Annotated in this window: 55 protein-coding genes, 1 tRNA gene and 2 pseudogenes (2 of these 58 cut by a window edge); 33 read left to right on the top strand and 25 right to left on the bottom strand. The window is 63.4% G+C overall.

Annotation, left to right across the window (positions count from 1 at the left end; translation table 11 throughout):
- Together hutH and hutU are read left to right on the top strand one after the other, a co-directional pair.
- A protein-coding gene (gene hutH / locus SO140_RS10265; protein WP_449378048.1) for a histidine ammonia-lyase crosses the window boundary here: on the top strand, window positions 1-988 show its 3' portion. 587 nt of this gene lie to the left of the window's left edge; only the last 988 of its 1,575 coding nucleotides appear in the window; its start codon lies off the left edge, out of view; it ends in the stop codon at window positions 986-988.
- Window positions 985-2,676 (top strand): urocanate hydratase, encoded by a 1,692-nt coding sequence (gene hutU, locus SO140_RS10260; RefSeq protein WP_449378049.1) that lies wholly within the window; start codon window positions 985-987, stop codon window positions 2,674-2,676. Before hutH ends, hutU begins: the two co-directional genes overlap by 4 nt.
- A 158-nt stretch (window positions 2,677-2,834) precedes the next feature.
- On the opposite strand, the gene SO140_RS10255 is transcribed toward hutU, so the two are convergent.
- Window positions 2,835-3,008, bottom strand: coding sequence for a hypothetical protein (locus SO140_RS10255; protein ID WP_449378050.1), 174 nt, complete (start codon window positions 3,006-3,008; stop codon window positions 2,835-2,837).
- A 116-nt stretch (window positions 3,009-3,124) separates the two neighbouring features.
- A complete protein-coding gene (locus tag SO140_RS10250; RefSeq protein ID WP_449378051.1) occupies window positions 3,125-3,385 on the bottom strand; it encodes a hypothetical protein in 261 nt (86 codons plus the stop codon).
- A gap of 243 nt (window positions 3,386-3,628) precedes the next feature.
- On the opposite strand from SO140_RS10250, the gene SO140_RS10245 reads away from it, so the two are divergent.
- Window positions 3,629-4,039, top strand: coding sequence for a DUF3775 domain-containing protein (locus tag SO140_RS10245; protein ID WP_449378052.1), 411 nt, complete (start codon window positions 3,629-3,631; stop codon window positions 4,037-4,039).
- A 29-nt stretch (window positions 4,040-4,068) separates the two neighbouring features.
- Window positions 4,069-4,179: pseudogene (locus SO140_RS10240) on the top strand (host attachment protein); the annotation flags it as partial.
- A 49-nt stretch (window positions 4,180-4,228) separates the two neighbouring features.
- Here SO140_RS10240 and SO140_RS10235 read toward each other — a convergent pair.
- Complete coding sequence (locus SO140_RS10235) at window positions 4,229-4,489, bottom strand: hypothetical protein (RefSeq protein ID WP_449378053.1); 261 nt, start codon at window positions 4,487-4,489, stop codon at window positions 4,229-4,231.
- Window positions 4,490-4,777: 288 nt separating this feature from the next.
- Here SO140_RS10235 and SO140_RS10230 point away from each other — a divergent pair, with 288 nt between their 5' ends.
- A complete protein-coding gene (locus SO140_RS10230; RefSeq protein ID WP_449378054.1) occupies window positions 4,778-5,224 on the top strand; it encodes a hypothetical protein in 447 nt (148 codons plus the stop codon).
- A 119-nt stretch (window positions 5,225-5,343) separates the two neighbouring features.
- A complete protein-coding gene (locus SO140_RS10225; protein WP_449378055.1) occupies window positions 5,344-6,216 on the top strand; it encodes a DMT family transporter in 873 nt (290 codons plus the stop codon).
- A 90-nt stretch (window positions 6,217-6,306) separates the two neighbouring features.
- Here SO140_RS10225 and SO140_RS10220 read toward each other — a convergent pair whose 3' ends face one another.
- Window positions 6,307-6,552 (bottom strand): hypothetical protein, encoded by a 246-nt coding sequence (locus SO140_RS10220; protein ID WP_449378056.1) that lies wholly within the window; start codon window positions 6,550-6,552, stop codon window positions 6,307-6,309.
- Window positions 6,553-6,618: 66 nt separating this feature from the next.
- Complete coding sequence (locus SO140_RS10215) at window positions 6,619-8,058, bottom strand: cryptochrome/photolyase family protein (RefSeq protein WP_449378057.1); 1,440 nt, start codon at window positions 8,056-8,058, stop codon at window positions 6,619-6,621.
- 120 nt (window positions 8,059-8,178) lie between these two features.
- On the opposite strand from SO140_RS10215, the gene SO140_RS10210 reads away from it, so the two are divergent.
- The gene (locus tag SO140_RS10210) at window positions 8,179-9,915 is read left to right on the top strand and encodes a methyl-accepting chemotaxis protein (protein ID WP_498542600.1); all 1,737 of its coding nucleotides are present in this window, start codon (window positions 8,179-8,181) and stop codon (window positions 9,913-9,915) included.
- A 194-nt stretch (window positions 9,916-10,109) separates the two neighbouring features.
- Here the strand turns inward: SO140_RS10210 and SO140_RS10205 are convergent, their stop codons facing one another.
- Window positions 10,110-10,769: a peroxiredoxin gene (locus SO140_RS10205; protein ID WP_449378059.1), complete on the bottom strand. Its 660-nt coding sequence runs from the start codon at window positions 10,767-10,769 to the stop codon at window positions 10,110-10,112.
- 382 nt (window positions 10,770-11,151) lie between these two features.
- Between SO140_RS10205 and SO140_RS10200 the strand changes: the two genes are divergently transcribed.
- On the top strand, window positions 11,152-11,766 hold the full coding sequence (locus SO140_RS10200) for a hypothetical protein (RefSeq protein ID WP_449378060.1): 615 nt from the start codon (window positions 11,152-11,154) through the stop codon (window positions 11,764-11,766).
- Window positions 11,767-11,814: 48 nt separating this feature from the next.
- Here SO140_RS10200 and SO140_RS10195 read toward each other — a convergent pair whose 3' ends face one another.
- Complete coding sequence (locus SO140_RS10195; protein ID WP_449378061.1) at window positions 11,815-13,668, bottom strand: alkaline phosphatase family protein; 1,854 nt, start codon at window positions 13,666-13,668, stop codon at window positions 11,815-11,817.
- Between the two features lie 820 nt (window positions 13,669-14,488).
- On the opposite strand from SO140_RS10195, the gene SO140_RS10190 reads away from it, so the two are divergent.
- From SO140_RS10190 to SO140_RS10180, 3 genes are all read left to right on the top strand, one after another.
- Window positions 14,489-14,965, top strand: a complete 477-nt coding sequence (locus SO140_RS10190; protein WP_449378062.1) for a phasin family protein — start codon at window positions 14,489-14,491, stop codon at window positions 14,963-14,965.
- A gap of 202 nt (window positions 14,966-15,167) precedes the next feature.
- Entirely contained in the window at window positions 15,168-15,374 is a 207-nt protein-coding gene (locus SO140_RS10185; RefSeq protein WP_449378063.1) for a hypothetical protein, read from the top strand.
- 47 nt (window positions 15,375-15,421) lie between these two features.
- Window positions 15,422-15,613, top strand: coding sequence for a hypothetical protein (locus tag SO140_RS10180; protein ID WP_449378064.1), 192 nt, complete (start codon window positions 15,422-15,424; stop codon window positions 15,611-15,613).
- Window positions 15,614-15,664: 51 nt separating this feature from the next.
- On the opposite strand, the gene SO140_RS10175 is transcribed toward SO140_RS10180, so the two are convergent.
- Window positions 15,665-16,435 carry a Crp/Fnr family transcriptional regulator gene (locus SO140_RS10175; protein WP_449378065.1) on the bottom strand — a complete coding sequence of 257 codons (771 nt, stop codon included), beginning with the start codon at window positions 16,433-16,435 and terminating at the stop codon, window positions 15,665-15,667.
- Window positions 16,436-17,087: 652 nt separating this feature from the next.
- Here SO140_RS10175 and SO140_RS10170 point away from each other — a divergent pair.
- Window positions 17,088-17,519 carry a hypothetical protein gene (locus SO140_RS10170; RefSeq protein ID WP_449378066.1) on the top strand — a complete coding sequence of 144 codons (432 nt, stop codon included), beginning with the start codon at window positions 17,088-17,090 and terminating at the stop codon, window positions 17,517-17,519.
- A 40-nt stretch (window positions 17,520-17,559) separates the two neighbouring features.
- Here SO140_RS10170 and SO140_RS10165 read toward each other — a convergent pair whose 3' ends face one another.
- Complete coding sequence (locus SO140_RS10165; protein WP_449378067.1) at window positions 17,560-18,399, bottom strand: GNAT family N-acetyltransferase; 840 nt, start codon at window positions 18,397-18,399, stop codon at window positions 17,560-17,562.
- 97 nt (window positions 18,400-18,496) lie between these two features.
- Here SO140_RS10165 and SO140_RS10160 point away from each other — a divergent pair, with 97 nt between their 5' ends.
- Together SO140_RS10160 and SO140_RS10155 are read left to right on the top strand one after the other, a co-directional pair.
- The gene (locus SO140_RS10160) at window positions 18,497-19,201 is read left to right on the top strand and encodes an SDR family oxidoreductase (protein WP_449378068.1); all 705 of its coding nucleotides are present in this window, start codon (window positions 18,497-18,499) and stop codon (window positions 19,199-19,201) included.
- Between the two features lie 269 nt (window positions 19,202-19,470).
- The gene (locus tag SO140_RS10155; protein ID WP_449378069.1) at window positions 19,471-20,313 is read left to right on the top strand and encodes an outer membrane protein; all 843 of its coding nucleotides are present in this window, start codon (window positions 19,471-19,473) and stop codon (window positions 20,311-20,313) included.
- A 69-nt stretch (window positions 20,314-20,382) separates the two neighbouring features.
- On the opposite strand, the gene SO140_RS10150 is transcribed toward SO140_RS10155, so the two are convergent.
- On the bottom strand, window positions 20,383-21,438 hold the full coding sequence (locus SO140_RS10150) for a serine hydrolase (protein ID WP_449378070.1): 1,056 nt from the start codon (window positions 21,436-21,438) through the stop codon (window positions 20,383-20,385).
- 281 nt (window positions 21,439-21,719) lie between these two features.
- Between SO140_RS10150 and SO140_RS10145 the strand changes: the two genes are divergently transcribed.
- The 3 genes from SO140_RS10145 to SO140_RS10135 all read left to right on the top strand — a co-directional run bounded on the left by SO140_RS10145 (window position 21,720) and on the right by SO140_RS10135 (window position 23,624).
- Window positions 21,720-22,115 (top strand): ArsR/SmtB family transcription factor, encoded by a 396-nt coding sequence (locus SO140_RS10145; protein WP_449378071.1) that lies wholly within the window; start codon window positions 21,720-21,722, stop codon window positions 22,113-22,115.
- On the top strand, window positions 22,108-22,596 hold the full coding sequence (locus SO140_RS10140) for an SRPBCC family protein (RefSeq protein WP_449378072.1): 489 nt from the start codon (window positions 22,108-22,110) through the stop codon (window positions 22,594-22,596). Before SO140_RS10145 ends, SO140_RS10140 begins: the two co-directional genes overlap by 8 nt.
- Window positions 22,597-22,781: 185 nt before the next feature.
- The gene (locus SO140_RS10135) at window positions 22,782-23,624 is read left to right on the top strand and encodes a hypothetical protein (RefSeq protein WP_449378073.1); all 843 of its coding nucleotides are present in this window, start codon (window positions 22,782-22,784) and stop codon (window positions 23,622-23,624) included.
- An 11-nt stretch (window positions 23,625-23,635) separates the two neighbouring features.
- Here SO140_RS10135 and SO140_RS10130 read toward each other — a convergent pair whose 3' ends face one another.
- A complete protein-coding gene (locus SO140_RS10130) occupies window positions 23,636-24,298 on the bottom strand; it encodes a response regulator (RefSeq protein WP_449378074.1) in 663 nt (220 codons plus the stop codon).
- Window positions 24,295-25,686 carry a sensor histidine kinase gene (locus SO140_RS10125; RefSeq protein ID WP_449378075.1) on the bottom strand — a complete coding sequence of 464 codons (1,392 nt, stop codon included), beginning with the start codon at window positions 25,684-25,686 and terminating at the stop codon, window positions 24,295-24,297. Before SO140_RS10125 ends, SO140_RS10130 begins: the two co-directional genes overlap by 4 nt.
- 193 nt (window positions 25,687-25,879) lie before the next feature.
- Between SO140_RS10125 and SO140_RS10120 the strand changes: the two genes are divergently transcribed.
- On the top strand, window positions 25,880-26,770 hold the full coding sequence (locus SO140_RS10120; protein WP_449378076.1) for a DUF3280 domain-containing protein: 891 nt from the start codon (window positions 25,880-25,882) through the stop codon (window positions 26,768-26,770).
- Between the two features lie 12 nt (window positions 26,771-26,782).
- On the opposite strand, the gene SO140_RS10115 is transcribed toward SO140_RS10120, so the two are convergent.
- From SO140_RS10115 to SO140_RS10105, 3 genes are read right to left on the bottom strand one after another with little or no spacing between them, the layout of a single operon-like run.
- Window positions 26,783-27,814: an L-idonate 5-dehydrogenase gene (locus SO140_RS10115; protein WP_449378077.1), complete on the bottom strand. Its 1,032-nt coding sequence runs from the start codon at window positions 27,812-27,814 to the stop codon at window positions 26,783-26,785.
- Window positions 27,815-27,850: 36 nt separating this feature from the next.
- Window positions 27,851-28,618: an SDR family oxidoreductase gene (locus SO140_RS10110; protein WP_449378078.1), complete on the bottom strand. Its 768-nt coding sequence runs from the start codon at window positions 28,616-28,618 to the stop codon at window positions 27,851-27,853.
- 10 nt (window positions 28,619-28,628) lie between these two features.
- Window positions 28,629-29,828, bottom strand: coding sequence for a mandelate racemase/muconate lactonizing enzyme family protein (locus tag SO140_RS10105; protein ID WP_449378079.1), 1,200 nt, complete (start codon window positions 29,826-29,828; stop codon window positions 28,629-28,631).
- Window positions 29,829-30,017: 189 nt separating this feature from the next.
- Between SO140_RS10105 and SO140_RS10100 the strand changes: the two genes are divergently transcribed.
- Together SO140_RS10100 and SO140_RS10095 are read left to right on the top strand one after the other, a co-directional pair.
- A complete protein-coding gene (locus SO140_RS10100) occupies window positions 30,018-30,779 on the top strand; it encodes a GntR family transcriptional regulator (protein WP_449378080.1) in 762 nt (253 codons plus the stop codon).
- Between the two features lie 225 nt (window positions 30,780-31,004).
- A complete protein-coding gene (locus tag SO140_RS10095) occupies window positions 31,005-32,369 on the top strand; it encodes an MFS transporter (RefSeq protein ID WP_449378081.1) in 1,365 nt (454 codons plus the stop codon).
- A 247-nt stretch (window positions 32,370-32,616) separates the two neighbouring features.
- Here SO140_RS10095 and SO140_RS10090 read toward each other — a convergent pair whose 3' ends face one another.
- The 4 genes from SO140_RS10090 to SO140_RS10075 form a co-directional block, all read right to left on the bottom strand.
- A complete protein-coding gene (locus tag SO140_RS10090) occupies window positions 32,617-33,870 on the bottom strand; it encodes an arsenic transporter (RefSeq protein ID WP_449378131.1) in 1,254 nt (417 codons plus the stop codon).
- A 25-nt stretch (window positions 33,871-33,895) separates the two neighbouring features.
- Window positions 33,896-35,170 carry an MFS transporter gene (locus SO140_RS10085; RefSeq protein ID WP_449378082.1) on the bottom strand — a complete coding sequence of 425 codons (1,275 nt, stop codon included), beginning with the start codon at window positions 35,168-35,170 and terminating at the stop codon, window positions 33,896-33,898.
- Window positions 35,171-35,258: 88 nt separating this feature from the next.
- The gene (locus SO140_RS10080; protein ID WP_449378083.1) at window positions 35,259-35,699 is read right to left on the bottom strand and encodes an EamA family transporter; all 441 of its coding nucleotides are present in this window, start codon (window positions 35,697-35,699) and stop codon (window positions 35,259-35,261) included.
- A 223-nt stretch (window positions 35,700-35,922) separates the two neighbouring features.
- Window positions 35,923-38,388, bottom strand: a complete 2,466-nt coding sequence (locus SO140_RS10075; protein ID WP_449378132.1) for a PAS domain S-box protein — start codon at window positions 38,386-38,388, stop codon at window positions 35,923-35,925.
- 229 nt (window positions 38,389-38,617) lie between these two features.
- On the opposite strand from SO140_RS10075, the gene SO140_RS10070 reads away from it, so the two are divergent.
- The 4 genes from SO140_RS10070 (at window position 38,618) to SO140_RS10055 (ending at window position 43,202) form a co-directional block, all read left to right on the top strand.
- Entirely contained in the window at window positions 38,618-39,688 is a 1,071-nt protein-coding gene (locus tag SO140_RS10070; protein WP_449378084.1) for a zinc-binding metallopeptidase family protein, read from the top strand.
- Between the two features lie 190 nt (window positions 39,689-39,878).
- Complete coding sequence (locus SO140_RS10065) at window positions 39,879-41,894, top strand: acetyl-CoA carboxylase biotin carboxylase subunit (protein WP_449378085.1); 2,016 nt, start codon at window positions 39,879-39,881, stop codon at window positions 41,892-41,894.
- A gap of 145 nt (window positions 41,895-42,039) precedes the next feature.
- Entirely contained in the window at window positions 42,040-42,906 is an 867-nt protein-coding gene (locus SO140_RS10060; RefSeq protein WP_449378086.1) for an isocitrate lyase/PEP mutase family protein, read from the top strand.
- Window positions 42,903-43,202 (top strand): acylphosphatase, encoded by a 300-nt coding sequence (locus SO140_RS10055; RefSeq protein WP_449378087.1) that lies wholly within the window; start codon window positions 42,903-42,905, stop codon window positions 43,200-43,202. Before SO140_RS10060 ends, SO140_RS10055 begins: the two co-directional genes overlap by 4 nt.
- Before the next feature lie 2 nt (window positions 43,203-43,204).
- On the opposite strand, the gene SO140_RS10050 is transcribed toward SO140_RS10055, so the two are convergent.
- On the bottom strand, window positions 43,205-44,722 hold the full coding sequence (locus tag SO140_RS10050) for a PAS domain-containing hybrid sensor histidine kinase/response regulator family protein (RefSeq protein WP_449378088.1): 1,518 nt from the start codon (window positions 44,720-44,722) through the stop codon (window positions 43,205-43,207).
- A 151-nt stretch (window positions 44,723-44,873) separates the two neighbouring features.
- On the opposite strand from SO140_RS10050, the gene SO140_RS10045 reads away from it, so the two are divergent.
- Window positions 44,874-45,431, top strand: a complete 558-nt coding sequence (locus SO140_RS10045; RefSeq protein ID WP_449378089.1) for a GbsR/MarR family transcriptional regulator — start codon at window positions 44,874-44,876, stop codon at window positions 45,429-45,431.
- Window position 45,432: 1 nt separating this feature from the next.
- A pseudogene (locus SO140_RS10040) lies at window positions 45,433-45,654 on the top strand (DUF1731 domain-containing protein); the annotation flags it as partial.
- Between the two features lie 3 nt (window positions 45,655-45,657).
- On the opposite strand, the gene SO140_RS10035 reads toward SO140_RS10040, so the two are convergent.
- Window positions 45,658-46,509 (bottom strand): LysR family transcriptional regulator, encoded by an 852-nt coding sequence (locus tag SO140_RS10035; protein WP_449378090.1) that lies wholly within the window; start codon window positions 46,507-46,509, stop codon window positions 45,658-45,660.
- 113 nt (window positions 46,510-46,622) lie between these two features.
- Here SO140_RS10035 and SO140_RS10030 point away from each other — a divergent pair, with 113 nt between their 5' ends.
- Window positions 46,623-47,051, top strand: a complete 429-nt coding sequence (locus tag SO140_RS10030; protein ID WP_449378091.1) for a tautomerase family protein — start codon at window positions 46,623-46,625, stop codon at window positions 47,049-47,051.
- Here SO140_RS10030 and lipB read toward each other — a convergent pair.
- The gene (gene lipB / locus SO140_RS10025; RefSeq protein WP_449378092.1) at window positions 47,048-47,785 is read right to left on the bottom strand and encodes a lipoyl(octanoyl) transferase LipB; all 738 of its coding nucleotides are present in this window, start codon (window positions 47,783-47,785) and stop codon (window positions 47,048-47,050) included. The genes SO140_RS10030 and lipB overlap by 4 nt on opposite strands.
- A gap of 67 nt (window positions 47,786-47,852) precedes the next feature.
- Between lipB and SO140_RS10020 the strand changes: the two genes are divergently transcribed.
- Window positions 47,853-48,095, top strand: coding sequence for a FliM/FliN family flagellar motor switch protein (locus SO140_RS10020; protein ID WP_018647371.1), 243 nt, complete (start codon window positions 47,853-47,855; stop codon window positions 48,093-48,095).
- 135 nt (window positions 48,096-48,230) lie between these two features.
- Window positions 48,231-48,315 (top strand) — tRNA-Leu (locus tag SO140_RS10015).
- Between the two features lie 26 nt (window positions 48,316-48,341).
- Here SO140_RS10015 and SO140_RS10010 read toward each other — a convergent pair.
- The 3 genes from SO140_RS10010 to SO140_RS10000 form a co-directional block, all read right to left on the bottom strand.
- Complete coding sequence (locus tag SO140_RS10010) at window positions 48,342-49,805, bottom strand: tyrosine-type recombinase/integrase (RefSeq protein WP_498542599.1); 1,464 nt, start codon at window positions 49,803-49,805, stop codon at window positions 48,342-48,344.
- 120 nt (window positions 49,806-49,925) lie between these two features.
- Complete coding sequence (locus tag SO140_RS10005) at window positions 49,926-50,219, bottom strand: hypothetical protein (RefSeq protein WP_498542598.1); 294 nt, start codon at window positions 50,217-50,219, stop codon at window positions 49,926-49,928.
- Window positions 50,220-50,309: 90 nt separating this feature from the next.
- A complete protein-coding gene (locus SO140_RS10000) occupies window positions 50,310-51,047 on the bottom strand; it encodes a hypothetical protein (RefSeq protein WP_498542597.1) in 738 nt (245 codons plus the stop codon).
- Between the two features lie 456 nt (window positions 51,048-51,503).
- On the opposite strand from SO140_RS10000, the gene SO140_RS09995 reads away from it, so the two are divergent.
- From SO140_RS09995 to SO140_RS09980, 4 genes are all read left to right on the top strand, one after another.
- Window positions 51,504-52,265 (top strand): hypothetical protein, encoded by a 762-nt coding sequence (locus tag SO140_RS09995; protein ID WP_498542596.1) that lies wholly within the window; start codon window positions 51,504-51,506, stop codon window positions 52,263-52,265.
- 129 nt (window positions 52,266-52,394) lie between these two features.
- A complete protein-coding gene (locus SO140_RS09990) occupies window positions 52,395-53,195 on the top strand; it encodes a hypothetical protein (RefSeq protein ID WP_498542595.1) in 801 nt (266 codons plus the stop codon).
- Window positions 53,196-53,486: 291 nt separating this feature from the next.
- Complete coding sequence (locus SO140_RS09985; RefSeq protein WP_498542594.1) at window positions 53,487-54,359, top strand: hypothetical protein; 873 nt, start codon at window positions 53,487-53,489, stop codon at window positions 54,357-54,359.
- 228 nt (window positions 54,360-54,587) lie between these two features.
- On the top strand, window positions 54,588-55,345 hold the 5' end (the start) of the coding sequence (locus SO140_RS09980; protein WP_498542593.1) for an ATP-dependent helicase. 1,198 nt of this gene lie beyond the right edge of the window; 758 of the gene's 1,956 nt are visible here — the first part of the coding sequence; it begins with the start codon at window positions 54,588-54,590; its stop codon lies off the right edge, out of view.

Below are 55,345 nucleotides of genomic sequence, written 5' to 3'. Positions count from 1 at the left end.
ACTCATCAACGGCACGCAGTTCTCCACGGCCTATGCGATCTCCGGCCTGTTGCGGGCGCACGGGCTGGCCTGCGCGTCGCTGGTGACGGGAGCTTTGTCGGTCGATGCGGCGATGGCCTCGACGGTGCCGTTTCGCTCCGAGATCCACGCGCTGCGCGGCCATGCCGGACAGATCGCCGCCGGCGCGACGCTAATGGCCTTGCTCGACGGCAGCGATATCCGTCAGTCGCACCTGGAAGGCGACGAGCGAGTGCAGGATCCCTATTGCCTGCGCTGTCAACCGCAAGTCGCCGGTGCCGCACTCGATGTGCTGGCGCAGGCGGCGCGCACCTTGATGATCGAAGCCAATTCCGTCACGGACAATCCGCTGGTGCTGGTCGAGACCGGCGAGATCGTGTCGGGCGGCAATTTCCACGCCGAGCCGGTCGCCTTTGCCGCCGACGGAATCGCACTCGCGCTGTCGGAGGTCGGCGCCATCAGCGAGCGGCGCATCGCAACGCTGGTCGATCCCGCCCTGAATTTCGGCCTGCCGCCGTTTCTCACACCCGATCCCGGCCTCAACTCCGGCTTCATGATCGCCGAGGTCACGGCGGCCGCGCTCTATGCCGAGAACAAGCAGCGCGCCGCGCCGTGCTCCATTGACTCGACGCCCACCAGCGCCAACCAGGAAGATCACGTCTCGATGGCCGCGCATGCCGCGCGGCGGCTCTCCGACATGGCGGACAATCTCGCCTCCATCCTCGGCATCGAGCTTCTGGTCGCGGCGCAAGGCATCACGCTGCGCCTGCCGCATTTGACCAGCCCCGCGCTCGCGGCCGTCATCGCTACCTTGCGCGAGGAGGTGCCGGCGCTTGGGCCCGACCGCTACATGGCGGACGACCTCGCCAGGGCCAAGGCGTTGGTCGAGGCCGGCGCGCTGCCGCGCATTGCGAGCGCGGCGCTCGCGAGAGATCCGTTTCCACTGCTTGCCTCAGAGGTCGCCTCATGAACCGCCGACTGGACAATGAACGCACGATCCGCGCCCCTCGCGGCTCCGATATCAGCGCCAAGAGCTGGCTGACGGAAGCACCGCTCCGCATGCTCATGAACAATCTCGATCCCGATGTGGCCGAACGGCCCGGCGAGCTCGTGGTCTATGGCGGGATCGGTCGCGCGGCGCGCGACTGGGAGAGTTTTGACCGGATCGTCACCTCGCTGCGCAAGCTCGAGGGCGACCAGACGCTGCTCGTTCAGTCGGGCAAGCCGGTCGGAATCTTCCGCACCCATGCCGATGCACCGCGGGTCCTGATCGCGAACTCCAATCTCGTGCCGCACTGGGCCACGCTCGATCACTTCAACGCGCTCGACAAGGCCGGGCTGATGATGTTCGGCCAGATGACGGCCGGCTCCTGGATCTATATCGGCAGCCAGGGCATCGTTCAGGGGACCTACGAGACCTTCGTCGAGGTCGGGCGGCGCCACTATGGCGGCAGCCTCGCAGGCAAATGGATCCTGACCGCCGGTCTCGGCGGCATGGGCGGCGCGCAGCCGCTGGCGGCGACCATGGCAGGTGCCTCGCTGCTCGCAATCGAGTGCCAGCCGAGCCGCATCGAGATGCGCCTGCGCACCGGCTACCTCGATCGTCAGGCGAGCACGCTCGATGAAGCGCTCGCGATCATGTCCGAGGCAGCGCAAAGCAAGAAGGCGGTCTCGGTCGGCCTGCTCGGCAACGCCGCCGACCTCTTCCCCGAGCTCGTGCGCCGCGGCGTCAGGCCCGACATCGTGACCGACCAGACCAGCGCCCACGATCCGATCAACGGATATCTGCCGAAGGGCTGGACGCTTGCGGAGTGGGAGGCCAAGCGCAAGGACGATCCCAAGGTGGTGGAGCTCGCGGCAAAGTCCTCCATGGTCGACCACGTCAAGGCGATGCTGGATTTTCACGCGCAGGGCATTCCGACGCTCGACTACGGCAATAACATCCGCCAGATGGCGAAGGACATGGGATTGAACAACGCGTTCGATTTCCCCGGCTTCGTGCCAGCCTATATTCGGCCGCTGTTCTGCCGCGGCGTTGGGCCGTTCCGCTGGGCGGCGTTGTCCGGCGATCCCGAGGATATCTTCAAGACCGACGCGCGCGTGAAGGAGCTGATGCCGCACGACACGCACCTGCACAACTGGCTCGACATGGCAAAGGCGCGCATCAAGTTTCAGGGGCTGCCAGCGCGGATCTGCTGGGTCGGTCTCGGTGACCGGCATCGGCTCGGGCTCGCCTTCAACGAGATGGTGGCGCGCGGTGAAGTGAAGGCGCCGATCGTGATCGGCCGCGACCATCTCGACAGCGGCTCGGTGGCAAGCCCGAACCGCGAGACCGAGGCGATGCGCGACGGATCGGACGCGGTGTCGGACTGGCCGCTGCTCAACGCGCTGCTCAATTGCGCCAGCGGAGCCACTTGGGTGTCACTGCATCACGGCGGCGGCGTCGGCATCGGCTATTCGCAGCATGCCGGCATGGTGATCGTCGCCGACGGCACGGCGGAGGCCGCCCGCCGCCTCGAACGCGTGCTCTGGAACGATCCGGCGAGCGGCGTCATGCGTCACGCCGATGCAGGCTACGAGACCGCGATCGACTGCGCTCGCGCAAACGGGCTCGATCTGCCGAGCCTGGCAGGCTGGAGCGCGATGAGATTAGGATGAATCGTCGTCGCGCTTTAGGTTATGTTTGAGCATGATCTCCGCGCAAACGCGTTCCGCGTTTGTCGCGAGGGAAAACCGCTTCACACTTTTCCGGATCATGCTCTGGTTCGCGGCCTTCGGGATGTACGTTGGGTGCGAGACTTCAAACGCGGAGTTGCTCAGCGATTCCGGCTCATCGGCTGTCCGGATACCAGATCGATGAAATGGACGCGCGCGCAGGCGGGGCAGGTGAAGGCCTCGAAATTCCGTCCCTCGGCGCCCTGCTGCTTTTCCAAATGAGTTTGCACATTCATGCCCGTCTGGGGGCAACGAAAAACGATCAAATCGGCCATCGGCACAGCATGGACGGATGGCTCATTTCGTCCTTGATATAGATCAGTTTTAGAATCGCCCCAGTCCCACGGCACCATCCCGCAAATGCGAAGGGGCCCCGAAGGGCCCCTCAAGGTCACCAACGGCGGTAGCCATAATAGCGTGGACCGTAATAGCGCGGTCCATAATATCTGGGTCCGTAATAGGGTGCATAGCCGTAGCCATAAGAGTAGCTCGGCTGCCGCCAGCAGCGCCCCCAGGCATCGCAGACCAAGCGAACCTGCTCTGCATCTGGCGTCACCTGCGGGGCAGGCGCAACTGGCATGGCCGAGGCGGCCGGCGATGCCGCGACCGCGGCGAACAATGACGCGGCAACGAGGCCAATTCCAAACTTCATGATGTGTCTTCCTTTGCTTATCGGCCGCAAGATATCGAACAGGTTCTGATCAAATTGTGGCGGAGCCGAAATGTAATGCTGATGAATGAATCTTCATCCGGGCGGTCGCGGAGCCGGGATAATCGCTCACGCGCGGCACCGCTTTGATACTTGATCTTGCGCAATTCGCGCGCGCTCCGGCGCCTCTAGTCTGCGTGGTGTGGGGAGCGGCGACGTGCCGGTCCCTCAAGAAGGTGAACCACCATGCTGACCATTCCCAGCCTGTCGATTTCGCCCGAGAAGGTCTTCTTCATCATTGCAAAGTCGCGCCAGTCCGACAGCGGGGCGGACGGTGGCGGCGTCATCCTGGACAGCGGCGACGACGACATGAGCTATGGCCGCGGCGGCAGGGGAGAGGCGACCGATCGCGCGGAGCTGGCCGGCTTCATCCGCGGCCTCAATGTCGACGAGCAGATTGATCTCGTGGCGCTGACGTGGCTAGGTCGCGGCGACGGCGACCTTTCGACCTGGCGTGAGCTGCAGACCCAGGCCGCGCAGTCCCACAACAATCGTACCGCCTCCTATCTGATCGCGACGCCGATGCTCGCGGACTATCTGGAGGAGGCGATGACGCAGTTCGGCAAGTCCTTCGAGGAGTTTGAAGAGCATCTCTGACCGGCCGGCGTGCATGGTTTTCGCGCGGGCGCGCGCTTGGCACGATCCGGGCTGATGACTCGGCCGCAGTACGCAATGCTCTGCATGGCGAGGTCAGCAAGGACCTCGTCATGCTGCCGGTCTATGAGATCGAGAAGCAGGCGTCCGGCGCGCCCCGATACGCTCGCGCCGGCAGCGCGTCGGCGTCCCTCAGTAGCAGGGGTGCCGGCGCCTATCCTGGCCGATATAGGCAGCCGAGCTCTGGTAGCACTGAATGGTCGACGGTCCGTCGTAGTAGGCGAAGCTGCCCGGCGCGACTCCCGGACCGTAATTGTGGATGTAGCTGATCGGGTACGGCAACGGATTGACGTGATGGTGGTACCGGTGATGGACGCGCGCCTCGGACAGGCTCGGGGCGAGCGTCACTACCGACAGGGCGGCGACCGCCGCAAGGCACTTCAACTTGCTCATCTTGATTCTCCGGAACCCGACCTAACGGACCACGATCTTATAGCGATTCACGATCCGCAGGGCATCCGCTTTGCGGCCGTAGGCCGGGTGAAATTCCACAGATTCACGCCTTGGGGCCGCCGGGACCGCCGGCGAACCCCAGGGCCTGCCCATTTTTGGCCTTTTCCGGATGCTTAACGAATTCCCAACACAGTTTGGCCAACAGTTCGTTCGTATCCGGTGGCCGGCCGCTTGGGGGTCTCTTTGAGGTCGGCTCACTTCAAACAAGGCTTCAGCCGTTACTCTGCAATGCGCATCACGCCCATCAGCCTGTTGTTGCTGACCTGCGTCGCCGCGGCGCCGGCGCGGGCGGATTTGCACATTACCCGCGACCACGGCGGTTACGTCGAGGAATACAAGGCCAAGTACAAGCGTGTTCGCGACAAGGGCGAGCGGGTCATCATCGACGGTATCTGCAATTCGGCCTGCACCCTGGTCCTGGGCATCGTGCCGATGAACAAGATCTGCGTGACGCCGCGCGCCAGCCTCGGCTTCCATCAGGCCTATTACGACAAGGCATTCACCTTCGGTATCAAGGTGACCAGCGCCGAGGGCACGTCCGACCTGATGTCCTACTACCCGGGCACGGTGAAGGAGTGGATCCAGCGCAACGGTGGGCTCACCACCGAGATGAAGAAGATCAAGAACGGGGTCGATCTCTGGAAGATCGTCGATCCCTGTCCCGACGAGTGGTGAGCGGCCGCGCCAGCTGACGTCGTCCTCGACGCAGCCAGCACGTCCCACGTGCAGCGCAGCATCAGACCCGACCATATTCGCATTGCCGCGCCGCGCGTGGTCGGGCAATGAGAGCGGCAATGAATCATAATCAAGAAAATTGGGCCGCGCGTGCGGCGCCGGTCCTCTTCGTCGTGCTGTGGAGCACCGGGTTCATCGCCACCAAATCCGTCGTCAACAACGCCGATCCCTTGACCTACCTCGCCATCCGCATGGCGATCGTGGTGGGGCTGATGGCGATCATCGCGGCAATTGCACGTCCCAAATGGCCGGACGGGACCGGCATTGCCCACAGCGCGGTCGCGGGCATTCTCGTCCACGGCTTCTATCTCGGGGGCACCGCGATTGCGATCGCGCATTCGATTCCCGCCGGCCTTTCCGCGCTCATTCCGGGCCTCCAGCCGATCCTGACCTCGACCATTGCCAATCGTTGGCTCGGCGAGCGGGTGACGCCGCTGCAATGGGGCGGGCTCTTGCTCGGTCTCGGTGGCGTGGTGCTGATCCTGCACAATCGTCCGATGACCGGAGAGGCGGGCCTCGGATGGCTCGCCTCGGTCGTCTCGCTGATCAGCATCACGCTCGGCACGCTCTACCAGCGCCGCTACTGCAACCACATCGACTGGCGGGCCGGCAATCTCGTGCAATATGTCGCAGTGACGCTGTTCTTTGCGGCGGGCGCCTTCGCCTTCGAGGACCGCGTGGTGCACTGGACGCGGGAGTTCGTGCTGGGGCTGGCCTGGCTCGCGGTGGCACTCTCGATCGGGTCGATCGGCCTGTTGTACTGGCTGATCCGGCATTCGGCCGCGACCGCGGTTGCGAGCCTGTTCTATCTCGTTCCGGCGGTCACGGCGCTGATGGCCTATCTGCTGTTCGGAGAAAGGCTCGATGCGGTGGCAGTCGCCGGCATGGCGATCTGCGCGGCGGCGGTATTCCTGGTCAACAGGCGCTTCTAGCCGCGCGGGCGGACCTCGACGCGGCGGGCGAGAAGCGTACGCCAGGCCGCCGGGCGCTGGGCACCCGGAGGCCTGATCTTAGATCCGCGATCAGCGTTTTGCCTTCTTCTTTTTCTTCGCGGCTTTCTTGGCGGCCTTCTTTACAGCCTTCTTGGGAGCCTTCTTGGCGGCTTTCTTCTTGGAAGTCTTCTTGGCTTTCTTCGCCGTCTTCTTCGCCGCTACTTTCTTTGCGACCTTCTTGGCGGCTTTCCGGGCCTTCTTCGGCTTTGCTGCCTCTTTCGGCGGCTCGGGCGTCGCTGCGATCGCCGGCTCAATGACGGGTGTGTCGTCGTTCATATCGTCCCCCAGGGTTTGAACGGAGCCATGACGATAACGGGATTCGACAACCTGTCAAAGCAACGCTCAACTTCTGCGAATTTTCGCGTAAGCTGCGAGCGCGCGCTCACGCCCCTTGGCATGATCGACGAACGGACCCGGATAGTCGCGGCCGAGTTCGACGCCTGCGCTCGCAAGCTCGATCGGTGTCGCCTTCCAGGGTTGGTGGATCAGCTTCGCCGGCAGATCCTTCAGCTCGGGCACCCAGCGCCGCACATAGCTGCCATCGGGATCGAACTTCTCGCCCTGGAGCACCGGGTTGAAAACGCGGAAATAGGGCGCCGCATCGGCGCCGCAGCCGGCGACCCACTGCCAGTTGGCGGGATTGCTGCCGGCGTCGGCATCGACCAGCGTGTCCCAGAACCACTCTTCGCCCTGTCGCCAGTCGACCAGGAGATGCTTGACCAGGAAGGACGCTGCGACCATCCGCACCCGGTTGTGCATCACGCCGGTGTGCCAGAGCTCGCGCAGGCCGGCATCGACGATAGGATATCCTGTCCGGCCGCGCTGCCAGGCGGCGAGCGCCGTCGCGTCGTGCTTCCACGGGAAGGCATCGAAGCCGGGTTGCAGGTTCCCCGTCGCAAGATCAGGATGGTCGAACAGGAGGTGACGGCAGAATTCGCGCCAGCCGAGCTCGCTGAGGAATTTCTCGACACCGCTCGCAAGGGCGGGGTCCTCGGCGGCGGCAAAGCGCGCGGTGTGCCAGAGCTGGCGCGGGCTGATCTCGCCGAAGCGCAAATGGGGTGACAGCCGCGAGGTGCCCGGCAGGTCGGGCCGGTCGCGCTCGCTGGCATAGCCGCGCGCGGCGGTCTTGAGAAAATCGCGCAGCCGGCCGTGGGCGTGGGTCTCGCCGGGCTGCCAGCTCGCGCGCAGGCCGCCGGCCCAATCGGGCCGCGTCGGTTCGAGCCCGAAACTCTCGAGGGCATCGCCCGCAAGCGCCGGACCTGCCCGCAGCGCTTTCGGTGCGGGCAGAGGCTTTGGTGGATCGCCCAGCGCGAGCACGCGCCGCCAGAATGGCGTGAACACACGCAAGCCGCGGCCGTCCTTGTTGCGAATCGTGCTTGGCGAAGCCAGGAGGTCGCCGGGGAAGCTTTGTGAATTCACGCCGAGCTTTGCAAGGCTCCCCTTGAGGTTTGTCTCGAGAGCTTGCTGCGGCACTTGCGCGATCCCGTTCCAGTAGACGGCGACCGCTTCGCTTTCGCGGGCCACCTCAGGGATCACCTTGACCGCCGATCCTCTGCGCAGCGTGAGCGCGCCGCCGATCGCGGCGAGGCCCGCCGCCAGCGACCGCAGCGACTGCGCCAGCCACCAGCGCGCCGCGGCACCGAGGGGCCGTCCCACGGTGTCGTCGAGGACATAGAGGCATGCCACCGGTGCGCCAGTGCACGCGGCGGCCTGGAGTGCCGGGTGGTCGGAGAGCCGCAGGTCATCGCGGAACCAGACGATGATCGGCGATGGGCTTGGCATGGTCGGGAATGATCCTCGTTAACCTTTTGGAAAGCATGCCGCCGGCCGCTGTTGCGAACCACCGTTAATGCGATCGTAAGCCGGTCCCTCAAATATACGGTGTTTTTTTGGGGGAGTTTCATGTCCAATCCTTTGACTGGGAAGGTCCTGCCGCAATTCAGGTTCAAGCTCGGCACCAAGGCGGTGCTGTGCGCGGTGCTCCTGATTGCGGTGAATACGGCACTCGTGGTCGGTGCGGGCTACTGGTCTCTCACGTCGGAGTTCAACGATCGTGCGCTGCGCGACATCGAGGTCAATCTGCGCACGCTGGCGCTCGCCTTCGCCGAGATCGTTCCCGACGCCAAGATCACGATGAGGGACGGCATGGTCGTCCGTGCCGAGATCCCCAAGATGCCCGATTTCAAGGACCACGCGATCGTCGATCGCGCCGTGTCCTATGTCGGGGGCAATGCCACGCTGTTCGTGTTCGACGAGGCCAGTGGGCAGTTCGTCCGCCGCTCGACCAATGTAAAGAAGGAGAATGGCGACCGCGCCGTCGGCACCCAGCTTGCCGCCGATCACCCCGGCCAGGGCCCCCTGCGCAAGGGCGAAGCCTACAAGGGGCCGGCCACGCTGTTCGGCAAGTCCTTCATGACGGCCTATTTCCCGGTCTCGGATGCGGCCGGCAAGATCGTCGGCATCCTCTATGTCGGCATCCCCATGGCGCAGTTCGAGAGCATGATGGCGGAGGCGATCCGCAACATGGCGATTGCCGCCGGCATCGCGGCGCTGCTGGTGCTCGCTCTGACCATGCTGGTCGTGCGCCGTGTGACGAAGCCGCTGAGCTCGGTGACGAACTCGCTGACGGCGCTGGCCAATGGCCGGAACGACATCACCATCGATTGCGAGGACCGGGCGGACGAGATCGGTGAGATCGCGCGCACGGTCGCGGTGTTCAAGAGCAATTCGCTGGAGCGGGCGCGCCTGCGCAGCGAGCAGGCTGCGACCACGGCGGCTGCCGCCGAGCAGCGCAAGTCCGAGTTGCGCAACTTCGTCGACGAGTTCCGTGGCAGCGTCGGCGGCATCCTCAACAACGTGCTGGACTCCTCGAGCGAGTTCGAGCGCATGGCGCGGCAACTGACCGATGCCGCGCGTTCGACGGCCGAACTGTCGGCACAGTCTGCCGGCGCCTCCGAGACCGCCTCCGATCACGTGAAGTCGGCGGCTGCGGCCTCCGATGAGCTCTCCAAGTCGATCACCGAGATCACCCGCAGGGTGCAGGAGTCCAACGAGATCTCAGCCGAGGCGGTGCGGCAGGCGGAGGCCACCGACCATCGGATCGCGCAGCTTTCGGACGCCGGGGCCCGCATCGGCGACGTCGTCAAGCTGATCACCTCGATCGCCGAGCAGACCAATCTGCTGGCGCTGAACGCCACCATCGAGGCCGCGCGCGCAGGCGATGCGGGACGCGGCTTTGCGGTGGTGGCGCAGGAGGTCAAGACGCTCGCCGGCCAGACCGCCAAGGCGACCGACGAGATCTCCAGCCAGATCGCCAGCATGCAGCTCGCGACCGAAGAGTCGGTCGCCGCCATCAAGGCGATCGGCCAGACCATCGAGCGCATCAGCGCCATCGCCACGTCGATTTCTGCGGCGGTCGAGCAGCAGAAGAGCGCCACCCACAACATCGCCGGCAGCGTTCGGGCTGCGGCAAGTGGCACGGCGGATGTCGCCGCCAATGTCCGTCATGCGGCCAAGGGCGCGAACGAGACCGGCGAGACCTCGAGCCGGATGTTCGCTTCGGCTCAGGCGCTGTCAGGCGAGAGCCTCAATCTGAAGTCAGAGGTCGAGAAATTCCTCGACCGCGTGCGCGCGGCTTGAGCGGTGCGGGCGGACCGGATGGCCGGCCTAACTCCACTGGTCTTCCGGGGCGGTGCGCAGCACCGAACCACAATGCGCAATTGCGCATTGTGGAATCTTGAGATCCCCGCGAAGCGCAATTGCGCTCCGAGGTCTGGCGCAGACGCGCCATCCCGGGATGACGGTTATCGGTTGCTTGGCGCAACCGCTAATCGTCACTTCGGCTGGGGCACGATCCGGATGTAGGGCTTCGGCTCCTTCCAGCCCTGCGGATAGATCGTCTTGGCCTCATCGTTGGAGACCGAGCCGGCAATGATGACGTCTTCGCCGTGCTTCCAGTCGGCCGGCGTCGCGACGCGATGCTTGGCGGTGAGCTGGAGCGAGTCGATCGCGCGCAGGATTTCCTGGAAGTTGCGCCCCGTGGTCATCGGATAGACCAGCACCAGCTTGATCTTCTTGTCCGGGCCGATGACGAAGACGTTGCGGACGGTCTGGTTGTCGGCCGGCGTCCGGGTGAGGGGATCGCCCGATGTCGAGGCCGGCAGCATCTCGTAGAGTTTCGAGACGTTGAAGTCGGTGTCGCCGATCAGCGGATAGTTCGGGGCGGCACCTTGGGTTTCCTTGATGTCCTCGGCCCATTTGGAATGCCGGTCGATCGGATCGACCGACAGGCCGACCAGCTTGACGCCGCGCTTGTCGAACTCGGGCTTCAGCTTGGCGAGGGCGCCGAGCTCGGTGGTGCAGACCGGGGTAAAATCCTTGGGATGCGAGAACAGGAGGGCCCAGCTGTTGCCAATCCAGTCGTGGAATTTAATTTTCCCCTCGGTGGTTTCGGCTTCGAAGTCGGGGGCGGTGGCGCCGATCGGAAGTGGCATTGTTCTACCTCATCTAATTGAAGTTGTTGATGAATTCGCTCTGAAGCGGTTCGACGGAATATAAGGCGGGGAAGGTCCGAAGTGAACCCGTTCAAGTAAAATGTGAAATCATTCTCTCAAGACGCCGATCTTCTAGCACCTTCTTGCCGCACGCGCCGCTGCGGCGAAATATCCACACCGGCGGGAAAGGGCTGGATTGCCGCGATATTGCCTTTTATGACCCCCACCACGCCGCCCGACATTGGATAGAACCGAAATGGTCCCGACGGCGACCAATCGGCAACCATGTAGAAAAGTCGCGATCACCATATCCAATCGTTAACCACCCGTTCAGGCCCAGCATGGAAATGCTGGTCGATCAGAAGAAGTCTGGAAGTGAACTATGTCTGCCGCTGCCAAGTCCCGTGAGTCCAAGTCCCTTGAGTCCAAATCCCTTGACTCCAAGTCCGCTGAGTCGCCGTCCCTCGAACCGTCCTGCCGTGACACCGCGGCCCATGCACTCGGCATCGTGCGCGACGGCGTGATCACAGGCGAAGGGCCCACCACCAAGGGCCGGGTGCATTTCTCCCGCTCGCTCGATGCCGATGATGCCGCCTGGTGCGCGCGCATCCTGACGGCCGTCGCCGTCAACGATCAGCCGGTCAGCCGCGCCGAAGCCGAGGTGCTGTTCGAGATCAACGAGGCCGCGACCGAGCGCACCGATGCTGGCCGGTTCGACGACCTCCTGGCGAAAGCCGTCGCGCATCACGCCGCCAGCGCCTCCGGCCTGCCGGTGCCGCCGCGCAGCGTCGCGTTGTCGCCCGAGACCGACATCGAGAGCTGGGCGCCGGCCTATGCCTCGAAGGTCAAGACCGAGATGCTGGAATGGATCGCCGGCCAGATGCGCGGCAAGCGCCAGGGCAACCGTCGCCTGATGGCGATGGTGGCAACCTTCCTGGGTGCCACCGCGCTGCCGCTGGCGGGCCAATTGCCGAACGTGTTCGACATTGGCATGTGACATGTAATTTCGCGCACGTCCTCACGATGCGCCAACGAACGGCGGGGGTTATTTCCCCGCCGTTTTTTGTTTGCCGCTCTCAGGCTCGAGTCCAAGCGTGCGGCCCGGGAAGCCGGCTGCGTCGAAATAGCGCTGACTCTCGACGCGCTGGAAGTTGAGGACGGTGCGAAGGCCGTTCTCCGACGGCTTCGACTTGACGTTGCCGACATAGCCCTTCGGCACGATGCCGTTCGGCAAGGCCTCCGACATCACGCGGCCGACCAGACCGCCGTTCTGTGAGGTGCGCAGCCCCATGATCTTGGCCGCCGTCACCCCGACGTCAGCATTGCTGACCGGCAGTTCGTCGACATAGCCTGCCTTGAAGTCCGGGCCGATCGCCGCCATGAAGTTCATGGTGTCGCCGCGGCTGAAGCTGCCATGCATGCCCTGGCCCTGGCGCAGCACGGTATCGGCGACCTGCACCGAGCAGTTGGTCGGCGCCTCGCCGCAATCGCTGGCATAGGAACGGAAGTTGACGACGATCGCCGGCGTCGGGGTCGCCGCCTTGCCGCGCAGATTGATCAGCGACAGCGGCAGCGTGCCGGGGAAACGGCCGAGGGAGTCGTCGATGAACAGGCCGGAAACGTAGTCCTGATCGAGCAGCGCCTTGATCGTCCTTGCCGCCAGCTTCTTGTCCTTGTTCGGCAGGTAGATCAGGTCTGATCCGCCGTTGGTCGCGACGACGAGATCGGGCTTGGTGGGATCCTTGCCGAGCACGCCGTTGCCGGCCTTCGGATGCGCGTTGCCGGTGACGGCCGCATTCTTGTCATTCGGATCGAACAGCGGCAGGTCGAGCGCCTTGGCGAGGTCCAGGGCCAGGAAACCCATCGGCAGGAAGTCCTTCGGGGTGTCGTCATAGCTGACCTTGGCCGAAGGGCTGGTCTTGCTTTCCTTGGAGATGGTCGAGAAGCCGTGATCGGCCTGGATCATGATGTTGGTCGAGGCCGCCAGCCCAAGCTCGTCGAGCGCCTTGCGGAGCTGGGCGAGGTTGTTGTCGGCGTTCTTGATGCTCGCCATCGTGCTCGGGCCGTTGATGCCGGGCATGATCTGATTGAGGCTGTCGCCCTGGTTATGCTGGGTGCCGTCCGGGTCGCGCGACCAGAACACCAGCACGAACGGCTTGTTGCGCGCCTTGAACATCGGCAGCACGACCTTGCTGGCGACGTCGGCGAAATAGGCCTGCTGCGCGACGTTGGCGACCGTCGTGCCCGGCGTCTTGGCGTCGCCCGCCTTGGCATTGTCGCCGCGTGAGGGGGCGGTGAGGGGGAGACCCGCCTTGGTCAGCGCCTCCTTCATCTCGTCCGACAGTGCCACGCCGGCCTTGCCGCCGGTCGCATCGTCAATCACGATCGAGTGCTGACCGGCCTTTTCCGGATGATCGGTGTGGTCGAACTGGTAGGTCGGGCCGAGCTTGCCGATCGCCGCGGTGGAGAGACCCTTGTCGCGGGCCATCTTCAGGATGGTCTCTTCGTTGAGATAGTCGCCCTTGAAATGCTCGTCGATGTCGCCGAGCACGGCGTCGTTCTCGATGAACGGGACCACGGTGTCGCCGGCGGGGGCAGAAGTGTAGCCGGTCCAGATCGTGTTGGAGAACACGCCGGTGTCGCCGAGATAGTGTCCGGTCGACATCGCCGAGCCGTTCGCCATGGTGAAGGTCGGAAACAGCGAGTGCGAATTCTTGAAGTTGACGCCCTTGTCGCGGACGGCGGCCATCGCCGGCGCGGTCTCGGGGGTGACCTTCAGCGCGCGCAGGCCGTCCGGGATGAACAGGATCAGGTTACGGGGCGTGTTGTTCTGCGCAGACGCAAGTCCGGTGGATAGCATGGTCAGTCCGGCGGACAGCAACACGATTGAGCGGCGCATCGAAATCTCTCCCAGCGGTGAGGCGGCTTGCGGCCGATCGCGGCCGCCGCCTTCGTTTAGTTTTGCTGTGTGACGCTTTTGTTACAAGGGCAGTGTTTGTGCAAGGATGATGGGGAAGGGCCGCTCGTTGTCATCAGCTGCTTGTCGCCAATCCGGCGATGATTCGTGCTGTCTCGACGCCGTCACTGCGAGAAGGTCTTGCGGTGAAGCAGTCCGGACCCCCAACACGGTGGCAGTCTGGATTGCTTCGCTGCAATCGCAATGACCGGGCAAGGTGCAGGGACACCGTTCTTCAACTCGAGCCGAAATTGTGGTCGTGGCCTGATAGGCCCCCTCTGGCGGGGGAGATGCAGATTCAGAATTGCGCTAGTCGATATGGACCGCGCGAACTGACCAGCCCCTGCCGTGATTTGTCAGTCGGGCAGCGCTAGCGATCCTGGCTGGGCCAACCGGTCGGGCGCGGCACCCGATTACTTCGATACCATGCTGCCGCAGTTTCTTTCCGGACACCCCCGTTGCGGTTTCGCTGCGGCCGCGCAAGCTCCGGCAGCCGTGACGCAGATATCCCCACTTTGCACTGTGTCACCTCTCCGACATACTAGAGTTTGTATTGACATTCGCGAAAAAAATCCAAGCGAGAGTCGCAAATCGAACGGACGGCCTCACCTTCGTCGGGCATAGTCATCGTGCGGGCTGGATGTGAAGCTCATCAAGACAGCTGATCGATATGGAAACGGGCGTAAGGCTCGTGTCCGTGGGCTCTCGCGGTGCAATTCATGCGTCGCGAGAAATGATTTCGCTTGAGTAGAGGGTAGGCGCCGTGAGTGAAAGTGAAACGAAAGCCGAAGTGAAAGCAGCAAATGGTTCAAATGGTTTCGGACTGCCCGCGTTCGGGCTTCCGAACGTCGGTTGGCAGCCCCTGTTCGACCAGCTTGCCGAGCAGCGAGCCGCTCGCACGCAGGAGGGTTGCGAGAAACTCAAGTCAGTTTCGCAGGGGGTGAACGAAGCGCTTCGCGAGACCTATTCGAACAGCGCCAAGACTGCGACCGATTACGGGCTCAAGGTCATCGAGATTTCGAATGCGAACGCCAGCTCCGCAATCGATTTCTTTGCTCGTATCGCCAGCAGCAAGTCGATGACCGACGTTTTCACCACGTCGGCGGCGGAAGCGCGCAGGGCTTTTGATGCTGCAGCGGCTCAGAACACGCAGTTGTGGGAGCTTGCGCAGAGGCTTGCAACGCATTCGGGTGAGCCAATCAGGCAGCACGTCGCCAAAGTTTTCCAAAAGGCCAGTTGAACGTCCGCGGTTCGGAGAGGAGGGCAATCCGGCCGGTTGGAACAAGCCCCGCCACGCGCATGGCCCCCACTCCATGCTCGATCAGACGATGGCAAGGTGCGCGATGCCCCCCAAACTGAACGCACCGACACAAGAGGCGCAATCCAACCGGCTGGTTCCTGCTCCAACTATAAATCAGGTCGATTCCGAGGAGGAGGAAGAGATGGGTATGCTCATGGTCAAATGTCCGCAAACCGGACGCGCGATTCCGACCGGGATCGCGACGGATCGCGAGCGCTTTCGATGCAGCACGGTGTTCTTCGGACGCACACGCTGTCCGATCTGCTCGGTCGAGCATGCCTGGTTCGCACAGGAAGCTTGGGTTGACGAGCCGACACTCCGTGTGCGGCGTCGCGGCATGGGTCTTTAGGCCCAGTCTCGTACGCTGTCGTCGATGATTGTGATAGGGGGCCTACCATGGCGAACAGGAACGTTTCCGGTGAAGTGTCCACATTGCTGCTGCAAGCAAAGGATTTTCTCGTCGAGGCGCGACGGCTGAAGCCGGGCCCCGCGCGCAACGAACTGCGAGAGGTGGCCAAGGTCCTACACGAGCTAGGCAAGCTGGAGACGCAATCCAAATTTGCGCCTCATCAGGCGGACACAAGATAGTCGACGCCGAGAAATCCAAATCGAGGGCATGGCGCATGGCGCGGACAACGCTCAAACAGCCTTGTCCCGGTCATTCCTTACGTTGGCCGGCATGGCCCAAGCGCGAGGCCGGGCCGCGCTCGTCGAGAAGATCTTCTCAATCTGGCGACGCATGCTGGCGTGGCACTCGCATGCGGCTGCGGCGAGCCGCGGCCGATCAACCTCGATCTTGCCCCGTCGATCAGATCGGATCGCACCGGACTCGCGCAGATTGCGCATCAGGAGCGTGACTGTAGTTCGTCGCACTCCGAGCATCTGCGACAGCGCCTCCTGAGTGAGAGGAAGGACGTCGCTGTCGGTGCAGTCGCGCAGTTGAAGCAACCAGCGGGCCATCCGGGCTCCGACCGGATGCAGTGCATTGCAGGCAACGCCAAGTTGAAATTGCGTCAGTAACGACGTGATGTGAACCTGGACCGCCTGCCGTATCGCGGGGCTCCGATTAAACGCAGCATGAAATCGCGCGGCAGGAATCCGCGAGGCTGTTCCAGCCAGACGAACGCTGGCGGTTATCACCGAAGGTGTCGGTCCGAACACGGAGAGTATGCCGATTGCGCCTTCGCGCCCGACCGACGCGGTGGCGACCGCCTGTCCATTTGCCATCTCGATCATGAGCGAGATCGCGCCGCTCTGAGGGAAAAAGACATGCTCGACCCGCTCGCCTGCTTGCGAGAGGACTACATCCTGATTGAGCGCGACCCTGTCGAGTTCGGGAGCGAGCAGATCGAAGTCGGCTTGCGGCAACATTCCCAGAAGGCGGTTGCCCATTCCGCTGGGGATTGTCACGGCAAGTGACTCCCCGTGAGGCGCCCATCGCACCTCCGAACGATGTCGAGCGACCGCGGCTCTAACGCATGTTCGTATCGGCTTTCTCGACGGACGTTGGCTTCCAATTCACATCCAAACGCCTTCATCCAAACGCCTTCATCGCAACAAAACCAAAGGCTCAATTCTGCTCTCGCGAGTCTGATTTTTCGCTCGGAGCACTTTCGAAATAACGCGCATGGAGGTTGAAGCAGATAAGTCGCCGGAAACAAATTGCAAAACCGGAATGGGTATCACCGTAGGGATGACGCGCTGGGCGAGCCAGGTTCCCGCGTGTCCGACTGCTGATGGGCACCATCTGAAATTCGTGGAATACGAAGCGCGTCCCTCGCAGGGCGTCTTGGGAGGCGCAACGGAACTCGCGAGCCGAATATCGGTCGTGCAGATCGTGGTCGTTTCGAAAGTGGCCGTTTCGAAGCTTGTGCGACCGATGATCGGATCGCGCGCGTGCGCGCCGTCACGGTCAGGATCTCCGGGGGATGAGGTGCGGAACCAGCACCGTTAATCCCGTGCCTTAACCAACAATTAATTATAGGTTTGCGGGGGGCCGACGGCTCGGCCTAGCGTGCTGGCGGGGAGCAGCATCGCAAGGCCAAACGAGTTGGTGCGTACCATGACGTATAGATCATATGGGGCGTTGCTCGCCTCGCTGAGCGCAGCCGCGCTGCTTCTTGCCTCCAGCAACAGTTTTGCGAGATCGGGCGGCGTCGCGGCCCGTGGCGTGGTCGGGGCACCGGCGGTGCATCCGCCGATCATGCCGTCGGCGCGGTTCCATCGCCGGAATTCGTTTGTTCTTTGGCCGGGCGGCGGTGGCTTCTTCTACGGGCCTCCCGCGAGCGACTCCTATGCTGCCGATATGGTGCAGCCGCTCTCGAATGACGTCCGTTACACCTACACCTATGACGTGCCCTGGGACTGGACCCACCGCTATCCGCCGAACGTCGTGCCGTCGGATCGGCCCTATGTGCCGAGCTGTCCCACGGAGACCGTGACGGTGCCCGGTCGCAGCGGCGATCAGACCGTCAACATCATGCGCTGTTACTGAGCGCGCCGTCTTCGTTACCACCGCGCGCGCAGGCCAGCCGCTAGCCGAGCTCAAAGCTGGTGACGCCGAAGACCCGGTCGAGCCGCAGCGGTGGGATCGGGCCGGTGTACATGCGCGCCGTCTCGAAGGTCGGTGCAAGGCCAAAACTTTCTGCCAGCGCGATCGCCTCGCGATTGCCGCCGGGGACATCGAGAAACACCTCGCCGCCGCCTGAGCCGGCGAGCAGCGCCCGCATGATAACCTCCGCGCCGGCGCGGTCGTTGGCGACCAGCGGGCCGATCTTGTGGCCGTGTCGGCAGGGGCGGATCACGCCCCATCCGGCAAGATTTCCATCGCGCATCAGCGCGCGGCCGATATGGCCGGGCGCACTGACCCAGGCGCGTAGGAAGGCGCTGCGCGGGGCCGGGAAGACGGTGGCGTCGTCCGCCTCCATCAGCGCCAGCGGAATCGTCTCGAGCGCGACGACGTCGGTGGGCTGTGCCGGTGCGGCGACGATCCCGCCATAGCGGATATTGGCGTAGGCGAGCGTAAAGCCGGACTTTCTGTAATTGTCCTGCTGCGCGACGACGCCGTCGAGCCCGATCACGCGCGCGCCCGCATGCGCAATCGCCGCGTTCCAGATGCGCAAGCCGTAGCCGCGGCCGCGCAGCTCGCTACGCACGATGTAGAAGCCGAGGAAGGCGAAGCGATCGTCGTAATTGACACAGGAGACGGTGGCGACCGGTGTGCAGTCAATTTCTCCGATGAGAAAACCCGAAGGGTCGACGACGGCGAAGCAGCCGGCATCTGAAAACCCCGGATTCCAGCCTTCGGCCGCCGCCCAGTCCACGGCGAGCGCGATGTCGTCGGCGCGCATGGCGCGGATTTGCAGGTCACCCATGGTCAATCATCGTGTGCAGGGCCTCGTGATCGGACTATACGTCCGGACGGGCGGCGCTTAAACCTGCCGTCAAGTCATGACAAAGCCGGGGATCAACATGGCAGCAGAGAGAGTCGCACTCGTCACCGCAGGCGGCAGCGGCATGGGGGCGGGCGCTGCACGGCGGCTTGCTGCCGACGGGTTTCGCGTTGCGATCCTGTCCTCGTCCGGCAAGGGCGAGGCTCTTGCGAACGAGCTCGGCGGGCTCGGCATCACCGGTTCGAACAAGTCCAACGACGATCTCAAGCGCCTGGTCGATGGCGCCATGGCAAAGTGGGGTCGCATCGACGTGCTCGTCAACAGCGCCGGCCACGGGCCGCGCGCGCCGATCGTCGAGATCACGGACGAGCAGTGGCACACCGGCATGGACACCTACCTCCTGAACGTGGTCCGCCCGACGCGGCTGGTCACGCCGATCATGCAGGCGCAGAAGCAGGGCGCGATCATCAACATCTCGACTGCCTGGGCGTTCGAGCCAAGCGCGATGTTTCCGACCTCCGCGGTGTTCCGCGCCGGCCTTGCCGCCTTCACGAAGATCTTTACCGATACCTACGCTCCCGACAACATCCGCATGAACAACGTGCTGCCGGGCTGGATCGACAGCCTGCCGGCGACGGACGCGCGCCGCGAGAGCGTGCCGATGAAGCGCTATGGCAAGGTCGAGGAGATCGCCGCGACGATCTCGTTCCTCGCCTCCGATGGCGCCGCCTACATCACCGGGCAGAATATTCGCGTCGATGGCGGGCTGACACGGTCGGTGTGAGGCCGAGGGCGCCTCGAGCCAATTCGAACCTGCACGGGATTGTCGCTGCAGGCGTGGTGCGATTGGCGTGGGTTGCACTGGAATGTGCCTGATCGGCAACACCCATCGCGCAATGATCCCATGAGTTCGTCCCAGTCCAAGCGAAGTGCGCCTCAGAACAAGACGGCAACGCGTGCGGAGATTATTCCCGATCCTGCGCCGGACGCTTCCGGCCGGATGCCCGGATGCTTCGGGACGCGCATCGCTCGCGTGAAGAGCTGGAGATTGAAATGAAGAGAATTGCCCTGGCGCTTTCGCTGGCCCTGTTTGGAACCGCGTCCGCGTTCGCGGCCGACCTCGCGCCGAGCTACACCAAGGCGCCCGTGATGGCGCCGGTTTACAACTGGACGGGCTTCTACATCGGCGGCAATGTCGGCGGGCAGTGGGGCAGCTCGGACCCGAGCACGACGACCCTATTCCCGGTGGCCGATTACTTCGCGGATTCGAGCGTGACTGCCATCGGCACCGTAGGCGCGCAGCACATCAACAGCTCCAGTGTAACCGGCGGCTTCACGGCCGGCTACAACTGGCAAGTCAACAGTGCGGTGTTCGGCCTCGAAGGCGACATCAACTATTTCGGCTTCAAGGGCAGCTCGAGCGGCACCGCGTTTTATCCTTGCTGCGCCCCGACCAGCTTCACGATCAATTCATCGGTCTCTTCCGACTGGCTTGCCACCATTCGCGGTCGCATCGGCTTCCTCGCCACGCCGAACTGGCTGATCTACGCCACCGGCGGCGCCGCGATCGCCGACGTCAAGGCCAATTTCTCCTTCACCGACACGTTCGCGTCCGCGACCGAATCCGGCGCGATCCGCGACACGCGCGTCGGCTGGACCGCGGGTCTCGGCGGCGAGTACGCGGTCGGCAATGGTTGGTCACTCAAGGCCGAATATCTCTACGTCGACCTCGGTCGCGCCAGCATGACCAGCAGCAATCTCAGCGCACTCGGCTTCGGTGGCGCCGCCTTTCCGATGCCCACCCAGACCTTCACCCACTCGGTCGATCTCAAATCGAACATCGTCCGCGTCGGCGTGAACTACAAGTTCGGCGGCCCGGTCGTCGCGAGGTACTGAACGTCCACACGGGCAGATCTGATGAAAGCCCCGGCTCAGCCGGGGCTTTTTTCGTGTGCGCCCGGCGCCTCACCGCCCCGAGACCAGCCGCGCCAGTGTGGGTAGAATTTTGTAGCGCGCGATCTCATGCGGATACTCGCCCCGATTGGCGAGCAGGACGATACCGAGCCTGCGCGTGGGCACGAGGCCGATATAGCCCGAGGCGTTGTTGAGGCCGCCCGGCTTGTCGAGGACCGTCACACCATCGAGATGCACGGTTTCCCAGGCCATGGCCTGGCCGAATTTCTCGTCGACGCGAAAACTCTCGTGCTGCGTCATCCGGATGGCCTCGCGCAGCTCGGGCTCGATCGACCTGCCGTCCGCGCAGGCCGCGACGAAGATCGAGAGATCGCGCGCCGACGAGAACATCTGGCCAGTGCCCGGAAAGTCGAAATAGCTCTGCTGATTGCCGGGCGCACCGATCGGCGTGCCCTGATCGGAATAGCCCTGCACGGCGCGCGCCATCTGCGCATCACTCAGCATCGCGCGATTGTCGGACGCGCGTTCCGGCACGAATGTCGAGCTCATGCCGAGCGGCTTCAGGATGCGGTTTGCGATCAACTCGGAGACCGGGATACGATAGCGGCGCTCGAGCACGAGCTGGAGCAACACATAACCGGCATGGGTGTAGATGCGCTGCTTGCCGGGCTCGATGCCCTCTGGTGGCGTCCAGGCGTTGAGCATGTCGAGGAACTGTGCAAAGCCGAACGACTCGTTCGGCCACGGCGGATGATCCGTCGGCAGCAACAATCCAGACGTATGCGTGACGAGTTCGCCGACCGTGACGCGGCGGATGTAGTCGCTGTCGAGTTCGGGCAGGTACATCGCCACGCGCTCGTCGAGCCGCAATTCGCCGCGGCGCACCCCGAGCGCGACCAGCGTCGCCTCAAAGGTCTTTCGCAGGGATGCGAGGTTGAACAGCGTGTCCGATGTGATCGGACGCCTGGTGGCGTCGTCGGCGAGGCCGTAGTTGAAGAAGTCGACGTGACCGCCCGCATAGAGCGCGGCGGAAAGGCCACCGGGATGATCCGGCGTCGCCGTCGACGCGAGCTCAGTCGCCACGATGTCCCGCAACATAGGTATCATGTCGGAGTCCGCGTGGCCGAGGCGGGCGAATCCAAATGCGAATGGCAGCAGCGCGGCCTTGGCAAGGGACCGCCGGCTGATGGCAGGGCGCGGTGAGTGAACAGGAGAGTGCACGCGGTCTGATGATCAGTTCGAATCGCCCCCGCTTCACTCTTATCGGCAAATGTCGCGCCTCCCAATTCACGATTGCGCGGGGAAGGGTTCCGCGACTGTGGTGAGAAAGTAAGCCGGGCGGCTAACAATAATTGACGCCGGTCGGCGTTTGATCTATAGTTATCCACATGGCTAACCAATTGTCTCGACTCGACCAGGTCTTCGGCGCGCTCTCGGACCCCACGCGCAGGGCGATCGTCATGCGGCTGTGCGCCGGCAAGGCGTCGGTCGGCGAGCTCGCCGATCCCTTCGCAATGGCGCTGCCGAGCTTCATGAAGCACATCCGCGTGCTCGAGGAGAGTGGCCTCGTCGTGTCCGAAAAGTCCGGACGCGTGCGCACCTGCCGGCTGCGGCCGGAGGCAATGGCGGGCGCGGAGGATTGGCTCCAGCAGCAGCGGGCGATCTGGGAAGCGCGCCTCGACCGGTTCGAGGCCTATGTGATGACGTTGAAGACGACCAGGAAGGGGCGGGGCGGCAAGCGCCCGTCGCCGACAACCAAGGGAAAGGTTTCGCGTAATGACTAGCTCAGCCAACCCAGCTCTATCGCAATGGTCGCTCGATCGTGAGATCGTGCTGTCGCGTGTCATCGACGCGCCGCGCGAGCTGGTGTTCGAGGCGTGGTCCGACCCAAGGCATCTGCCGCAATGGTTTGGACCGGCGGGCTTCCGGATCGAAAGCAAGGAGATCGACGTTCGCGTCGGCGGGGTCTGGCGCTTCGACATGATCGCACCTGACGGCACGGTCTATCCGAACCGCATGCGCTTCCTGCGCATCGACAAGCCGCGGCTGATCGAGGTCGATCACGGCGCGGACAAGGACGAGGACCCCGGCATGTTCCGCATGACGGTCACCTTCGATGCCCATGGTGACAAGACCGTGCTGACGCTGCGGCAACTGCACCCGACGGCCGCGCAGCGCGAGACCGTGATCGGCTTCGGCGCCGTCGAGCTAGGCTACCAGACGCTGGACAAGCTTGCAGCGTATGTGGCCAGCCTGAAGGGCTGAGCGCTGTCAGTCGGGGGGTGCTTCGAAAGAGGTGCCCCCGGCGAGAGCGCATCGCTGTCGTGAATTGTGACAGCGCACAGCGCAATTATGACAGTGCCGTCACGCAGATTTTTGTCGCCTCACGTTACCGCTTTATGACAGAATTGCTACCGCTAGATGTCAAATCGACTTATGTGGAGCGATTTATGTTGCAGTGGCAGGCGCGGTCGAATCCTCTGGCGTGGTGGTGGGGGGGCCTGACGCTTGTCAGCAGCGTCAACATTTTCGTCTGGTTCATGCTGTACCGCGAGTTCTATCCGACTCCGACCGACAGCGTCGGCGGCGGCTCCAACATCGGGCTGATGTTCTTGCTCTGCGCCGGCTATGTGTTCGGCTGCGCGTTCCGTTCGTTCCTGCCGCGCGCCGACGTGCAGCGCATCTGCCTGTTCGACACCTGGCTTTCGAGCGTGTTTGTCGGCCGTTCGGTCGCGACCGTGGCCGAAGTCTGCTTCGCCGCGCAATGGGCCATTATCCTGCATCAGCTCGGCGGCATGACGGGGGCGGAGACCGCGGTGAACATCGCGTGGATCATCGTGCCCGTGATCATCATCGCCGAGTGCTTCTCCTGGTACGCAGTTGTAACCACCAACTATCTCTACAACGCGATCGAGAACTCGCTGTGGGCGGTGACGTTCTTCCTGGCGGGCATCGCGCTGTGTCGGCTGATGCCGGAATTCCAGGGATCGGTGCGCTGGGCGCTGCTCGCGGGCATCATCGGCATCGCCTGCTTCCTCGCCTTCCTCGTCACCGTCGACGTGCCGATGTATCTCAGCCGCTGGCGGGCGGGGCATCCCGAGGGCGGCAGGCTGCTCGGCTTGCTCGAAGGCCTTCATGACGTCGCCACCCGCTGGGTCGTGACGCATGACGTCGCGCATTGGAAGGGCGAGCTTGCCTGGATGGCGCTCTATTTCAGCGCCGCGGTGTGGTCGAGCCTTGCGCTGTGCGCGCTCTATGCGATGGAAGGCTATCTGACGCGCTACCTCGTTTGAGCCGCGACGGTTCAGACCTCGCCGAGATCGATCTGGGTCAAAATGCCCTGGCGCAGCGCCAGCCTGACGAGCTCGATATCCGACTCGACGCCGAGCTTGCCCTTGATCAGGGAGTGCAGGTTCGCGACCGTCTTGGGACTGACGTGCAGCGTCTCGGCGATCTCCTCGGTTGAGCGTTCGGCGAGCAGAAGCCTCAGCACCTCAAATTCGCGCGCCGTGAGGACGTCGGTCGCCGAGCTCTCGCCGGCAAGCCGGCTCAGCGCGAGCTCGTGGTCGATGTCGGGGCTGATCGCGACCCGCCCCGCGAGCACGTCCATCACCGCGCGCACCAGCGTCTCCGGCGGGCTGGTCTTGGTGACATAGCCCCTCGCGCCGGCGCGGATCGCCTGCACGGCGAAGCCGGCGTTCTGATGCATGGTGAAGACGAGGATTTTTGCGGCCTTGTCCCACTGCCTGATCCGCCTGATGGCCTCGAGGCCGCCGATCCCCGGCATGCTCAGATCCATGATGATGAGATCAGGCGGGCTTTCCTTGAACAGCCGATAGGCTTCCGCGCCGTCGGAGGCCTCGGCGACGACGCGCAGTCCCGGCTGCTTCTGCAGGACGGAGCGATAGCCCTCGCGGACGACGGCGTGGTCGTCGACCAACATGATGGCCCAGTCGGCCTCGCTCATGCCGCATCCTCCAGAGCTTCGAGCTGCGCGTCGGCAGGCATGACCGGAATCGCGACGCGCAAGGCGGAGCCGCCGTCCGGTCCGGCCGTGAAGCTGAGCCGGCCGCGCATCGCCGCGACGCGCTCGCGCATGCCGAGCAGGCCCATGCCGGATTTGACGGCGGCATCGCTCGGCCGGCCGTCGTCGTCGATGGCGAGCGCGATCTCGTTTGCGCCCATCGCCAGATGCAGGCTGACCTTCGTGGCGCCGGCGTGCTTGGCCGCGTTGGTGAGCGCCTCCTGCACGATGCGGTAGAGATTGGCGCTGATGGAAGCGGGGAGGCTCTCGAAGTTGCCCTCGAAGCGGATATCGAAGCGCGGCCGGCCGCGGCTGCGGCCGTTCCATCCGGACACCAGGCCTTCGAGGCTCGTGACGAGGCCGAGCTCGTCGACATCGGGCGGGCGCAGGCGGAACAGCGCGCCGCGCAGCGTCTCCATCATGTCGGTCGTGGTCCGGGCAATGCTGTCGCACTCTCCCAGCAAGGCGGGGCAGTCCTGCGCCGCGGTCTGACGGGCGGATGCGGCGAGCGCGCGGATTGCGGCGAGCGACTGGCCGAACTCGTCGTGCAGCTCGCGCGCGAGATGGCGGCGCTCCTCGTCCTGGAGCGCGATCAGCCTGCGCGTCAGTTCGCTGCGCTCGGACAGCGCTGTGGCAAGACTCGCAGCAAGATGATTGAAGACGTCGCGGACGGCGGAGAGCTCCGCAAGGTCGAAGGGCGGCAGCCGTGCGTCGAGGTCGTTGGCGGCGATGCGCTCGAGGCCGGCGCGAACGACCTGAGTCGGACGCAGCGCGCGCGCCAGAGCTGCGTAGACCAGGGCACAGAGCAGCGGCAGCGTGATTGCAAGCACGGTCATCAGGCGACCAGCCTCGTGCCAGGCCTCCGCGGTCTGCACCGCCGGATCAAACCAGACCACGGCGTCACCGAGTTTCGCTCCCCGCGCGATCACAGGCCGTGCCGCTTCGCGGCCCGGGTCGAATACGTTGCGATAGAAAGCCGCGAACGCCTGCGGCGGCACGCTCGCCGGGTTCGGCGCGCCGCTACAGAATCGCTGGAGCATCTCTCCGTTCGCTCCACGGAATGCGAGACACAGGCCGGGCGTCATTACGAAGGCCGAGACGGGGTCGAGGTTCGGAAAGTCCGAGCGCGGGCTATTCACCCACTGGGTCTTGCCCTGTTGCAGCTCCAGCGTCTTCGCCACGATGGCGGCGATCCCGTCGATGCGCGCATGCACCGCGCGGTCGGCCGTAATGAGGAAATAGGCGGAGATCGCTGCGAAGCACGCGGCCGATACGGCGGCTACGCGCAACGTCAGACGGACCTTGAGATCGAATCTCGGGCGGTTCCACATCGGCGGGCACCTGGCGCGGACGGTATTGTCCCGTCCGCATTAAACGGCAGAACGCCAGCGGCGAAAAGCGCTACACGTTACCGCGGTGCAACGTCGTGAAATTTTCCCGGCATCGGCCGGGATGGGCGCCGCTGCATCGCCTGAGGTTGCCGGCCTAACATCGCTGGTCCGCTCCATGACGCGAGGCCCGTTCATGCACCTCTCCCGGTTGATCCTTTCAGCTCTTCTGATCGCTGTGCTGCTGGGTGTCCGACCGGCAAGTGCGGGCACCGAGGCGGCTATGGCAGCGCCGGTCGGTGTGATCATCGAGGACTTCGGCTATCTCGATACGTCTGGCGAGCCGGTCGACCAGACCGCCGCCCACGAGAAGCGGCTCGGCGCCTTCATGGTCGCGCTGCGGCGGGATGTCGAGGCGGACAAACGCTATCAGCTCGCGCCCGCCGGACAGGCCGATGCAAAATTCAGGGTGGTCGGCGGCGTCCAGAAGACGAGCACGCTGGTGCAGTGGGCGAGGGTGGCGGTGATCGATATCGGCGCCAAAAAGGTGCTGTTCGAGAAGCTCTACACGTTCCGCGGCGACAACGACGAAGCCTGGGATCGCGCCGAGGCGTTCGTCTCCCGCGAGGTGATTGCAGCGCTCGCGCAGCCCGCGCCGATAGCGCTTGCCGTGTTCGCTTTCGAGCTCGAGGACACCACGGCCGCACCGTCAGCGGGCCTGAGCGAGTCCGACACCGCGCATCTGGCCGAGGTCACGAACGGCGTGCGCGATCGCCTCGCGCAATCCGGCCGCTACCGCCTGGTCGACGTCAGTGGCGCGAGCGGGGAGGCGGCTGCGCGCCACGCGCTGCGCGACTGCGGCGGCTGTGACGCAGAAATCGCCGGGAAGCTCGGGGCGGACCAGTCACTGATCGGCGTGGTACGGCGCGTCAGCCGCACCGAGTATACGATTGGATTCCAGGTCCGGGACGTCAGGACCGGCGCTGTCGTCGCGCGCGGCGACAGCGGCTTGCGCATGGGCGCCGACTATTCCTGGAACCGCGGCGCCGTGCGGCTGGTCAGTGATCGCCTGATCGAGGGCCAGTAGTCGCCGGGCGCCTCAGAAAGTCAGCTGCACCTTCATCGACTGGGACCGGTCGCTGGCGAGCTCGAAGGCGGCGACCGCGTTCTCGAACGGCAGCGAGGCCGAGATCAGCGGCTTCACGTCGATCAGGCCTTCGCCCATCAGCCGCACCGCCAGCTCGAACTCCGGATCGAAGCGGAAGGTGCCGCGGAGCTGCAGCTCCTTGGCGACGATGGAATTGATCGGCAGCGTCATCTCGCCGCCGAGTCCGAGCTGCACGATGGTCGCGCCGGGGCGAAGCAGGTCGAGCGCGGTGCGCAGCGCCGCCTGGTTGCCGGACGCCTCGAACAGCGTGTCGAACACGCCCTTGCCGGCGCGCCACGGATCGAGCGCCGCGGCGTTGTTCGCAACGTTGATGGCATGGGTGGCACCGAGCTTCCTGGCGACCGCCAGCGGCGCGTCGGCCACGTCCGTGACCACGATCTCGGCGGCGCCACCAAAGCGCGATACCAAGATCATCAGCGCACCGATCGGGCCGCAGCCGGTGATCAGGACACGCTTGCCGAGGAGGGGACCGGCCTGCTTGCCGGCATGCAGGCACACGGCAAGCGGCTCGGCCATCGCGGCTTCAGCAAGCGACAGCTTTTCGGCGATCGGCACGGCTTGCGCGGCGTCGACGGTGACGTATTCACGGAAGCCGCCCTGGACGTGGGGATTGCGCATCGCGCTGCCCATGAAGCGCATGTCGAGGCACTGGTTGCGCATGCCTTCCTGGCAATGCAGGCACTGGCCGCACGGCTTGCTCGGATTGACCGCGACCCGCGTGCCGGGCTTCACACGCGAGACGCCTTCACCGACTGCGGCAACGACGCCGGCAATCTCGTGGCCCAGCGCCATCGGCTGTTGGATTCGCACGGTGCCGAAGCCGCCATGGTGATAGTAGTGCAGGTCGGAGCCGCAGATGCCGCCATTGGCGATCTTCACACGGACTTCACCGGGGCCGGGCGCCGGATCGGCAAAGCTGTCGATCCGCAGGTCCTTCGGTGCGTGAATGACGACGGCGCGCATGGGTACTCCTCCAGCTCGTTCAGTTGCGGGGCGCGATCACATCGCGGCGATCATGCCGCCATCGACATAGATGATCTGGCCGTTGACGTAAGTCGATGCGTCGGAGGCGAGGAAGACCGCGGCGCCCACCAGCTCGTCGGGCTTGCCCCAGCGCTTGGAGGGGATGCGCCCCATCAGCCAATTGTTGAAATCAGCATTGTTGACCAGCGCCTCGTTCATGTCAGTCAGCATGTAGCCCGGACCGATCGCGTTGGCCTGGATGCCATGCTGGGCCCATTCCACCGCCATCGAGCGGGTGAGGTTCTTGATGCCGCCCTTGGCCGCGGTGTAGGGCGCGATCGTCGGTCGCGCCAGCTCGCTGCCGAGCGATCCGATGTTGATGATCTTGCCGTGTTTGCGCGGGATCATCCGCTTGGCGGCTTCGCGGCCGATCACGAAGGCGCTGGTCAGGTCCGTCTCGATCACCTTGCGCCATTCGTCGGTGGTGAACTCGACCAGCGGCTTGCGGTGCTGGATGCCGGCATTGTTGACGAGGATGTCGACCGCGAGCCCCTCGCGATCGAAGCGCTCGAAACTGGCGACGATCGCGGGCTCATCGGTGACGTTGAAGGCGGCGCCTTCAGCCTTGTGCCCGGCGGCGCGAAACTCGGCGACCGCCTGCTCGACACGCTTCGGATCGACGCCGTTGATGATCAGCTTGGCGCCGGCCTTCGCCAGGCCCTCCGCGATCGCGCGGCCGAGCCCGCGGGAGGAGCCGGTGACGAGCGCGGTGCGGCCGGAGAGATCGAACAGGGTAGTGCTCATCTAAAATTCCTCAAATGTTGGAGCGGCGCACGGTGAGATCCGACCGGTCGAATACCGCAGGTAGGAGGTCGACGCCAAGTCCTGGCCCTTCCATCGGGAAGACATAGCCGTCCTTGATCACAGGCATCATGGTGACGAGTTCATTGTACCAGCCTTTGTAGAAGGCGCGCACAGATTCCTGGATCAGCGTATTGGGCTGGCTGAACGACATGTGGATCGCGGCGATGAAGCCGACCGGGCCGATGCAATCATGCGGTGCAAAGGGGCGGTGATAGGTCTCCGCCATCGCAGCGATCTTGCGGCCCTCGGTGAGGCCGCCGGTCCAGCACAAATCCGCCATCACCACATGCATGGCGTCGCGGTCGAGCATGTCCTTGTAGGGGAAGCGCGAGCCGAGCGTCTCGCTGGCGCAGACCCAGACGTCGGTCGAGCGCGCATATTCGGCGAGCGCCTGCGGCGAGTTCATCCGGATCGGATCCTCGTACCAGGTCGGCTTGTACGGCTCGAGCGCCCGCGCGATCTGTTTTGCGGTCGGCAGATTCCAGAGCGAATGGAGCTCGACCATGATCTCCATCTTGTCGCCAACGGCTTTGCGGATCTTCTCGAATGGCTCGATCGCCTTCTTCATCTGGGCCGCGGTGATGAAGAGGCCATTGTTCTCCTGCGCCGCGGGATCGAACGGCCAGATCTTCATGGCCGAGATGCCGCTTTCCAAAAGGCTTTCGGCCAGCGCATCGGCGCGGTTCATGAAGGCGTCGAGGTCCTCATAGGGGCTTTGCACCTCGCCGAGATTCCAGTTCGAGACCGGGCGGATGTTGGTGGAGCGGACATATTTGGTGCCGGCGCAGGTGTTGTAGATGCGCTGCTTGTCGCGGCAGAGGCCGCCGAGCATCTGGTGCACGGGCTGACCGCAGACCTTGCCGAAGAGGTCCCACAGCGCGATGTCGATCGCGGAGGCCGCGCGATATTCGACGCCGGTCGAGGACTGCGCCATCGGCAGATTGAGCATGTCGCGATGGATCGCCTCGATATGGAGGGGATTGCGGCCGAGCAGGCGGCCGGCAAAGGTGTCGTGGATCTGCGCTTCGACGGCGCCTGCGCCATAGAAGGTCTCGCCCAAGCCGATGACGCCGGCATCGGTGTGGACGCGCACCCAGATCACATTGGCGAATTCCTCGGTGCGCAACGTCTCGATCGACGTGATCTTCACGGCAACATCCTCCCGTCCAACGGCGCAGTAGCGCGTCTTGTTGTTCTTCCTTGGTCTCCTGCCACGGTTGCCCCGCAGCTTGGTGCGCTGTCATACGCCCACTTGTAATATATCACAACATGTTTTATGCATGTCACAAACAAGACGCGATCTCACCCGGGGACGAGGCGGGGTCGATGGGAGGAAAACATGGTGCGGCGCAAACGCGCGCTCGAGCTGGTCAATCCGGAGCGGGAAGGCGCAATCGGCCGGCGCAACCGCGTCAATTTCGTCGAGCTGGCCTATCAGAAGATCGAGGATCTGCTCGTCAATTGCGAGCTGAGGCCGGGTCAGTTCCTGACCATGCTCGAATTGCAGCACATCACGGGCTTTGGCCGCACGCCGGTGCACCACGCCGTCAACACGCTTGCCGCCGACACGCTGATCATCATTCGCCCGCGTCATGGCTTGCAGGTCGCGCCGATCGATCTGGCGCGCGAGCGCATGCTGCTGGGCCTTCGCCGCGACATGGAGCGCTTCGTGATCCGCCTCGCGGCCGATCGCGCCAGCCTGTCGCATCGCAACCAGGCCCTGCATATCGAACGCGTGCTGCGCGAGCGTCGGGCCAAGCTGACGCTGGACGAGTTCAACAGTCTCGACCGCCGCATCGACGCGCTGATCCTGGAGGCTGGCGGCGAGCCGTTCCTCGCGCATACGATGCGGCCGCTGCACACGCTCTATCGTCGCATCGGTTTCATCCATCACCGCCACATGCCGGGGCAGACCGACCTGTCCGGCACCATCGACCGCCATCTCGACATCTTGAACGCCATCGCCAATCGCCGCGTTGAAGCGGCGGTGGAGGCCAGCGACGCGCTGATCGACTTCATGAATGCGATGTTCGGCGGGATGGAGGCGGGAATCGATCCGCGGTTGCTCGATTGCAGCATCGAGCCGCTGCTCGGCACGTAAGGCGATGAGATTGGGTCTGACTGCGACCACGGAGAAAGTCCGCTCCCTCTCCCGCTTGCGGGGGAGGGCTGGGGTGGGGGTGTCTCCGCGATGGAGATACTCCCCGTGTGGAGAGAGCCCCCACCCGGCGCGTTTGCACGCGCCGACCTCCCCCGCAAGCGGGAGAGGTGCAGCGAGTCTGCCGCCAAATCGATCCCATCAACTCTAGGGAACAGGGAGAAACAAATGTCAACGATGGCCATGCCACAACCGACCGCGAGCGAGGCCGCGGTCCGCTACCTCATCACCAACTACAGTCCCAAGGGGAACAAGGTCGGCTGGCTGATGATGGCTTCGATCCTGGTCGAAGCCTGGGATCTCTATTCGATCGCTTTCGTGCTGATCTTCATCCGCGAGCAATACAATCCCGATCCCTTGATGCTCGGTCTCGCCGCCGCAGGCACGCAAGGCGGCGCCCTGATCGGAGCACTGCTCGGCGGCTGGATGTCCGACAAGATCGGCCGCCGCGTGATGTTCCTGGTCACGATGGTGATGTTCATCGTGTTGGCGCTGGCCCAGGCCTTCGTGCCGAGCGTCGGCTGGCTCGTCGTGATCCGTTTCCTGCTCGGCATCCCGCTCGGCTCCGATATCTCGACCGGCTACACCTACATCATGGAATCCATGGCCAAGGGCGAGCGCGAGGTCATGGGCAACCGCTGGCAGTTCATGTTCGCAGTTGGTGAAGTCCTCACCATCGGTGTCATTGTCCTCTTCCTCCTGATCGACATGCAGCACGAGACGCTGTGGCGCGTGACGCTCGGGCTCGGTGCGTTTCCCGCGCTGATCATCCTGATCATGCGGCACGACGTGCCGGAGACGGCGGTGTGGCTGGTGCAGAAGGGACGCTACCGCGAAGCCAAGCAGGTTGCCCGCGAGATGTTCAACGACAATCTCGCGATGCTGCCGGATCAGGACGTGGAGGTGCCGAAGGTCAGCACCCGCGCGTTCCTCGCCGATCTCAAGAAGGATCCGATCCGCTGGCGCGCCACGATCTACGGCTGGATTGCCTGCTTCGCGCAAGGCAGCGAGTTCTCGACCTTCGCGTTCTACCTGCCGGTGCTGTTCGTGATGGTCGGTGTGTCCAGCGTCCTCGGCAACAATCTGGTGACGATGGCGCTGTTCTGCTTCGCCGCGCTGTCCGGCTGGGTCGGACCGCTGTTGACGCCGAAGCTCGGCCATCGCGGCATCGCGATCGCTGGTTTCTCCATCGTCCTGGCCTCGCTGCTGGTCGCGGCCTTTGCGTTGTACACCGACAACAAGATCCTGCTGCCGTTCGCCGCGGCCGCCATGCTCTGGGGTCATTACTGGGATGCCTCGAACTGCATGACGATCCCGACCATGGTCGCCAAGCCGAAGTATCGCGGCACCGCGAGCGGCTTCGCCTACATGTTTGTGAAGCTGCCATCGTTCCTGGCAATCTTCCTCTTCCCCGCGCTGTTCTCGGCGATCGGGCAGGCGAATGCCACGCTGTTCGTCGCGATCTTCCCACTGATCGGTCTGCTCGCTGCGATCTTCATCCTGCCGGAGGTCTATGGTTACGACAACGACTGAAGGACTACTCAAGCAACGGCACGCTGGGATACTGGCGGCTCAGCCCAGGCGAGCCGTCGTGTCTTGCGTCGATGATGGCATAGTGCCTCTGATTTGCCCGACGTGTCAAATTATTTCGGAAAATACGTACGGCGTGGCGCGACGATCGTCGGCTACTTTGCATGGGGTTGTTTTCGACTTTTGTGTCGAGGGCCGTGCCGAACCTGATCTCGTCATGCTTCGGGGCTGCGATAATGACTGACCACGCTCACCTGATCGCGGCCGCGAGCGCCGCGATCAGGGCCGGTGGCGTGACGAGCAGGCCCAGCTTGAGGAACGGCCAGGCGCCGACCTCAATCTTCTCGCGGCGCAGGGCGACCAGCCACAGGATGGTGGCGAGCGAGCCGGTGATCGAGAAATTCGGCCCCAGGTCGACGCCGATCAGGATGGCGCTGACGACCGATGTCGGCAGGTGGTCGCTGGCGACGATCGATCCGGCGACGAGCCCGACCGGCAGGTTGTTGGCGATGTTGGTGGCGATCGCGGTCGCAATCCCGACGCTCCAGGCGGCCTTGGGCACGGATTGTCCGACAGCCTCATGCAGGAGCGCGCTGAGATGGCCGATCACGCCGGTCTTGATCAGCGCCTCCACCATCACGAAGAGTCCGCCGACCAGCGGCAGCACGCTCCATGACACGTGCTTCAGCACCGGCAGGGGCGACTGACGGCTGAGCAGCAGGACGAGGCCGGTCGTCACCGCGCCGCAGATGAAGGTGGGCAGGCCCAGTTGCTTGTCAAGCGCGGAGGCCGTGATCAGCACGATGCCGATCGCGACAATGCCGATCGCGGTCAGCTTGCCGCCACGGCTGAGCTTCTTGTGTGCCACCTTGTGCTCGATGGCCTCCTCCTTCAGCGCGCGATGCTGGGTGAGGCGGAGAACGACGTAGGTGAGCACGATCGAGGCGAGCGAGGGCAGCGCGAAGAGGCGGAGCCATTCGGCCAGATGCGGCATGTGCGCGCCGAACACCACGAGGTTGGCGGGGTTCGAGATCGGCAGCACGAAGCTCGCGGCGTTGGCAATGAAGGCGCAGACGAACAGGTAAGGCAGCGGCTGGGCGCCGGCCGCGCGTGTCGCTGCGTAGACCGCCGGCGTCAATACGATCGCGGTCGCGTCGTTCGACAGGAAGACCGTGACCAGCGTGCCGACGAGGTAGATCAGCAGAAACAACCGCTGCGGCGAGCCCCGGGCATATTCGACGGCGAGCGCCGCAAGGTAGTCGAATAGGCCCTCGAGCCGGGCGAGCTCGGCGATCAGCATCATGCCGATCAGGAACAGATAGACGTCGACGCCCTTTTCGACGCCGGTCAGCGCGTCGTCCCAGCTCAGGAAACCGAACAGCACCAGCGCCAGGGCGCCCGCCACGGCCCAGATCGCCTCGGGCAGACGAAAGGGACGGAAGATGACGCCTGCGGTCGCAAGCACGATGATGCTCCAGGCCCAATAGGCGGCATGCGGCGCGATCGGCAATGTGGTCCTCGTTCGATGGTTATTGTGCAGCGATAGCCGAAGCCGGCTGCGCTGTCTTCCCCTGCGGACGCGACTGTGGACACCGCGTCTCGGGGAGGGCGACGAAGCAGATTATGGCGCCGATTGCGGCGACGGCGCCGAGGGTGAGAAAAGCCGCACTATAGCCGACGCCGACCACGACCAGGCCGGCCAGCGTCGTGGACAGGGCCGCGCCGATGCTTTGTGCGGTGATGATGGCGCCCTGCGCGACGTTGAAGCGGCCAGTGTTGCGCATGAGGTCGGCGACGATGACGGGGAAAATCGCACCAAAGATGCCTGCGCCGACGCCGTCGAGAAGCTGCACGCCGACCAGCCAGATCGGGTTGTCGGAAAGGGTATAGAGCGCGCCCCGAATGGGCAGGATCAGGAGAGCGCCAAGGAAGAAGCGCTTATGGCCCCAGCGATCGGCCCTCGCGCCGACCAGCATCGCGAACGGCACCATCACGATTTGCGCCGCCACGATGCAGGCAGACATCAGGCTGGTGCCGAGGTGTTTGTCGCCGAGGGCAAGCTTTTGGCCGACGAGCGGCAACATCGCCGCGTTGGAAAGGTGGAACAGCGTGACGCAGATTGCGAAGATAAGGAGCGGCCGGCAGGTGAGGAGGATGCTGAAACCCGAGGGTTGCTCGCGGGCTTCGCTAGCCTCGCTGTTGTGTAGGCCGCGTGCGAGATCGTGGTCGATGGCGCGTTCCGGGATGCAGAGAATACTGACGAGGCTCGCGAGCGCCATGGCGCCAAGGAGATAGAACACGACGCTTGGTCCGAACCAGTAGGCTGCAACGCCGGCGATGGCGGCGGCGACCGCATTGCCCGCGTGATTGAAGGTCTCGTTGCGCCCGATCCGCGCCGTGAACGCGCTGTGGCCGAAGACGCCGAGCGAGATGGCGGCGATCACGGGCGGAAACACGACCGCCGACGTGTGTGCCAGCCCTTGTGAGACCGCGACCGCCCAGAAGCCTGGCCACACCGGAAGCAAGAGCGAGGATGCCGTCACGACGACCGCGGCAACGACCATCACGAGCCGTTTTGCCCTGGTTGCGTCGACCAGCGCGCCGGCGGGCGTCTGCGCCACGATGCCGGCGACTGTCGCAACTGACATCACGATGCCGATACGCGCCTCGTCCCATTGCTGCTCGGTGAGCAGATAGACGGCAAGATAGGGCCCAAGCCCGTCGCGGACATCGGCGAGGAAGAAATTCGCTGCGTCCAGCGCGCGGCCGGCTTGCACCTCTTCGCTCAAACTGCGCTTCGACATTGCGAATCTCGATCGAGGCGCAGAATTCGCCCTGCGAGAAACCGATGTCGGAGCAGATTGGTTCGCTCACATCAGCGCGAGCGCGTTGTTACAACTTGACCGCCAGCAGCACCGCGCCGGCGCCGATCATGGCGATGCCGATCCAGCCCTGCGCGGTCGGGCGCTCGCCGAGAAACGCGAAGGCGAACAGCGCCACCAGCACGACGCTGAGCTTGTCGATCGGAGCCACTAGCGTTGCCGGCCCGAGCTTGAGCGCGCGAAAATAGCAAAGCCAGGACGCGCCGGTGGCGAGTCCCGACAGGACCAGGAATAGCCAGGTTTTTGACGAGATCGCCGACGGCGCGGTGAATTGGCCGGTGAGGAACAACAGCACCGAGAAGGCGAGCAGCACCACGATGGTGCGGATGAAGGTTGCAAGATCCGGGTTGATGTTCTCCACCCCGACCTTGGCGAAGATCGCAGTCAGCGCGGCAAAGCAGGCGGAGAGCAACGCCCAGGTCTGCCAGGCGGAGAGGAGGGCGGGTTTCATGGGGATTCCTGATGCGTTGTCGTTCAGTTGTCGTTGTGCGGGCAGGCAGCCAAATACTGCGCCGTCGTCCCGGCGTAGGCCGGGACCCATAACCCAAGGATTAAGTTTGGCGAAGATTGGCGGTTGCCAGCTCGCGCCACAATCCCTGGGGTTATGGATCCCGGATCTGCGCTCCGCTTCGCTGCGCTTGTCCGGGATGACGACTGGGTGTGATGGCCTCTGCTCACCTCGCCACCGAGACCTTTTCCGCCATCGCCTTGCGCAGGATGCGCGACAGCGACTCGACTGAATACGGCTTCTGGATCAGCTCGAAGCCGCGATGGGCGCTTTCGGCGAGTACGTTGCTGTAGCCGGAGGTGAGCACCACCGGCAGGCCCGGATAGCGATCGCGGATCACGCCGGCGAGCTCCACGCCGTTCATGCCGGGCATGATGACGTCGGAGAACACGAGATCGACGGCGAATTCGTTCTCGCCAAGGATGGCCAGCGCCGCATTGGCGTTCGCGACGCGGCGTACGACATAGCCGAGGTCTTCGAGCAGTTCTGTGGAGAAGCGGCCGACGTCGTCATTGTCCTCGACCACCAGCACGCGATAGCCACGTCCCGTGGCGGCGGGTTCGCTCATCAGCGACGCTCCTTCCGCGGCCAGTGTGGGGCTCGGCGCCTGCGGCAAGTAGATCGTGAAGGTCGCGCCCTGTCCGACGCTACTCTCGACCGCGATGTCGCCTTCGGACTGTTTGGCAAAGCCGAAGGCCTGGCTGAGGCCGAGCCCGGTGCCTTTGCCGACCTCCTTGGTCGTGAAGAACGGCTCGAAGATCGCCTCGAGATTTTCCGGCGCGATACCAGAGCCGGTGTCGTGGACCGAGATCGCAACGAAATCGCCGCTGCGCGCGGATTGTGCGCGCAAGGCAGGGATGCCCTTGAGCTTGCGGACCGCGATCGTCAGGCGCCCTTCGTCCTTCATCGCATCGCGTGCGTTGATGGCGAGGTTGATCAGCGCGGTCTCGAACTGCGCGATGTCGGCGATGGTAAAGCAGTCTGGATCGTGCACGTCGACCGCGATCTCGATGCGGCCTCCGACCAGCGGCCGTACCAGCTGCGCCACGCTTTCGACCTGCATGCCGACGTTGAAGACCTGCGGCTTCAAAGGCTGCCTCCGCGCAAAGGCGAGCAGCTGTGCCGTCAGGTTCGAGGCGCGCTCGACCGTCTCGGAGATCGCATCGACGTAGCGCCGCCGTCGTTCCTCCGGCAGCTCGCGCCGGCGCAAAAAGTCGGTGGCCGAGCGGATGATGGTGAGGAGGTTGTTGAAATCATGCGCGACGCCGCCGGTGAGCTGGCCGATCGCCTCCATCTTCTGCGACTGGCGCAGCGCCTCCTCGCCGCGGCGGCGCTCGGTGATGTCGACGGCTTCGGGCACGGCGCCGGAAATCTTGCCGTGCTGGTCGAGCAAGGGGCGGATGCTGAAATCGAACCAGCGTTCGCCGATGGGAAGACGGAGCAGCATCTCCATCCGCACCGCTTCGCCCGTCAGGACCGTATCGAAGGCGTTACGGACCATCGCCGACATGCCTTCGGTCGCGGTGAACCACGGCGTCTCCCAGAACCGCTTTCCGATGACGTCTCGCGGAGCGGCGCGGATACCCGCGAGCGCCGTTGTGTTGGCGTAGAGCAGGTCACCTTCGAGGTTGAGCAGGCCCTGGTACTGGTTGCTGGTCTCCAGGATCGCACGCAGCCGGGCCTCGTTGGCTTCGAGCTGCGAGGTGCGCTCGGTGATGCGCTCTTCCAGCGTTTCGTTGAGCTGCCTGAGCTCGATCTCGGCCTGCTTGGCGGCGGTGATGTCGTGGGCGACGCCGATGAAGCCGATATGCTTGCCATTGGGGTCCCAGCGTGGTTGGGATTCCGAGCGCAGCCAGCGCCACTGGCCGTCGGCGCGCCTGTAACGGGCTTCCAGCACGAAGGGTTTTAGCGAAGCCTCGCCCTGCACGGATTGCTGGAGCACCTGCGGCAGGTCGTCCGGGTGCAGCACCTTGCGCCAGTCGAAATCGATCGCCTCCTCGAAGGGCAGGCCGAGGAAGTCGACATAGGCCTGGTTGGCGAAAGAACGCTTGCGGTCGAGCTTGGTGACCCAGATCGGCACCGGCGCGCTATCGGCGATCAGGCGGAAGCGTTCCTCGCTTTCCCGTAAGGTCGCCTGCGCCAGCATCTGGTCGGTGACGTCGAGGTCCGCGCCGACCAGCCGCACCGCGCGGCCGTCCGCATCGCGCTCGATCTTGCCGACGACGCGGATCCAGCGCACTTCGCCGTCGTTGGGGCGGGTGATGCGGTAGGTGTCCGAATAATCTTCGCTCTCGCTTTTGAGGACGCCGAAGAGGTGCTGGACCGTCCGCTCGCGGTCCTCGGGATGGATGCGGCCAGCCCAGTCTTCGTAGGTCTCGCTGGCGGCCTCCGGCGGAAGGCCGTGGATCAGGAGATATTCGGGGGTGCGGCGGTTCCTGACGCCATCACGGAAATCGATCTCAAGGCCACCGACGCCGGCGATGCGCTGGATGCGCGCAAGCTCAGCCCCGCGCTCCTGCAACGCGCGATAGGCGTTGTCGCGCTCGCGGGCGATCTCATCCAGATGCTGGCGCAGCCTTTCGGCGGCGATGGTCTCGGGCAAAGGATCGTTCAAGGGGTCGGCCGCTGTGATGCACGTGCCGGAGCAATTCTCACACAGTCCGGGCGCGATGGCTACCCATAGCAACGATGAAGGGGCGAATGATGTCGGAGAAGTGTGGACGGAGGATCAACGTCACGCCCGAGGAATTTGTTCCGTTCGCAGGAACGATTAACGTCGCGAAGCGTCGTCGCCGAGCCCAGAATGGGTTCGAAATAGGTTCAAGATAGACCCAAGAGATTCCTGCCGGGGGATGTAAACCTTGAAGTTATTTGTCTGCCAGGCATGCAGCAACGTCCTCTATTTCGAGAACCGCGCCTGCGAACGCTGCGGCCACCGGGTTGCCTTCCTTCCCGAGAAAGAGATGCTCTCCGCAATCGAGCCCGACGGGACGGCCTGGACGACGCTGGCTGACAAGGGCAAGGGCCGCCTGTTGTGCGCCAATGCCCAGTTCGACGCCTGCAACTGGCTGACCGAGCCCGGCAGCAGCGATCTCTACTGCCGCGCCTGCCGGCACAACGGCACGGTGCCCGACCTGTCCGATCGGACGCAGCTTGCCGGCTGGCGCGAGCTCGAGGTGGCCAAGCACCGGCTGTTCTATTCGATTCTGCGATGGAGGCTGCCGCTGACGACGCGGGCAGAAGATCCCGCGCACGGGCTGATCTTCAACTTCCTTGCCGATGATCCCTTCAGCGGCCAGCGGATCATGACCGGCCATGACAACGGCCTTATCACGATCGCGCTCACCGAAGCCAATGACATCGAACGCGAGCGGCGCAGGCTCGAGATGGGTGAGCCGTACCGCACGCTGCTCGGGCATTTCCGTCACGAGGTCGGGCACTATTTTTGGGACGTGCTGGTGCGCGACGGTGGCAAGCTCGGCGAATTCCGCGCGACGTTCGGCGACGAACAGATCGACTACGGGCAGGCGCTCCAGCGCCACTATGCAGAGGGGCCGCCGCCGGACTGGCAGCAGAACTACGTCTCCGCCTATGCGACCACGCATCCCTGGGAGGACTTCGCCGAGACCTGGGCCCACTACCTCCACATCGTCGACACGCTCGAGATGGCTGCCGAGTTCGGCATGGAGGTGCGCCCCAGGATCGATCGGGACGGCGAGCTGACGGCGCGGATCCGCTTCAACCCCTATGTGGCGGCTAATGTCGAGAAGCTCGTCAATGCATGGCTGCCCTTCACCTTTGCCATCAACAGCGTGAACCGGGCGATGGGCGCCCGCGACCTCTATCCCTTCATCCTGTCACCGGCTGTGATCGGGAAGTTGGGCTTTGTCCACGAATTGGTGCGAGGCGCCGCAAAGGTCGATAGCAGATAGGGATCGATAAGGCCGGCTTTGGGAAGGCGATAAGGGCAGGCACGGATCGCTGGTACGCCAGGGCGGCGAGCGGATTTAGACCGTTGCCTCCGGCCCATTTTGCTGTACCACGGACATGTCACGGCCCTGTCCCATCAGCCCGAACGGGTGAGGGAGGGGTCCCGCCCAAGGTCGAAGAACCAAGAAAAGCATGTTCAAACGCATCCTGATCGCCAATCGCGGCGAAATCGCCTGCCGGGTCATCAAGACTGCCCGCCGGATGGGAATTGAGACGGTCGCGGTCTATTCCGAGGCCGACCGTGATGCCCTGCATGTCGAGATGGCCGACGAGGCGGTCCTGATCGGGCCGCCGGCCGCGGCCGAGAGTTATCTGGTGATCGAGAGGATCGTGGAGGCCTGTCGCAAGACGGGCGCGCAGGCTGTGCATCCCGGCTACGGCTTCCTGTCCGAGCGCGAGGCATTTCCGCGTGCGCTGGAGGCAGCCGGTATCGTGTTCATTGGCCCGAACCCGGGCGCGATCGCGGCGATGGGCGACAAGATCGAGTCCAAGAAGGCGGCTGCCAAGGCAAAAGTCTCGACCGTGCCCGGCTATCTCGGCGTCATCGAAGACGACAAGCATGCGGTGCGCATTGCCGACGAGATCGGCTATCCCGTGATGATCAAGGCGTCCGCCGGCGGTGGCGGCAAGGGCATGCGCATTGCGCACTCGAAGAGCGAGGTCGCCGAAGGCTTCAATCTGGCGAAAGCCGAAGCCAAGGCCTCGTTCGGCGACGACCGCGTCTTCGTCGAAAAATTTATCGTCGATCCCCGCCACATCGAGATCCAGGTGCTGGGCGACAAGCACGGCAACGTGATCTATCTCGGCGAGCGCGAATGCTCGATCCAGCGTCGCAACCAGAAGGTCATCGAGGAGGCACCGTCGCCGCTGCTCGATGAGACCACACGCCGCAAGATGGGCGAGCAGGCGGTCGCGCTGGCGAAGGCGGTGAATTATGATTCCGCCGGCACGGTCGAATTCGTCGCGGGCCAGGACAAGAGCTTCTATTTCCTCGAGATGAACACCCGCCTCCAGGTCGAGCATCCCGTGACTGAGCTCGTCACCGGCATCGATCTCGTCGAGCAGATGATCCGGGTCGCTGCCGGCGAGAAGCTCGCCATCGCGCAGAAGGACGTCGCGCTGACCGGCTGGGCGGTGGAGTCGCGTCTTTACGCCGAAGATCCTTTCCGCAACTTCCTGCCCTCGATCGGCCGCCTCGTGAAATACCGCCCGCCGGCGGAGCTAAGCAAGGACGGCATCACCGTGCGCAACGACACCGGCGTGCAGGAGGGCGGCGAGATCTCAATTCACTACGATCCGATGATCGCCAAGCTCGTCACCCACGCGCCCTCGCGCGCCGCAGCGATCGAGGCGCAGGCGACTGCGCTCGACGCGTTCTATGTCGACGGCATCCGCCACAACATTCCGTTCCTCTCCGCGCTGATGAACCATCCGCGCTGGCGCGAAGGACGGCTCTCGACCGGCTTCATCGCCGAGGAGTTTCCGAAGGGTTTCTCGGCGCGCGTGCCTGAAGGCGACATAGCGCGGCGGATCGCCGCCGTCGGCGCCGCCATCGATCACGTGCTCGGCGAGCGCAAGCGCCAGATTTCCGGCCAGCTCGGCGGCCGCATCGTGCAGCGCGAGCGCCGCCGCGCCGTCTGGCTCGACCGCGAGGAGATCGCACTCGAGATCGCGCGCGAAGGCGAGGCGATCGCGGTGCGTTTCCTCGATGCCGAGGGCAAGGCGGGCAATGGCCATCTGCTGGAATCGCCGTGGAAGCCGGGCGAGCCAGTCTGGCAGGGCACCATCGACGGCCATTTCATCGCCGTGCAGGTGCGCCCCATTCCGAATGGCGTTCGGCTCGCCCATCAGGGCGTCGAGGTGCCGGTCTATGTCTGGACAGAGACGGAAGCGTCTTCGGCGCGGCTGATGCCGGTGACGACGGCCTCCGACACGGGCAAGAAGCTGCTCTGTCCGATGCCCGGGCTCGTCGTCTCAATCGCAGTCGCCGAAGGGCAGGAGGTCAAGGCCGGAGAGACGCTTGCGGTCGTTGAAGCCATGAAGATGCAGAACGTGCTGCGCGCCGAGCGCGACGGCACGGTGAAGAAGATTCACGCCAGCGCTGGCGCCACCCTCGCGGTGGACGCGCTGATCCTGGAGTTTGCGTGACCGCCAACGCCACGGCGGTAGACCCTCACCCTGAGGAGCGCGCTCTTCGTGCGCCTCTCGAAGGGCGAGGCCAAGAGCCGGGCCTTCATCCTTCGAGACGCGCGTTCCGCGCTCCTCAGGATGAGGAACTGGCAGCGAGGAAACCATGGCCTTCCGCCAACGCCGCGAAAAACTGCGATCGATCCTCACCGGGCAGGGCTGCATCCGTCCCGGCTCGGTCTATGACGCGATCTCGATCCGGCTCGCCGAGGATCTCGGCTTCGAGATGGGCATGTTCGGCGGCTCGGTGGCCTCGCTCGCCGTGCTCGGCGATCCCGACATCGCACTGATCACCCTCACCGAACTTGCCGAGCAGATGCGGCGGATGTCGCGGGCTTCCGCGCTGCCGGTGCTGGTCGATGCCGATCACGGCTATGGCAACGCGCTCAATGTTCGTCGCACGGTGCAAGAGCTCGAGGCCGCCGGCTGCGCCGGCCTCACCATCGAGGACACACTGTTGCCGCAGGCGTTTGGCGAAGCAAAGACACAGCTCATCTCGCTGGAAGAGGGCGTCGGCAAGATGAAGGCGGCGCTCGGTGGCCGCAGCGATCCCTCGCTGGTCATCATGGGCCGCACGGGTGCCGCCGCAGTCACCTCGATCGAGGACACCATCAGGCGCGCGCAGGCCTATGAGGCCACCGGCGTCGATGCCTTGTTCTTCACCGGCATCGAGTCGCGCGCCGAGCTCGAGGCGATCGCAGCCGCCACGCGTCTGCCGATCGTGCTGGGCGGCGCGCCGGACGAACTGAACGCGCTCGACTATCTAGTCGGCCAGCGTGTGCGCGTCGCGCTGCAAGGCCACGCACCGATCGTTGCGGCAGCGCAGGCCGTCCACGCCACGCTGAAGGCGCTACGCGAGGGCACGCCGCCGAAAAACCTCAAAGGCCTCGCATCGTCGGAGCTGACGGGCCGCATCATGCGCGAGGATGATGTGAAAGCGCGCAGTGCCGATTTCCTCGGGTCGAAGAGATGAGCCGGGCCATCCTCCAGGTCATGATCCGCGGCCGCGTGCAAGGCGTCGGCTATCGCGCCTGGGTCGAATACCAGGCGAGCGCGAGCGGACTGGAAGGTTGGGTGCGCAACCGGCGCGACGGCAGCGTGGAGGCGCTGTTTGCGGGAGCGCCGACCCGCGTCGCCGAAATGGTCGCCTTGTGCCGGCATGGTCCGCCGTCCTCGCGCGTCGATAACGTCACCAGCGAAACAGCAGATGAGGACGATTTGAATCTGCGGCGGGCAGGGGAAGCGTTTTCGGTGTTGCCGACGATGTAGGTTCACCGCGGCAGCTTGGCGATGGCGTCGCTGAGCTCATGGATCTCGTAGGGCTTGCGCAGGATCGGGAAATCACCGCGCACGTCGGAGGCCGCGTCGCTGTAGCCGGTCGCGAGCAGGATCGGCAGGCCGGGGCGGAGCTGACGCAGGCGGTGGGCGAGGGTGAGCCCGTCCATCTTGCCGGGCATCACGATGTCGGAGAACACGAAGTCGACGCCGTCGAGTTCAATCTCGCGCAGTGCCTCCTCGGCATCCGAGACGCGACGCACCTGATAGCCGAGCTGCTCCAGAAGCCCGATGCTGACCAGCGCGACGTCCGGATTGTCCTCGACCAAAAGCACGGTGCCGCTGCCGCGCGAGGGCGCGGTGGCGGCTTCGCGTTGTGGTTCGCTCGTCTCGCGCGGCAGGAAAATGGTGAATGTCGTGCCCTTGCCGAGTTCGCTGGTCACCTTCACAGTGCCGCCCGCCTGATGGGCAAAGCCGTGCACCTGGGACAAGCCGAGCCCGGTGCCCTTGCCGACCGGCTTGGTCGTGAAGAACGGCTCGAAGATCTTGTCGAGCACGTCGGAGGGGATGCCGAGGCCGGTGTCGGCAACGCTGATGGCCACGAACTCGCCGGCGTGAAGCGGCTCGGACAGCACCGCATTGCGGGCGCCGATCGTCACGGTGCCGCCGTCAGGCATCGCGTCGCGCGCATTGATCACGAGATTGAGCAATCCGGTCTCGAGTTCGGAGACGTCGGCCTTGATCGGCCAGACGCTCCGATCGATGTCGAAGGCGAGCCGCACGGTGCTGCCGAGACCGGCATGGAGCACCTCGCGGATCGCCTCGATCCGCTCGTCGAAACGGATTGCCTGGGGATTGACGCTCTGCCGCCGGGCGAAGGTCAGGAGCTGGGCAGTTAGGGCGGCGCCGCGCTTGGTGGCCGTGTCGATCGCGGAAATCGCACGCTCGAGCTTGGCGTCGGGCTCGGCGCTCCGCTTGAGAACGTGAAGGCTGCCGCTGATGATCATCAAGAGGTTGTTGAAGTCGTGCGCGACGCCGCCAGTGAGCTGGCCGAGCGCGTCGAACTTCTGGGACTCCGCGAGCTGCTTCTGCATCGCCTCGAGCTTGAGCTGGGCGTTGCGGCGTTCGGTGATGTCGCGGGTGATCTTGGCAAAGCCGATGAGCTCGCCGTTCTCGTAGATCGGATCGATCACGACGCTCGCCCAGAAGAAGGTGCCGTCCTTGCGGACGCGCCAGCCTTCCTCCTCGTAGCGGCCCTGTTCCCGCGCGATTTTGAGCGCACGGGCGGGCTTGCCGCTGGCGCGATCGATTTCGGTATAGAAGCGCGAAAAATGCTGGCCGACGATTTCCTCGGGCGAATAGCCCTTGATGCGCTGGCCGCCGATGTTCCAGCTGGTGATGACGCCGGTGGGATCGAGCATATAAAGGGCGTAGTCCGCAACCCCCTCAACCAACAGCCTGAAACTGCGCTCGCTATCGAACAAGTCTCGCTGTTGTCTGAACTTTTGCGCCATTCTGGACCCCGCCTCGACCGGAACAAACGCCGCGGGCCGGTCATTGTTCCGCGCGCCTGAACCCTTTTTAGGCAAATGTCGGGAACAGTATGCAAGCCAGAGGCCTCAAGGATAACTTGACAGGAAATCGATATCGTCAGATATTTCTGTTATGACAGAAATAACAGGTAAGAAGAAATTGCCTGCCACGGTCGAGCGCTTCATCCTGCACTGGGGCGACATGGGAGACGAGTGGGGCGTCAACCGCTCCGTCAGCCAGATCCATGGGTTGCTCTATCTCGCGGAAGTGCCGATGACGGCGGAGGACATCGCCGAGACGCTCGGCATGGCGCGCTCCAACGTCTCCAACTCGATCAAGGAGCTCCTGGCCTGGAATTTGATCCGCCGTGTGCCGATCCTCGGCGACCGCCGCGATCATTTCGAGGCGGAGACCGACATCTGGGAGGTGGCGGCGCGGATCGCGGCGCGACGCAAGGAGCGGGAGATCGATCCTGCAGTCGCGGCCCTGCGGGCCTGCGTGACGGATGCCGCCGATGATCCCGCGATCAGCCCGGTCGCAGCCAAGCGGCTGAAGGAGATGCTCGCCTTCACCGAGCTCGCCGACCACTGGTTCATGCAGATGCTGAAAGTACCGCGCCCGCGGCTGATCGCGCTGATGAAGCTCGGCGAGAAGATCGCCAATCTGCTGCCGCTGGGTAAAGCCAAATAGCGTAATCCCCGTCACCAACGCAAAGTTCACCGACGAGCTTGCCCGCCGCCTGCATCGGCCTGCGGTGTTTCGCATTCCGGCAAGCCTGCTCCGCCGGATCGGTGGCGGTGTTGCCGACGAGCTCCTGCTCGGTGGCCAGCGTGTGCTGCCGAACAAGGCGCTGAGCCGCGGTTTTGTGTTCCGGCACGAGACGTTGCGCAGTGCATTCGAGGCGATTTTGTGAGGCTTAGGTCGCGGCACTGCGAAAGGTCGCTGCCACCGTACGCAGTGCGGCGAGCTTGGCGGGGTCGCTGACCTTCGAGTGCAGCATCAGCTTTGATGCCGCCAGCTTGGGCAGCTTGTGTGCCGGCCCGATATCGGCCAGCCCAGGCGGCGCGATCCGCCGCGCCAGCGGTGCGACGGCGAGGCCTGCGAGGACCGCGGCAACCACTGCGGTGACGCCACCGCCGACAAAGCGTTCGCGCCAGGCGAGGCCGGCCTTGTCGAGCGCGCGCACGGCGACGGCGCGGACGCCACATGGCGGGGCGAGCGTTGCGAGCGGCAGAGGCTCTCCCTTCGGCACGGTAAAGCCTCTTGACGCAAACCAACCGAACTCGTCCTCGGCAAGCTTCTCGCCGCCGCGCCGGCTACCTTCCTGGCGCACGATCACCGCATCGATCTCGCCTTTGTCGTAGGCATCAAGCATCTCCCGCGAGAAGCCGATGGTGACTGCGAGGGTGAGGTTTGAGGTCATCGCGTGCAGGCGTTCGAGCAGTGGTACGAGCTCGGGTCCTGCGGCATGATCGGAAATGCCGAGCGACAGGGACTGTGGGGCCGATGCCCCGTCCGACAGCGCACGGTCATGCGCCGTCACCAGTGCGCGGGCGCGATCGAGAAAACCTGCGCCGTGGGCCGTCAGCCTGACCGCGCGTGGTGAGCGCTCGACGAGGCGTTTTCCAAGCAGCGTTTCGAGTCGCTGCAGCTTGAGGCTCACAGCGGCCTGCGTTGTCCCGAGCGCCTCAGCCGCGCGCGTAAAGCTCTGGAGGTCGGCGATCAGCAGGAAGGCCTGCACCGTGGCGATGTCGAGTGTGGCTGTCATTATAGAACGTTATCATTGATATCAGTATAAATAAGATACCAAAATGATGGGGCGAGGTCTAGTTTTCCCTGGACGCGCGCGGCAGCCAGCGCGCCTTTCAAGGAGAACCAATCATGCCTCTGATCACCGTGTCGTATTCGACCTCCCGCCAGTCGTCGTCGCTCAAGGCCGACATCGCCAGCACCGTGTCCGAGCTCACCGCAGAGATCCTGCATAAGGATCCCAAGGTCACCGCGATCATCGTGAAATCGGTCGACGCGAGCGACTGGTTCGCCGGCGGCAGGTCGCTCGCCGAGCAGAAGCTTGCCAGCTATTGGATCGATATCCACGTCTCCGAGGGCACCAACACCAAGGACGAGAAGGCCGCCTATCTCGCCGCCATGTTCAGGCGCATGGCCGAGCTTCTCGGACCTCTGCACCACGAGACCTATCTGCATGTCGACGAGGTGAGGGGCGATGCCTACGGCTTCGGCGGCCTCACCCAGGAACGCCGCTATATCGCCGGCAAGCTCGAAGTCGCGCCGGAGCGCGCGGCAGCTTAAGCCGCGGCCTCCGGGAGCAGGGCCTTGGTGGGCCCGAACAGCTCCTCAAAGGCCTGCCGGAGCGCGATGTCGACATCGGCCATCGTCACGAGGTGGCCGAGGTCGACCAGCGAGGTCACGCCGTAGCGGGGATCGGCGACGCCGCAAGGCACGATTCCCGAGAAGTGCGACAGGTCCGGCTCGACATTGATGGCGATGCCGTGGAACGACACCCAGCGCTTCAGCCGCACGCCGATCGCGGCGATCTTGTCCTCATGACCGGGCCCCTTGTCCGGCCGCTTCACCCAGACACCGACCCGGTCCTCGCGCCGCTCGCCGCGGACGTTGAAGGCGTCGAGCGTGCGCAAGATCCATTCCTCCAGGCTCGCGACATAGGCCCGCACGTCCGGCCGGCGGCGCTTGAGGTCAAGCATCACATAGGCGACCCTCTGGCCGGGCCCGTGATAGGTCAGTTGCCCGCCCCGCCCCGTGGCGAAGGTGGGAAAGCGCGGATCGAGCAGGTCGGAGGCCTTGGCGGAGGTGCCGGAGGTATAAAGCGGGGGATGCTCGAGCAGCCAGACGAGTTCCGACGCCTCGCCCGCCGCAATGGCCGTGACGCGCGCCTCCATGGCTGCGACGGCTTCGGGATAAGGCACGGGGGCGTCCGAAATCCGCCACGCCACGGGCGGGCCCGAGAAGGCGGAAAACGGGGTCAAATCGAGGTCTTCGCGGTCGTTTTCGGGCTTATTAACCATTGGCTAACCATAACGTGGTGATCATCGCAGGTGCAAATGCAGAGTCTCCAGTTGCGGCGGTGCTGACGTGCCCACTCTCGATAAAGTCACCGTGGATCTCATGGTCGTCCTCGGGACGACCACCATGCCGATCCATCAGGTATTACGTCTTTCCCGCGGCGCCATCATCGAACTGGACGCAACCGAGGCCGACGAGGTCAAGGTTTTGGCCAATAATCTGCCCGTCGCCAGCGGCGTCGTGCTGGTCGACCGCAACCGGATCGCGGTCGAGGTCAAGCAGATGCTGCCTCGCTCGCCCGGGACACGGTAACGGCGCGGGCAGGGGCGAAACTTTCCTCAGAAGCTTGTGGAATTTGCGGCCTCAGCAGGCTTGTACCCCCCTGATGGATTTGTTAGATCGGCGCCGGTTGATCCGGCCGGCGCGAGCCCAAGCCGGCTTCTTAAAGCGCTCGTGGCGGAACTGGTAGACGCGCTGCCTTGAGGTGGCAGTGGGTAACACCGTGGGGGTTCGAGTCCCTCCGAGCGCACCATAAACCCACATTTGACCTTGATAACGTTAGGCTTTTTTCCGGAAGTTACCCGGGAATGTTACCACATCGTTCTTGGTCTGGGTTCCCGTGCTGTTCTCGGCGATGAATCCGCCCAAGTCGTTCAAGGCGTGTTGGCTCTGATCGAACGCGACAACCTTGTCCATGCCGGTCAAGCCAAGCTTCTCCCGATTCGCCTGGGCAATGTAGTGCGCCGGCATTTTTGGGTCGGTCCAACCGAACATGGCCATCATCTGGCTCTCAGTGCAGTCGGCGTACGCCGCCACTTCGGCGCGTGCCTTGCGGACACCGTGGCAGCTCTTCTTCGGCTCGTTGACGCCGGCCAAGATGGCGTACTTCTTGAACTTCGCCGCCCAGGCCTTCTTATTCATGGTGACCACGTGGCCGCGCACCCGCTTGCCGGTAAAGACATCGTCGCCAACGATGCCCGCCGCGCGAGCCGCCCGTAGGCTCTCTGCAAACGCCGGGTGCACCGGGACGGTCACCGTCGTATTGCCTTTGCTCTTCTCGGTCGCGATCTGAACCGCCATCTGGCGGACGACCTGCCGCAGGTGAGGCGGTCCAAACCGGTGGGCGTCCCCGAGCCTCAGGAACGTGAACGCCAAGATGTCCAGCATCAGCCGTGCCTCGGTGCCGAGCGGCCATTTTTGGCGATAGAGCACCATGTCTTCGTCGGTCCAGGGAACGAAACCGCCGCTCTCCCGCGACGCCTTTGCTTTTCCTGACCGCAGGCCAATGGTCGGGTCGTCGTCCTCGTCCAGATGGCCCTCATCGACCATCCACCGGATCATGCCCCGCAGTGCCGACAGCAGATTACCGGCTTGAGAGGGAGTACGGGCTTTCATTTCGGCCTTGATGACCTTCCGCGTCAAAACCGCGAAAGGTTTATCGCCGTTGTCAGGCAACAGGCTCTCGATCAGGCCAGTGCGCTGCTGCCGTGTCGACGCTGACAGGCCTTCATGCCCGACGCTGAGATCGCCGAGCCAATGATCGCTTTGACGATAGCCACTCCAATACCAACGCAGCGTACCGGGTTGTGCTGGCGTTGAGGAGACAGCAGGGCGGTCTTCGTTGCGCTGCTTTTGAGCGTTGCGAAAATCGCCTGGGTTGCCGAAGAGAGCGATCTGACTCTCAATGGCTGCATCAACCTCCGTCGCGAATTCGGGCGTGCCAAATTCTGCCCTGATCCGGATCTTCGGAAGCTTGTTCCGGAGCTGGACGTAATAGCGAACCTGACCGCGCTGGCTAACGTCGACATACAGATAGCGACGCTCTGGTTGCTCAGGCCGTTGGAGTGCTTTGACGCGCCGCATGCGTATCACGCCCCCAAGCGCGACGACGCCAGCCTCGTAGGCTGCGTCAAATGCTGGCGTTCCGTACACTTCGCGTATCCCGATACGACGACCCCTACGGCTAATTTTGACGTACCACCGCAAGGACCCGCATTCTGAATAATTGAAGTACAGGTACATCCGGCGATCTCCCGCTGCGCGGGGATCGCACCTCTCGCCCTCAAGCATCCGGTTCCTCCACGAACCAATGCTTGGAGTCTAAGAATCGGCCGGATCTGCATCAACGGAAAAAGGTGCATTTCAACGGGTTTCGGTGGCCTTGATGTGGTTCTGCAGCGCCTTTGACGGGATCCATTCTGGGTCTAGCGGCCCAGGCTTGGTTCGATATCCCACAGCTCCCCGTGCGAGAACGATCCGGATGACGCCATCGTTCTCGACAACGACTTCGTTTGCGCCGGCCTCTTTGGCCGCCCGAAGCACTCGTGCGATATCTGCTTGTGTGACCTTGGCCGGACGGCGCGGCATGAAGATTCCGTTTGGTTGAATATCACGCCGAAACGAAATCAAGCTTGACCCGAGTTTGAACCCAGGCATCTGGCTCCGCGAACGGCAAAACGGATTGAACAACCTGTCAGTATTGCCAGCAACGTCTTGCCAACTTTGCCACGCGAGAATTTGGCAAGATTAACGCTTCGACCGCTTCGGGCTATTGCCGGCTGGCTTCCGGCGGCTTGCAAACTCGTCTTCCTGCAGAACCGCCCGGATCACTTTTCTACCAATACCTGGTACCAGCTCGCCGATACGCTGTTCCGCTTGCACAATATTGGGCTGTTCACTCTGATAGAGTTCTCTCGCCCTTTGACGAATGAGCTCCATAGCCCGCTCGGTGGTGACGCCAAGTCTATCTGACGGGGCCTGCCTATTTGTCCGAACAGGCCAGAGCTCAATTACCCGGTCCCGAAGTAAAAGAAGCTGGCGCAGCCGCTTATTGGCTAAGCAATCGTCGACAAACCCTCCAAAAGCAAGGGGAGTAACGTCCTTTACCGCGTAGCTCTTTGAAGGGACGATTTCGGCGTACCGCCAAAATGGTCCAAAAGAGGGCGGTAAGTCCAGAGCAAATATCGTGTTGTCATGGTAGGACTTGCCAGTAGGCCATGTGTCTTGCGCCCACCTAATCGGAATCTCGCCGTCGTGTAACGCCCATCTGATCTGCGTGAGTGCTTCGTCGTGAGGAGTCGGCGCAGGGAAGAGATCAGAGGACATGAATTCGCAGTGGGTTGCACCGTCCTTCTTTTCGGTGGTCGTTCTGCTCGCAGTAGTTGCGCGTAACAGAATCCCCTCAGCTGACATGACGTGCGAAACTGTCTCGGCCAAGGTGAGCCATGCTGCTTTGTCGCGCTCGAGCTTTCGTTGATATGCCACTGTAACTCCGATAGGCGCAGGAAACCATCAATCCGATCAGCGGTTTGAACAAGCTTGGCTAACTAGCGACTTTAACATAAGTCCGCGCGGCGCCAAAGCAGCCGATTGATGATCGTAACGGCGGCCTATTTGGGTGTATTGGCCTCTTGAGCCCACGGCGGCCTTGCCGAAATTTCCTTCTGCAAATTTGGCAAGACCTTGCCGGCAAATTTCGCCCGTTCGACTGTCTCGGTGCATCGATTGGGAGAGAGAAATGCAGATGTACAGAATATCCGAAAATCAAGCAGAAACAGAAATTATACGCTCACTCAATGTGCCGGTAGTCCCGGCAGCTCAAGGTCGCGAAACGGAGCCCCGAGATTTCGGAGCCGCAACGCTCAAAGCCGGTGAGGGTTGGACCGGTGCGCCTGGTTGGCGGTTCTTAGTCGTGATGGGCGTCAATGGAGGCGGCGTAAAGTGACTGGCTCTCTTGATAAGTTAAAGAAACTGAAGCGGCGATATAAGGTTGCCAAGATGGGATATCGCGCGTCGCAGTATGAAATTTTGGCTGGAGTAATGGCTGAGGTCGTGAGACTTAGGGCGGATGAGGAAGAACTCGAAGCGTTCATCCGTACCGCGGAGGTCGAAAGGCCTGCTGTCGAAACTGGGCGTAGAAGCTGGATTACGTTTGCGGCAGTATTATTCGTAATCCATGCTGAGAAGCTGGCCTGGAAAGCAGCGAGGGCTGTCGAGTTCCTCCACGACGTCAGGAAGATCCCCCTCGAGGAGCTGGCCGAAGAACTCCGCAAACAAGGAGGTATCGAAAAAATCGCCAAAATCGCAGCTGCTGAAGACCCGCGCCGAAAAAAGGCGGACGAGGAAGAGGAGGCGGATGAGGACGCCGATGAAGACGAAGGTCAGGTGGAGCAGGATGAAAACAACGGCGGCGAGGAAGGTGGAGATCCCGAGGCAGGTGAAGACGAGGATTCTGATGACGAGGACTCCGGCGACGAGGCCAAGCGGGCATCCCGAAGGCGTAAGAAGCCTCCACCGCAAAATGTCAGCGATGATGATGGTGCAGACTCAGAAATTGCGGTCAGCATGAGCCCGAAATTGCGTAGAGAATTCGACGCGATAAAAGTTGGCCGACGCGTAAAGTTAATAGGCATGCGGACTGACAAACCTGATTGGCTGAATGTTATGTTTGAGGTCAACAAGGTCACCTTGATCAAAGACTAGTTCGTCGGATCAGGCTCGGGCGGCATCAGGTGGCCCGAGCCAGCATGTGTTTCTGAGCTCGGCTTTCTCTTAAAGAGATGACGACGCTATTCGCCGGGGCGGGGAGTGATGTTGCGCTTATGGATTCAGATGGCACGTTCCCCAGCTTCAACGCGTGACGAGATCGGGACGAGGCTGGCTCAAGGTCCAGAGACCGCCGATCTTGCGCGGCGCTTCCGTCGCTGCCAAACCGGCACTTGCGGCAAGTGCGGGGACATCTGTCCGATCCGAGCGGCCCGTTCGTTTCGAAACAACCAGACCGCAATTCGGCAACTGCTGCGCGTTGACGGAGCGCCGGTCCACCGGCTTCAGTTCAGCCTAACTTCGTGGTCGAAGGAGCGGGGGCAACTTGCCGATACGAATATCGCAACCATTCGCAAAACTTTGAGGCGAGCGCTCGACCGGCTGCGCGAGCCTTCAACCCGCGCGGTCGGGATGGTCGACGCGACGTGGGGTGGAGCCCGCTGGCATGTTGCTGCACAGTTGATCATTTGCACGCCATCGGAAATTGAGGTTTTGCCCGCGTTTGATCGCGCCAAGGACAGTATCGCCCTAGAACTTGAACTGGCGTCCAGCCTCGGCGAGGACTGCCTTTCGATGTTTCGCGAAGCCTATTCGGCCGAGTGCATCGGAGCGGCAGCGACCGGCCATCTTACCCATCACCCCAATCGACTGCGTCGAGAATACTACCGCTGGCTATCAGGGGTCCGGCCGGGCGGACGCATCTTTCGGTACGGATGTGACGGCAGTTTTAGGCCACTAGACAAAAGGCTGCACTGGAAACCGACGACAAAGAAAGCGCGGCCATGGCCGCGCTGGCTTGTTCCCTACCAGTACGGGAGTCATCCCGACCGGTGTGATTGCCGAATCTGCGAGGGTGGGCGTCATTGAGCGCAGACAAACATTTTGAGTGGAATTAATGGCTCGCGCCGGTATCGCATGGCGCTGTCCACCCACCTACATTCGACGCGCTAGGAGCGCAGAAGCATTTTGAGGTGCGCCGACCATTCCTACAGAAGTTGGGTTGTCGTGCTGTCGCGCTATATATGTAAGAACAGACCTGCCGATTATAGGACCTATTCTATGGCTCAACCTGGATAGTTGGCGGCTCAAACCGGAACATCTCGATTTTGCCACCGGTCTGTAAATCGCTCTCGTAGTCGTAACGAGAGTGAACGGAACATGTCGTTATTCAAAGCGTCGGAAATTGAAGAGTGGTGCCGATCTGCCGATCAGCAATTGAAGGAAGCATTCGATAGCGCGCACAATCGTCGGACTGTAACTCAGATGGATCGGCGTCTGCTGACGTGCTCAGCCGCTGATCGCATGCTGGCGGTGAATTCGCACTCTCGAATTGCGCTAGGTCGATACCTCTGTGAGGAAATTGCCAATCGACTATGCGTAAATGGTGATTGGGAGCACGACCAGCGGATATTTCTCGCTACCTTCATCCTTAAGGGGGCGCTTGCTTCGGTCAATGAGCGAGGCATTGATCTTTCTAGAATGAAGCACCGTCTGCAGGCCGATTTGCGTGGGCTCTCCTACCTCGGAGCTTTCGAACCCGGTTATTACGCGAGCTTACCTGCGAGTGACAGCGGATGCGGCAATCAAGCAATCTGTTGGCATGCACACACGCTTGTGTGGGGCTCGTCAGATGAGCAGATCGCACGTTTGATTAAGGAGCTCAAGAGACGCGGAAACTACGCACCTGTCGTCGAAGAATTCGAGCCAATTCACGCAAAGCAAGTCGCGAACGGGGAGCTGCCGGAAGTCGCCGCTTATCTTCTGAAGCCACCAAGTCACGCGTACCGGGTGACGCGATACGCCTGGGTCGATCCTGATGGCGAGGTGCGGCTGAAGTCTGATGGTGCGTCGCGGTTCTACGTGAGGCAGCGCGCTTCCAATCTACGGAAAGGTGAACGAATCGAGGTGTTCCAGGCGATGAAGCACCTTGGTCTTAATGGGCTGCTTGTTGCTGGTGGCGAGGGAAGTGCTCTGCGCGCACAGGCGCTTCAAAAAGTGGCGAAGGAATTAGACATGCGAGGAAGGCGCTAACCAGCATCGGCGGTGAGCCAGCGACGTGATCGCGCGATATAACGTTTCAGCTTGTCCACGTAGGTGCGTCTTGAAAGCTGCATCTCCGGATCTCGCCACAGCACTTTGCAGTACGACGTTTTGGCTTGCCACACACAGCGAGCGGACGGCTCAGTATTCATCCGATCCACCCCTGTAAATCAGCTTGACAAGCCCAGCAGAGGAGCGCCGTGTGCGGCGCATATTAGTATGAGTAAAGACGACCTGGACCTTCTCACTTCAGAACAAACGGACGTGGTGCTGCACGGTTGCGGTGGAGGCACGATCTTGCCTACTGAGCCGCTGCTTGTATTGGCGGGCGCTGGAACGGGCAAGACTAGAACGCTTGCTGCGTTTGCAGCGCATCGTATGCGGCTTGGAGTCGAACCAAGCCGCATTTTGGTGCTGGCCTTCAACCTAACAGCGGCGCAGGAAATAGACGAGCGCATTCGCAAGATGTGTGGGCTCAGCACTGGCAACGAGAAAAAATGGGCCCCTCGGTGCGGCACGTTCCATGCCGTCGGTCTCCGCTTTATCAAGCGCTACAGATCCCATCTCGGACTGAGGAAGAACGTTACGATTAAAGACCGGAGCGATAGCGCACGACTGATGGAACGCGTGCTTACACGAGCGAACGGCAGCGACATAAAGGGATTTCCAGACGCCGAAGAGTGCCTAAACATCTATTCGCTTCGGGCAAACAGGTTAACGTCCCTGAAGGCTCTCGCAGGTCCATTCTGCAAATATGCGGTGTTCGAGCAGGAGCTGAAAGAAGCGTTCAGAGCCTATGACCAGGCAAAACGAGCCAACAATGTTCTGGACTACGACGACCTTCTAACGCTCTGGCACCGGCTCCTACGAGATAAGAGCGTTGGCGAGCGAATCCGGAACTGCTTCGATTTCGTTCTGGTTGACGAGTACCAGGATACAAGCCCTCTACAGGAGCGCATCTTAGACCACTTGAGACC

The organism is Bradyrhizobium sp. UFLA05-108, assembly GCF_059803455.1.
This window is presented reverse-complemented; position numbering and strand designations above follow the sequence as displayed.

What these genes read in the sequence shown, in the direction of transcription:
- hutU (WP_449378049.1), top strand. Translation starts at nt 985, where the DNA reads ATGAACCGCCGACTGGACAATGAACGCACGATCCGCGCCCCTCGCGGC.
- SO140_RS10255 (WP_449378050.1), bottom strand. Translation starts at nt 3,008, where the DNA reads ATGGCCGATTTGATCGTTTTTCGTTGCCCCCAGACGGGCATGAATGTG.
- SO140_RS10250 (WP_449378051.1), bottom strand. Translation starts at nt 3,385, where the DNA reads ATGAAGTTTGGAATTGGCCTCGTTGCCGCGTCATTGTTCGCCGCGGTC.
- SO140_RS10245 (WP_449378052.1), top strand. Translation starts at nt 3,629, where the DNA reads ATGCTGACCATTCCCAGCCTGTCGATTTCGCCCGAGAAGGTCTTCTTC.
- SO140_RS10235 (WP_449378053.1), bottom strand. Translation starts at nt 4,489, where the DNA reads ATGAGCAAGTTGAAGTGCCTTGCGGCGGTCGCCGCCCTGTCGGTAGTG.
- SO140_RS10230 (WP_449378054.1), top strand. Translation starts at nt 4,778, where the DNA reads ATGCGCATCACGCCCATCAGCCTGTTGTTGCTGACCTGCGTCGCCGCG.
- SO140_RS10225 (WP_449378055.1), top strand. Translation starts at nt 5,344, where the DNA reads ATGAATCATAATCAAGAAAATTGGGCCGCGCGTGCGGCGCCGGTCCTC.
- SO140_RS10220 (WP_449378056.1), bottom strand. Translation starts at nt 6,552, where the DNA reads ATGAACGACGACACACCCGTCATTGAGCCGGCGATCGCAGCGACGCCC.
- SO140_RS10215 (WP_449378057.1), bottom strand. Translation starts at nt 8,058, where the DNA reads ATGCCAAGCCCATCGCCGATCATCGTCTGGTTCCGCGATGACCTGCGG.
- SO140_RS10210 (WP_498542600.1), top strand. Translation starts at nt 8,179, where the DNA reads ATGTCCAATCCTTTGACTGGGAAGGTCCTGCCGCAATTCAGGTTCAAG.
- SO140_RS10205 (WP_449378059.1), bottom strand. Translation starts at nt 10,769, where the DNA reads ATGCCACTTCCGATCGGCGCCACCGCCCCCGACTTCGAAGCCGAAACC.
- SO140_RS10200 (WP_449378060.1), top strand. Translation starts at nt 11,152, where the DNA reads ATGTCTGCCGCTGCCAAGTCCCGTGAGTCCAAGTCCCTTGAGTCCAAA.
- SO140_RS10195 (WP_449378061.1), bottom strand. Translation starts at nt 13,668, where the DNA reads ATGCGCCGCTCAATCGTGTTGCTGTCCGCCGGACTGACCATGCTATCC.
- SO140_RS10185 (WP_449378063.1), top strand. Translation starts at nt 15,168, where the DNA reads ATGGGTATGCTCATGGTCAAATGTCCGCAAACCGGACGCGCGATTCCG.
- SO140_RS10180 (WP_449378064.1), top strand. Translation starts at nt 15,422, where the DNA reads ATGGCGAACAGGAACGTTTCCGGTGAAGTGTCCACATTGCTGCTGCAA.
- SO140_RS10170 (WP_449378066.1), top strand. Translation starts at nt 17,088, where the DNA reads ATGACGTATAGATCATATGGGGCGTTGCTCGCCTCGCTGAGCGCAGCC.
- SO140_RS10165 (WP_449378067.1), bottom strand. Translation starts at nt 18,399, where the DNA reads ATGGGTGACCTGCAAATCCGCGCCATGCGCGCCGACGACATCGCGCTC.
- SO140_RS10160 (WP_449378068.1), top strand. Translation starts at nt 18,497, where the DNA reads ATGGCAGCAGAGAGAGTCGCACTCGTCACCGCAGGCGGCAGCGGCATG.
- SO140_RS10155 (WP_449378069.1), top strand. Translation starts at nt 19,471, where the DNA reads ATGAAGAGAATTGCCCTGGCGCTTTCGCTGGCCCTGTTTGGAACCGCG.
- SO140_RS10150 (WP_449378070.1), bottom strand. Translation starts at nt 21,438, where the DNA reads ATGATACCTATGTTGCGGGACATCGTGGCGACTGAGCTCGCGTCGACG.
- SO140_RS10145 (WP_449378071.1), top strand. Translation starts at nt 21,720, where the DNA reads ATGGCTAACCAATTGTCTCGACTCGACCAGGTCTTCGGCGCGCTCTCG.
- SO140_RS10140 (WP_449378072.1), top strand. Translation starts at nt 22,108, where the DNA reads ATGACTAGCTCAGCCAACCCAGCTCTATCGCAATGGTCGCTCGATCGT.
- SO140_RS10135 (WP_449378073.1), top strand. Translation starts at nt 22,782, where the DNA reads ATGTTGCAGTGGCAGGCGCGGTCGAATCCTCTGGCGTGGTGGTGGGGG.
- SO140_RS10130 (WP_449378074.1), bottom strand. Translation starts at nt 24,298, where the DNA reads ATGAGCGAGGCCGACTGGGCCATCATGTTGGTCGACGACCACGCCGTC.
- SO140_RS10125 (WP_449378075.1), bottom strand. Translation starts at nt 25,686, where the DNA reads ATGTGGAACCGCCCGAGATTCGATCTCAAGGTCCGTCTGACGTTGCGC.
- SO140_RS10120 (WP_449378076.1), top strand. Translation starts at nt 25,880, where the DNA reads ATGCACCTCTCCCGGTTGATCCTTTCAGCTCTTCTGATCGCTGTGCTG.
- SO140_RS10115 (WP_449378077.1), bottom strand. Translation starts at nt 27,814, where the DNA reads ATGCGCGCCGTCGTCATTCACGCACCGAAGGACCTGCGGATCGACAGC.
- SO140_RS10110 (WP_449378078.1), bottom strand. Translation starts at nt 28,618, where the DNA reads ATGAGCACTACCCTGTTCGATCTCTCCGGCCGCACCGCGCTCGTCACC.
- SO140_RS10100 (WP_449378080.1), top strand. Translation starts at nt 30,018, where the DNA reads ATGGTGCGGCGCAAACGCGCGCTCGAGCTGGTCAATCCGGAGCGGGAA.
- SO140_RS10095 (WP_449378081.1), top strand. Translation starts at nt 31,005, where the DNA reads ATGTCAACGATGGCCATGCCACAACCGACCGCGAGCGAGGCCGCGGTC.
- SO140_RS10085 (WP_449378082.1), bottom strand. Translation starts at nt 35,170, where the DNA reads ATGTCGAAGCGCAGTTTGAGCGAAGAGGTGCAAGCCGGCCGCGCGCTG.
- SO140_RS10080 (WP_449378083.1), bottom strand. Translation starts at nt 35,699, where the DNA reads ATGAAACCCGCCCTCCTCTCCGCCTGGCAGACCTGGGCGTTGCTCTCC.
- SO140_RS10065 (WP_449378085.1), top strand. Translation starts at nt 39,879, where the DNA reads ATGTTCAAACGCATCCTGATCGCCAATCGCGGCGAAATCGCCTGCCGG.
- SO140_RS10060 (WP_449378086.1), top strand. Translation starts at nt 42,040, where the DNA reads ATGGCCTTCCGCCAACGCCGCGAAAAACTGCGATCGATCCTCACCGGG.
- SO140_RS10055 (WP_449378087.1), top strand. Translation starts at nt 42,903, where the DNA reads ATGAGCCGGGCCATCCTCCAGGTCATGATCCGCGGCCGCGTGCAAGGC.
- SO140_RS10050 (WP_449378088.1), bottom strand. Translation starts at nt 44,722, where the DNA reads ATGGCGCAAAAGTTCAGACAACAGCGAGACTTGTTCGATAGCGAGCGC.
- SO140_RS10045 (WP_449378089.1), top strand. Translation starts at nt 44,874, where the DNA reads ATGACAGAAATAACAGGTAAGAAGAAATTGCCTGCCACGGTCGAGCGC.
- SO140_RS10035 (WP_449378090.1), bottom strand. Translation starts at nt 46,509, where the DNA reads ATGACAGCCACACTCGACATCGCCACGGTGCAGGCCTTCCTGCTGATC.
- SO140_RS10030 (WP_449378091.1), top strand. Translation starts at nt 46,623, where the DNA reads ATGCCTCTGATCACCGTGTCGTATTCGACCTCCCGCCAGTCGTCGTCG.
- lipB (WP_449378092.1), bottom strand. Translation starts at nt 47,785, where the DNA reads ATGGTTAATAAGCCCGAAAACGACCGCGAAGACCTCGATTTGACCCCG.
- SO140_RS10010 (WP_498542599.1), bottom strand. Translation starts at nt 49,805, where the DNA reads ATGTACCTGTACTTCAATTATTCAGAATGCGGGTCCTTGCGGTGGTAC.
- SO140_RS10005 (WP_498542598.1), bottom strand. Translation starts at nt 50,219, where the DNA reads ATGCCTGGGTTCAAACTCGGGTCAAGCTTGATTTCGTTTCGGCGTGAT.
- SO140_RS09990 (WP_498542595.1), top strand. Translation starts at nt 52,395, where the DNA reads ATGGCACGTTCCCCAGCTTCAACGCGTGACGAGATCGGGACGAGGCTG.
- SO140_RS09985 (WP_498542594.1), top strand. Translation starts at nt 53,487, where the DNA reads ATGTCGTTATTCAAAGCGTCGGAAATTGAAGAGTGGTGCCGATCTGCC.